Annotated in this window: 44 protein-coding genes; 23 read left to right on the forward strand and 21 right to left on the reverse strand. The window is 73.3% G+C overall.

Going from position 1 to position 53497, the window contains the following annotated elements:
• The 4 genes from TR50_RS16125 to TR50_RS16140 form a co-directional block, all read right to left on the reverse strand.
• Positions 1–522 (reverse strand): urease accessory protein UreF (locus TR50_RS16125; RefSeq protein WP_236654439.1); only part of this gene is annotated, 522 nt, incomplete at its 3' end.
• Between the two features lie 9 nt (positions 523–531).
• A complete protein-coding gene (locus tag TR50_RS16130; RefSeq protein ID WP_042421372.1) occupies positions 532–2250 on the reverse strand; it encodes an urease subunit alpha in 1719 nt (572 codons plus the stop codon).
• A 29-nt stretch (positions 2251–2279) separates the two neighbouring features.
• Positions 2280–2591: an urease subunit beta gene (locus TR50_RS16135; RefSeq protein ID WP_042421209.1), complete on the reverse strand. Its 312-nt coding sequence runs from the start codon at positions 2589–2591 to the stop codon at positions 2280–2282.
• A 14-nt stretch (positions 2592–2605) separates the two neighbouring features.
• Complete coding sequence (locus tag TR50_RS16140) at positions 2606–2908, reverse strand: urease subunit gamma (RefSeq protein ID WP_042421212.1); 303 nt, start codon at positions 2906–2908, stop codon at positions 2606–2608.
• Positions 2909–3149: 241 nt separating this feature from the next.
• Here TR50_RS16140 and TR50_RS16145 point away from each other — a divergent pair, with 241 nt between their 5' ends.
• From TR50_RS16145 to TR50_RS16170, 5 genes are all read left to right on the forward strand, one after another.
• Complete coding sequence (locus tag TR50_RS16145; RefSeq protein WP_052441034.1) at positions 3150–4490, forward strand: DUF1800 domain-containing protein; 1341 nt, start codon at positions 3150–3152, stop codon at positions 4488–4490.
• An 87-nt stretch (positions 4491–4577) separates the two neighbouring features.
• Entirely contained in the window at positions 4578–5837 is a 1260-nt protein-coding gene (locus TR50_RS16150) for a DUF1501 domain-containing protein (protein WP_042421214.1), read from the forward strand.
• A 139-nt stretch (positions 5838–5976) separates the two neighbouring features.
• On the forward strand, positions 5977–6852 hold the full coding sequence (locus TR50_RS16155) for an NmrA family NAD(P)-binding protein (protein ID WP_042421216.1): 876 nt from the start codon (positions 5977–5979) through the stop codon (positions 6850–6852).
• Between the two features lie 220 nt (positions 6853–7072).
• A complete protein-coding gene (locus TR50_RS42575) occupies positions 7073–7675 on the forward strand; it encodes a hypothetical protein (protein WP_052441035.1) in 603 nt (200 codons plus the stop codon).
• 156 nt (positions 7676–7831) lie between these two features.
• Positions 7832–8992, forward strand: coding sequence for a serine hydrolase domain-containing protein (locus tag TR50_RS16170; RefSeq protein WP_042421219.1), 1161 nt, complete (start codon positions 7832–7834; stop codon positions 8990–8992).
• A 32-nt stretch (positions 8993–9024) separates the two neighbouring features.
• On the opposite strand, the gene ykgO is transcribed toward TR50_RS16170, so the two are convergent.
• Entirely contained in the window at positions 9025–9147 is a 123-nt protein-coding gene (gene ykgO / locus TR50_RS16175; protein WP_042421222.1) for a type B 50S ribosomal protein L36, read from the reverse strand.
• A 106-nt stretch (positions 9148–9253) separates the two neighbouring features.
• On the reverse strand, positions 9254–10306 hold the full coding sequence (locus tag TR50_RS16180) for a lactonase family protein (protein ID WP_052441036.1): 1053 nt from the start codon (positions 10304–10306) through the stop codon (positions 9254–9256).
• Positions 10307–10485: 179 nt separating this feature from the next.
• Between TR50_RS16180 and TR50_RS16190 the strand changes: the two genes are divergently transcribed.
• On the forward strand, positions 10486–12936 hold the full coding sequence (locus tag TR50_RS16190; protein ID WP_052441037.1) for a S53 family peptidase: 2451 nt from the start codon (positions 10486–10488) through the stop codon (positions 12934–12936).
• An 82-nt stretch (positions 12937–13018) separates the two neighbouring features.
• Here TR50_RS16190 and TR50_RS16195 read toward each other — a convergent pair whose 3' ends face one another.
• The 3 genes from TR50_RS16195 to TR50_RS16205 form a co-directional block, all read right to left on the reverse strand.
• On the reverse strand, positions 13019–14272 hold the full coding sequence (locus TR50_RS16195; RefSeq protein ID WP_042421228.1) for a lanthionine synthetase LanC family protein: 1254 nt from the start codon (positions 14270–14272) through the stop codon (positions 13019–13021).
• Positions 14273–15802: 1530 nt separating this feature from the next.
• Positions 15803–16300, reverse strand: coding sequence for an ATP-binding protein (locus tag TR50_RS48170; protein ID WP_201776830.1), 498 nt, complete (start codon positions 16298–16300; stop codon positions 15803–15805).
• Positions 16301–16401: 101 nt separating this feature from the next.
• On the reverse strand, positions 16402–17637 hold the full coding sequence (locus tag TR50_RS16205; protein ID WP_042421234.1) for a cytochrome P450, cyclodipeptide synthase-associated: 1236 nt from the start codon (positions 17635–17637) through the stop codon (positions 16402–16404).
• Positions 17638–17859: 222 nt separating this feature from the next.
• On the opposite strand from TR50_RS16205, the gene TR50_RS16210 reads away from it, so the two are divergent.
• From TR50_RS16210 to TR50_RS16230, 5 genes are all read left to right on the forward strand, one after another.
• Complete coding sequence (locus TR50_RS16210; RefSeq protein ID WP_042421237.1) at positions 17860–19344, forward strand: DHA2 family efflux MFS transporter permease subunit; 1485 nt, start codon at positions 17860–17862, stop codon at positions 19342–19344.
• A gap of 42 nt (positions 19345–19386) precedes the next feature.
• On the forward strand, positions 19387–19827 hold the full coding sequence (locus TR50_RS16215; RefSeq protein WP_201776831.1) for an SRPBCC family protein: 441 nt from the start codon (positions 19387–19389) through the stop codon (positions 19825–19827).
• A 54-nt stretch (positions 19828–19881) separates the two neighbouring features.
• Positions 19882–21237, forward strand: a complete 1356-nt coding sequence (locus TR50_RS16220) for a carotenoid oxygenase family protein (RefSeq protein WP_042421242.1) — start codon at positions 19882–19884, stop codon at positions 21235–21237.
• A gap of 69 nt (positions 21238–21306) precedes the next feature.
• On the forward strand, positions 21307–21594 hold the full coding sequence (locus TR50_RS16225; protein ID WP_152648426.1) for a hypothetical protein: 288 nt from the start codon (positions 21307–21309) through the stop codon (positions 21592–21594).
• Between the two features lie 87 nt (positions 21595–21681).
• Positions 21682–22437: an MgtC/SapB family protein gene (locus TR50_RS16230; RefSeq protein WP_042421248.1), complete on the forward strand. Its 756-nt coding sequence runs from the start codon at positions 21682–21684 to the stop codon at positions 22435–22437.
• Positions 22438–22453: 16 nt separating this feature from the next.
• On the opposite strand, the gene TR50_RS47910 is transcribed toward TR50_RS16230, so the two are convergent.
• Positions 22454–23875 carry an NAD(P)/FAD-dependent oxidoreductase gene (locus TR50_RS47910; protein ID WP_052441038.1) on the reverse strand — a complete coding sequence of 474 codons (1422 nt, stop codon included), beginning with the start codon at positions 23873–23875 and terminating at the stop codon, positions 22454–22456.
• Between the two features lie 210 nt (positions 23876–24085).
• On the opposite strand from TR50_RS47910, the gene TR50_RS16240 reads away from it, so the two are divergent.
• Both TR50_RS16240 and TR50_RS16250 read left to right on the forward strand, forming a co-directional pair.
• Positions 24086–25042: an alpha/beta fold hydrolase gene (locus TR50_RS16240; protein WP_152648427.1), complete on the forward strand. Its 957-nt coding sequence runs from the start codon at positions 24086–24088 to the stop codon at positions 25040–25042.
• A 300-nt stretch (positions 25043–25342) separates the two neighbouring features.
• A complete protein-coding gene (locus TR50_RS16250; RefSeq protein ID WP_042421255.1) occupies positions 25343–26083 on the forward strand; it encodes an SDR family oxidoreductase in 741 nt (246 codons plus the stop codon).
• An 18-nt stretch (positions 26084–26101) separates the two neighbouring features.
• Here TR50_RS16250 and TR50_RS16255 read toward each other — a convergent pair whose 3' ends face one another.
• Positions 26102–27094 (reverse strand): magnesium transporter CorA family protein, encoded by a 993-nt coding sequence (locus tag TR50_RS16255; RefSeq protein ID WP_042421390.1) that lies wholly within the window; start codon positions 27092–27094, stop codon positions 26102–26104.
• Positions 27095–27268: 174 nt separating this feature from the next.
• Here TR50_RS16255 and TR50_RS16260 point away from each other — a divergent pair, with 174 nt between their 5' ends.
• The gene (locus TR50_RS16260) at positions 27269–27481 is read left to right on the forward strand and encodes a hypothetical protein (RefSeq protein ID WP_042421258.1); all 213 of its coding nucleotides are present in this window, start codon (positions 27269–27271) and stop codon (positions 27479–27481) included.
• A 25-nt stretch (positions 27482–27506) separates the two neighbouring features.
• Here TR50_RS16260 and TR50_RS16265 read toward each other — a convergent pair whose 3' ends face one another.
• Positions 27507–28478 carry a LysR family transcriptional regulator gene (locus TR50_RS16265; RefSeq protein ID WP_042421261.1) on the reverse strand — a complete coding sequence of 324 codons (972 nt, stop codon included), beginning with the start codon at positions 28476–28478 and terminating at the stop codon, positions 27507–27509.
• 106 nt (positions 28479–28584) lie between these two features.
• Between TR50_RS16265 and TR50_RS16270 the strand changes: the two genes are divergently transcribed.
• Positions 28585–29592 (forward strand): EamA family transporter, encoded by a 1008-nt coding sequence (locus tag TR50_RS16270; protein ID WP_063775080.1) that lies wholly within the window; start codon positions 28585–28587, stop codon positions 29590–29592.
• Between the two features lie 22 nt (positions 29593–29614).
• Here the strand turns inward: TR50_RS16270 and TR50_RS16275 are convergent, their stop codons facing one another.
• Together TR50_RS16275 and pdxR are read right to left on the reverse strand one after the other, a co-directional pair.
• Entirely contained in the window at positions 29615–30511 is an 897-nt protein-coding gene (locus TR50_RS16275; RefSeq protein WP_042421265.1) for an SDR family oxidoreductase, read from the reverse strand.
• Between the two features lie 334 nt (positions 30512–30845).
• A complete protein-coding gene (gene pdxR, locus TR50_RS16280) occupies positions 30846–32267 on the reverse strand; it encodes a MocR-like pyridoxine biosynthesis transcription factor PdxR (protein WP_042421267.1) in 1422 nt (473 codons plus the stop codon).
• A gap of 47 nt (positions 32268–32314) precedes the next feature.
• Here pdxR and TR50_RS16285 point away from each other — a divergent pair, with 47 nt between their 5' ends.
• The 3 genes from TR50_RS16285 (at position 32315) to TR50_RS16295 (ending at position 34288) form a co-directional block, all read left to right on the forward strand.
• Positions 32315–33520, forward strand: coding sequence for an MFS transporter (locus TR50_RS16285; RefSeq protein ID WP_042421272.1), 1206 nt, complete (start codon positions 32315–32317; stop codon positions 33518–33520).
• On the forward strand, positions 33517–33711 hold the full coding sequence (locus tag TR50_RS16290) for a hypothetical protein (protein ID WP_042421275.1): 195 nt from the start codon (positions 33517–33519) through the stop codon (positions 33709–33711). The genes TR50_RS16285 and TR50_RS16290 overlap by 4 nt, the downstream gene beginning before the upstream one ends.
• A 76-nt stretch (positions 33712–33787) precedes the next feature.
• Positions 33788–34288: a GNAT family N-acetyltransferase gene (locus tag TR50_RS16295; RefSeq protein ID WP_042421278.1), complete on the forward strand. Its 501-nt coding sequence runs from the start codon at positions 33788–33790 to the stop codon at positions 34286–34288.
• 146 nt (positions 34289–34434) lie between these two features.
• On the opposite strand, the gene TR50_RS16300 is transcribed toward TR50_RS16295, so the two are convergent.
• Both TR50_RS16300 and TR50_RS16305 read right to left on the reverse strand, forming a co-directional pair.
• A complete protein-coding gene (locus TR50_RS16300; RefSeq protein WP_042421281.1) occupies positions 34435–36843 on the reverse strand; it encodes an ATP-binding cassette domain-containing protein in 2409 nt (802 codons plus the stop codon).
• Positions 36844–37041: 198 nt separating this feature from the next.
• The gene (locus tag TR50_RS16305; RefSeq protein WP_042421284.1) at positions 37042–37419 is read right to left on the reverse strand and encodes a thioesterase family protein; all 378 of its coding nucleotides are present in this window, start codon (positions 37417–37419) and stop codon (positions 37042–37044) included.
• Positions 37420–37524: 105 nt separating this feature from the next.
• On the opposite strand from TR50_RS16305, the gene TR50_RS16310 reads away from it, so the two are divergent.
• Entirely contained in the window at positions 37525–37734 is a 210-nt protein-coding gene (locus TR50_RS16310; protein ID WP_042381769.1) for a DUF1918 domain-containing protein, read from the forward strand.
• Positions 37735–37870: 136 nt separating this feature from the next.
• Here TR50_RS16310 and TR50_RS16315 read toward each other — a convergent pair whose 3' ends face one another.
• Complete coding sequence (locus TR50_RS16315) at positions 37871–38092, reverse strand: DUF1918 domain-containing protein (protein WP_042421286.1); 222 nt, start codon at positions 38090–38092, stop codon at positions 37871–37873.
• A 53-nt stretch (positions 38093–38145) separates the two neighbouring features.
• Between TR50_RS16315 and TR50_RS16320 the strand changes: the two genes are divergently transcribed.
• The gene (locus TR50_RS16320) at positions 38146–39123 is read left to right on the forward strand and encodes a Dyp-type peroxidase (protein ID WP_042421289.1); all 978 of its coding nucleotides are present in this window, start codon (positions 38146–38148) and stop codon (positions 39121–39123) included.
• Between the two features lie 14 nt (positions 39124–39137).
• Positions 39138–39935, forward strand: a complete 798-nt coding sequence (locus TR50_RS16325; protein WP_042421397.1) for a family 1 encapsulin nanocompartment shell protein — start codon at positions 39138–39140, stop codon at positions 39933–39935.
• Positions 39936–40004: 69 nt separating this feature from the next.
• Here the strand turns inward: TR50_RS16325 and TR50_RS16330 are convergent, their stop codons facing one another.
• Positions 40005–40286, reverse strand: coding sequence for a hypothetical protein (locus TR50_RS16330; RefSeq protein WP_042421292.1), 282 nt, complete (start codon positions 40284–40286; stop codon positions 40005–40007).
• Positions 40287–40420: 134 nt separating this feature from the next.
• Between TR50_RS16330 and TR50_RS16335 the strand changes: the two genes are divergently transcribed.
• A complete protein-coding gene (locus TR50_RS16335; protein WP_042421295.1) occupies positions 40421–42796 on the forward strand; it encodes an FdhF/YdeP family oxidoreductase in 2376 nt (791 codons plus the stop codon).
• A 427-nt stretch (positions 42797–43223) separates the two neighbouring features.
• On the opposite strand, the gene TR50_RS48805 is transcribed toward TR50_RS16335, so the two are convergent.
• Both TR50_RS48805 and TR50_RS16345 read right to left on the reverse strand, forming a co-directional pair.
• Entirely contained in the window at positions 43224–45620 is a 2397-nt protein-coding gene (locus TR50_RS48805) for a KamA family radical SAM protein (protein ID WP_236654440.1), read from the reverse strand.
• Between the two features lie 161 nt (positions 45621–45781).
• Positions 45782–46765 carry a MarR family transcriptional regulator gene (locus TR50_RS16345; RefSeq protein ID WP_042421298.1) on the reverse strand — a complete coding sequence of 328 codons (984 nt, stop codon included), beginning with the start codon at positions 46763–46765 and terminating at the stop codon, positions 45782–45784.
• Positions 46766–47076: 311 nt separating this feature from the next.
• Between TR50_RS16345 and TR50_RS48810 the strand changes: the two genes are divergently transcribed.
• Entirely contained in the window at positions 47077–47241 is a 165-nt protein-coding gene (locus TR50_RS48810; protein WP_439654225.1) for a LuxR C-terminal-related transcriptional regulator, read from the forward strand.
• A 73-nt stretch (positions 47242–47314) separates the two neighbouring features.
• Here TR50_RS48810 and TR50_RS16355 read toward each other — a convergent pair whose 3' ends face one another.
• Complete coding sequence (locus tag TR50_RS16355; RefSeq protein ID WP_042421301.1) at positions 47315–53344, reverse strand: ricin-type beta-trefoil lectin domain protein; 6030 nt, start codon at positions 53342–53344, stop codon at positions 47315–47317.
• Positions 53345–53497: the final 153 nt, after the last annotated feature.

Here is a 53497-nt window from a genome sequence, read left to right on the forward strand (position 1 = left end):
CTGGAACGGGTCGAGTCCGAGCAGCCGGACGCAGGCCGTCACCGGCCCGGAGACGGTCTCGTAGGCCACGGCCGTCGCCGCCTCCAGCGGGCCGAGGCCCGCGGCTGCGGCGACCACCCCGAAGGCGACGGGCTGGTGCGCGCCGCGCGGCAGGGTGCGTGCCAGCCGGTCCAGCGCCGGATCGGGCCATGCCGCGCGTGCGGCGCGCAGGAGTTGGCGGCCCAGGCGGCGGGAGGCCGCCCGCAGCGCGGGGGAGGGGGTGCGGGCCTCGGCGGCCTCGTCGAGCGCCGCCGGGTCGGTCCCGGCCGTGGCGGCGGCAGCCGCGAGCGCGGCGGACGTCAGGCCGACGGTGTGGAGGCGTCCGGCGCAGAACTCCCGCAGGCTCGCGGTGTCGCCGACCCGCCCGGCCCGTACCGCCGCCTCGACGCCGCCGGAGTGGGCGTGGCCGCCCGCCGGAAAGCGCCCGTCGGCGAGGACGAGCAGCGCGGCGGGGAGCCTGAGGGGGAGCGCGAGGTCGGTCACCGGTCCCCCTCAGAACAGGAAGTACCGCTGAGCCATCGGCAGTTCCTCCGCCGGGTGCGGCTCGACCGCCTCGCCGTCGATCCGCACGGTGAAGGTGTCCGGCTCGACGCTGACGTGCGGGAGCGCGGTGTTCTCGTGCAGGTGCTCCTTGCGCACGCCGCGCGTGTTCCGGATCGGGGCGAAGGTCTTGGCGACGCCGAGCTCCTCGCCGAGCCGGTCCGCCAGGCCGTCCTCCAGCGCCCACGGCGTCACGAAGTTCAGCGAGTTCGCCGCCGGGGCCCGGCCGCTCGCGCCGAACATGGGGCGCGGCAGCACCGGCTGCGGGGTCGGGATGGAGGCGTTCGCGTCGCCCATCTGCGCCCAGGCGATCTGCCCGCCCTTGACGACCAGGTCCGGCTTGACCCCGAAGAACGCCGGGGTCCACAGCACCAGGTCCGCCAGCTTGCCCGGCTCCACTGAGCCGATCTCCGCGTCCAGGCCCTGCGCGACGGCCGGGTTGATCGTGTACTTGGCCACGTAGCGCCGCGCCCGCAGGTTGTCCGCGCGCCCGTCGCCGGGCAGCGCGCCGCGGCGGCGCTTCATCACGTGGGCGGTCTGCCAGGTGCGCAGCACCACCTCGCCGATCCGGCCCATCGCCTGGGAGTCCGAGCTGATGATGGAGATCGCTCCGAGGTCGTGCAGCACGTCCTCCGCCGCGATCGTCGACGGACGGATCCGGGACTCCGCGAACGCCAGGTCCTCCGGGACGTCGGCGCTGAGGTGGTGGCAGACCATCAGCATGTCCAGGTGCTCTGCCGCGGTGTTGCGGGTGTGCGGACGGGTCGGGTTGGTGGAGCTGGGCAGGATGTTGGGCTCGGACACCACCGTGATGATGTCGGGCGCGTGCCCGCCGCCCGCGCCCTCGGCGTGGTAGGCGTGCAGGCCGCGCCCGGCGATCGCCGCCAGGGTGTCCTGCACGAAGCCGGCCTCGTTGAGGGTGTCCGTGTGCAGGGCGAGCTGGGCCCCGCTCTCGTCGCAGACGCGCAGGCAGGCGTCGATGGCGGCGGGAGTGGCGCCCCAGTCCTCGTGGATCTTGAAGCCGACGGCCCCGCCGCGCAGTTGGGCGCGGAGCGCGTCCGCCGAGACGGTGTTGCCCTTGCCCAGCAGGCCCAGGTTGACGGGGTACTGCTCGGCCGCCGCGAACATCCGGGCCAGGTGCCAGGACCCGGGGGTGATCGTCGTCGCCTTCGACCCCTCCGCCGGGCCGGTGCCGCCGCCGAGCAGCGTGGTCACCCCGCTCGCCAGCGCCTCCTCGAACAACTGCGGGCAGATGAAGTGCACATGGGCGTCGACGGCGCCTGCGGTCAGGATCCGGCCGTTGCCCGCGATCACCTCGGTCTCCGGGCCGATCACCAGGGCCGGGTGCACCCCGTCCATCGTCTCGGGGTTCCCGGCCTTGCCCAGCGCGGTGATCCGGCCGTCGCGGATGCCGACGTCCGCCTTGACGACGCCCCAGTGGTCCAGCACCACCGCGCCCGTGACGACGGTGTCCGGCGCGCCCTCGGCGCGGGTGGCGCGGCCCTGGCCCATCGACTCCCGGATCACCTTGCCGCCGCCGAAGACCGCCTCGTCGCCGCCCCCGCACAGGTCCTGCTCGACCTCGATCAGCAGGTCCGTGTCGGCCAGCCGGATCCGGTCCCCGGCCGTCGGGCCGTAGAGGTCGGCGTAGCGGCGGCGGGTCACGGTCAGGGCCGCCGCGGCCCTCGGGCGCTGCTCGTTCACGCCTCCACCCGCCCTGCCGTCTCGCCGCGCAGCCCCCAGACCTCGCGCCGGCCGCCCAGCGGCACCAGCTCCACCGTCATCGCGATGCCCGGTTCGAACCGCACGGCCGTGCCGGCCGGCACGTTCAGCCGCCGCCCGCGCGCGGCGGCGCGATCGAAGCGGAGCCCGGGGTTGGCCTCCGCGAAGTGGTAGTGGGAGCCGACCTGCACCGGCCGGTCGCCGGTGTTGACGACGGTCAGCGCGGTCACCTCCCGGCCCGCGTTGAGCTCCACCACGCCGTCACCGAGCAGCAGTTCGCCTGGGATCACGTCTCGTCCGCCGCTCACTGGATGGGGTCGTGCAGGGTCACCAGCTTCGTCCCGTCCGGGAACGTCGCCTCCACCTGCACGTCGCGGATCATCTCGGGCACGCCGTCCATCACGTCCTCGCGGCCGAGGACCGACCGCCCCGACACCATCAGGTCGGTGACGGTCCGCCCGTCCCGCGCGCCCTCGAGCACGTGGACGGTGAGGACGGCGAGCGCCTCGGGGTGGTTGAGCCGCAGCCCGCGCGCCCGGCGGGCCAGGGCGACGTCGGCCGCGACATGGATCATCAGCCGTTCCTGCTCGTGCGGGGTCAGTCTCATCGGCGTCGAACTCCTCGGGTGGGAGGAAGGACGCGAGCACACCCTCGTGCCGCGGGTGCGGTCACCGTATCCGACGGACAGGCCGCCTCCTGCGCGCGTCACACGGAAGTAACCTGACCGACCCACACCGGGTTACGGCCCCGACGGCCGTCCGGGCCACAGAGATTCCACAAAGAGCGCTCCTACCGTCGGCCGTGACGGCGCGCGGGCGGTCGGCCCGGGTGGGTCGGGGAGGTGCACGGTGAAGGCGGACGCGACGGGTGCGGCGGCCACGGCTCCGTCGACGCGCGCACAGGTGGCGCACCTGCTGCGGCGGGCCGGGTTCGGCGGGCGGGCCGACGAGATCGACGCCGCCGAGCAGGCCGGCTACGAGGCGACCGTCGCCGCCCTGCTGGCCGGGCCGGTCGGCAGCGCCGACCCGGGCGTCGCGGCGACCCCGCCGCCGGCGTTCGCCGACATTCCCGCCCCGGGCCGCGACCCGGCCGCCCGCAAGCAGGCCAACCGACAACGCGCGCAGCAGTACCTCCAGTTGGCGAGCTGGTGGCTGGACCGCATGGTCCGGGCGAGTGGGCCGCTGGTGGAGAAGCGGACCTGGTTCTGGCACGGCCACTGGGCCACCTCGGTCGTCAAGGTGCGCAGCGCCGCGCTGATGCTCCGGCAGAACCAGACCCTGCGCAGCCTCGGCGGCGGCGACTTCGGCGCGCTCGCGCAGGCCATGGTCCGCGACCCCGCCCTCGCCGTCTGGCTGGACGAGGCCGGCAGCACCAGGCAGGCCCCGAACGAGAACCTGGCCCGCGAGCTCATGGAGCTGTTCACGCTCGGCGTCGGCCACTACACCGAGGACGACGTCCGCGCCGCCGCCCGGGCGCTCACCGGCTGGCGGCTCGACCGGACCAGCGGTCAGCTCGTGTTCGTGCCCGCCGCGCACGACGACACACCCAAGACCGTCCTCGGCCGCACCGCCAACTACGACTCCGTCGCCCTCGTCGACCTGCTCGTCGACCAACCCGCCTCGCACGCCTGGGTGGTGACGCGGATGTGGAACCGCTACGCCGCGCCCGGCCCGGTCCCCGCCGACGTGATGAGCCGCCTCCAGACCGCCTACGGCTCCGGCCGCGACCTCACCGCGCTGCTGCGCGCCCTCCTGCTCGACCCGGTCTTCCGCGGCCCGGCCGTCGTCGGCGCGCTGGCCAAGCAGCCCGTCGAGTACGTCGTCGGCGCGCTGCGCGCGCTCGGCGTCACACCGGACGACGCCGACCGCACGATGCTGCTCGCGGCGCTGCGCCGCCTCGGGCAGGTGCCGTTCGAGCCGCCCAATGTCGGCGGCTGGCCGTCCGGGGACGCCTGGCTGACGGCGGCGGCCGTGCAGGCCCGGCTCGACTTCGCGCGCTGGGCGGTCACCAAGGCCGACCTGGGCGTGGTGAGCTCGGCCCCGGTCGGCTCCCGCGTCGACGCGACGGCGCGGCTGCTGGGGCTCGACGCCTGGAGCGCGCGGTCGCGCGCCGCGCTCCAGGAGGTGGCCGGCCAGCCGCGCACGCTCGTCGCGCTGGCGCTCGCCGCGCCCGAGTACGCCGTCAACTGACCCGCGCGCTCGACTGATTCGCGTGCGGAAGCCGCGCATGCCGCATTCGACGCGGCAGACCGAGAGGACAGAGAGGACGTTGCGGGAATGGACCTGTGGACCCGGCGTAAGTTCCTGATCGCCTCCGGGGTGGTCGGCGCGGGCGCGCTGGCGGCCGGAGGCGCGGTCATCGGTTGGCAGGACCTGGCCCACGGCGCGGCCACCCGCCCGCTGGCGGGCGGTACACCCGTCCTGGTGCTGGTCACCCTCTACGGAGGCAACGACGGTCTCAACACCGTGATCCCGGCCGGAGACTCCGCCTACCAGGACGCCCGGCCCGACCTCGCCTACACCCCCGGCCAGGTCCTCGACGTCGGCGAAGGCCTCGGCCTCAACCCCGCCCTCAAGGGGCTGCACTCGCTTTGGGGCGCGAAGGAGTTGGCGATCGTGCGCGGCGTCGGCTACCCGCAGCCCAGCCACAGCCACTTCCAGTCGATGGACATCTGGCAGACCGCCTCGCCCTCCGCCCCCGCCACCACGGGCTGGCTCGGCCGCTGGCTCGACGCGCACGGCCGGGACCCGCTGGCCGCGGTCTCGCTCGGCGGCACCCTGCCGCCGCTGCTGGCCGGGGCGACGACGTCCGGCTCCGCGCTTCCGCTCGGCGCCTTCCACCTGCCGAAGGGACGGACCCTCGCCTCCTTCACCGCGCTCGGAGCGGCGGCCTCCGACGACCCGGCCACCCTCGCCGCGGCGGCCACCGCCGACCGCGACCTGCTGACCGTCGCGCACACCTTCGGCCCGGTGCTCGACGGACTCCCGACTTCCAACTCCACTGCCACCTCGACGCCCACCTCCACGTCCGCGTCCACGGGCGGGGCCGCCTCGGGCTCCGGCGGGGAGGGCTCGCTCGCACAGCAGCTGGACGTGGTCGCGGCCTGCGTCGCCGCGAAGGCGCCGACCCGCGTCTACGCCGTGAGCCTCGGCGGCTTCGACACGCACGCGGGCGAGAAGGCCACCCAGGAGCAGCTCCTCGGCGAGTTCGACCAGGCCGTCAGCGGCTTCCTCGGCAAGGTGGCCCACAGCGCCAACCCGGTCGTGCTGGCCGCGTACTCCGAGTTCGGCCGCCGCGTCCAGGCCAACGCCAACCAGGGCACCGACCACGGCACGGCCGCCCCGCTCTTCGTCGCGGGAGCGCCGGTCAGGGGCGGCTTCTACGGGGCCCAGCCGAGCCTGACGGACCTCGACGCCGGGGACCTGAAGTTCACCACCGACTTCCGCTCCGTCTACGCGACCCTGCTCGACCGGGTTCTCGCCGCGGACCCGAAGCAGGTCCTCGGCCAGGACTTCCCCCGGCTCGGTTTCGTCTGACGCCCGCGCATGTCCGCCCGCGTCTGTCCGCCCGCGTCTGTCCGTCCGCGCATGTCCGCGTGCGCGGACGGGCCGCGCCCGGCAGAGTGGCGGTCAGCGGTCAGGGGCGACAAGGGCGACAGAGCCAGGAGGAGCCGGCATGGACGAGGTCATCGCGGTCACCGGAGCGACCGGACGGGTCGGCGGCCGGATCGCCGGGCGGCTCGCAGGCGAGGGCGTCACCGTGCGGGCGCTCGGGCGGGACGCGGCGAAGCTGGCGCACTCGCCCGCCCAGGAGACCGCGCAGGCGTCCTACGACGACGCGGACGCCATGCGCCGCGCGCTCACCGGGGCCACGACGTTGTTCCTGTGCTCCGCGCACGAGGGGCCGGGCCGGGTGGAGATCCACCGGACCGCCGTGGACGCCGCCCTCGCGGCGGGCGTGCGGCGGATCGTCTACCTGTCCTACCTGGGCGCCGCGCCCGAGGCCACGTTCACCTACGCGCGCGACCACTGGCACACCGAGCAGCACATCCGCGCCGCCGGGGTGCCGTTCACCTTCCTGCGGGACAGCAGCTACCAGTCCGACCTGGTCGCCATGACCGGCGACGACGGCGTCCTGCGCGGCCCGGCGGGCGACGGGCGCGTCGCCGCCGTCACCCACGACGACGTCGCCGACGCCGCGACCGCCGTCCTGCTGGACCGCGAGCGCGACGGCCGGCACGACGCCGCGACCTACGACCTGACCGGTCCGGAGGCGCTGGGCTTCGCCGAGATCGCCGCCGCCATCGGCCGCGCCGCCGGACGGGCCGTCAGCTACCATCCGGAGACCCGCGCGGAGGCGTACGCCTCCCGTGCCGTCTACGGCGCGCCGGACTGGGAGGTCGCGGGCTGGGTCAGCTCGTACGAGGCCGTGGCCACGGGGGAGATGGACGTCGTCTCCGACGCCGTCCTCGCCCTGACCGGCCGCGCCGCGCAGTCCTTCGCGGAGTTCCTGGCCGCCCATCCGGAGAGCTACCGGCGCCTGCGGGCCTGAGCGTTCCTCGCGCCCGGCGCTGTCCAAGGGCTTTCGGCTGGCACAGGGCTGTCGGTCGTCACAGAGCTGGCGGCTGTCACAGGGCTGTTGCAAGGCCGTGGCCCGCATGAGGAATCGGGAGCCCGGCCGGTGGCTAGAGTTCCGAGCGGCGGGTGGGAATCGCTCACCACGCACCAAACACTGCCAAACGGCACACCGCCAGCTCCCAGGGGGACCCCTCATGCGCTCCACTGCCCGCCGCGCGACTCTCGCGACCGCCGCCGTCACCTCCGTGCTGCTGCTCGGCGCCTGCGGTCCGGCCACCGGCTCCGCCACGGCGAGCTCGGGAACCGTCACCGCCTCCAGTGCCGCCTCCGCGTCAGCGACGGCGAGCACCCCCGCGGCTGTCGCCGGGACGACGGCGGCGAGCCCGACCTCCACCCCCACGTCGCCGACCCGGACCGCGTCGGCCACGGCCGCCGCCGCGCCTGCGTCCGTGCCCGTGCTGGGGACCGTCTGGGCGTCGGGTGTGCAGGGGTACGGCGTCGCCCGGCCCGCCGGGCTGGACAACCACGGCGACCCCACCGGCATCGTGAGCAGCCTGAAGTGGTCGACGTGGGGCGGTGCGAGCGCCGACGGCACCGGCACGGCGGAGTACGTCGCCCCGGGGCAGTCGGTCGCCCAGGGGACCGCCGAGCAGGCCGTGGTCGTCGCCTTCGACCTGGGCACGTGCCACGGCAGGGCGGCCTACCGGGCGATCGAGTGGTACTTCCCCGGCAAGGGCCAGCACTTCGACCCCGCCCACTACTTCGACGCGTGCACGGGCCAGGACCACGGGATGTAGACCACGGCATGCAGGCACGGGACCGGCCGGGGACCGCACGCGGGTGACATGGCTTCAGAGACGTTTCGCGGCCCTCGGGTGCGGTGACGTTGTCAGCGGAATCTCGCCCGCCCGCGCAGACGTCCGGCTCTCCCGGGAGCCGGAGGCAGGAGTCCCATGCCGTTCGCCCGTGGGCGGTCCGCCGCGATCGCCGCGCTGACCGCCCTGTGCATCGCCCTGACGACAGCCGCCGCTCCCGCGCGGGCCGAGCGGCCGGGGCAGGACCAACGCCTTCAGCGGCTGTTGGAGGCGCTGGTGCGCCAGGCGGGCGGTCCTCCGGGAGCCGTCGCGGTCTTCCGGATCGACGGGCGGACGGTCGTGGTGCGGGCCGGGGACGGCGACGTGCGCACCGGGCGGCCGCCCGGGATCGACGACCACATGAGGATCGCGAGCGCCGCGAAGGCGTTCAGCGGCGCGGTGGCCCTCGCGCTGGTCAGCTGCGGTCGGCTGAGCCTCGACGACACCATCGCCGAGCGCCTGCCGCAGCTCCCGGCACGCTGGGGCAAGGTGACCCTGCGTCAGCTGCTCCAGCACACCAGCGGCCTGCCCGACTACAGCCGTGCCCCGGCCTTCGGCGCCATCCTGATGAAGGATCCGCACCACCGGTTCGACTCCCGGCGTCTGCTGGACTTCGTGCGGAACAAGCCGCTGGAGTTCACCCCCGGGACCCGGTACGCCTACTCGAACTCGGACAACATCGCGGTCGCCCTGATGGCCGAGGCGGTGACGCACCAGCGGTACGAGACGCTGCTCGACCAGCTCGTCTACGACCCGCTGCGGCTCGACCGGACGAGCCTGCCGTCCGGCTTCACCCTGCCGCTGCCGTACCTGCACGGCTACGCCCACACGCCGACGGGCCTGGAGGACGTCAGCACCCTGTTCGGCGCGTCGGGCAGCTGGGCCTCCGGCGGCGTGGTGTCGACGCCGAGGGACCTGAACACCTTCATCCGCGCCTACGCGGGCGGCTCGCTGGTCGCGCCGTGGGTCCGGCGGCAGCAGCTGACGTTCGTGGACGGCAGCTCCGAGCCGCCCGGGCCCGGCCGCAACCAGGCCGGGCTGGCGATCTTCCGCTACACCACGCGCTGCGGCGTGGTCTACGGCCACACCGGCAACACCCCCGGCTACACCCAGTTCGCGGCCGGGACCCACGACGGCCGCCGGGCGCTCACGTTCTCGGTGAACGCGCAGATCACGCCCACCAGCGCCCCGGACGTCTTCACCAGGATGCGCGCCGTCCAGGAGGACTTCGTGTGCGCGCTGCTGCACGGTGAAGCGTGAGCCGGGGGCGCTGACGGGCGTGATCGGGCGGCTCAGCCCTGGCGGGCCTTCATGCGCGGGTCGCGCCGGTTGATCACGTAGACACGGCCGCGGCGGCGGACGATCTGCGAGCCGGGCTGCTGCTTGAGCGAACGCAGTGAGTTGCGCACCTTCACGGGGCATCCCCTTTCTTTGCGGCGAGGTCAGGTAAGGACCTCTGCCCTCGTGTGCTCCTTAACGCGGCCGGTCGTCCGGACATTCCCGCGGTCCTCGCCCCCCGTCTCAGCCGAGGCGGACGGCGACCGCGCAGGTGGGCGAGGCCGCGGGCTGCCGGTGCAGGAGGGTCAGCGCCCCGCTCCCCGGGTCGACGGCGTGGACGGCGAGGTTGTCGCCGCGTTCGTTGGAGACGTAGAGGTGGTCGCCCGCGAGTTCCATGTGGCGCGGCCAGGAGCCGCCGGACGGGTACTCCGCCTCGAATCGCGGCAGGCCGCCGGGCACGGTGCGGAACAGTGCGACCGTGTCCGCGCCGCGGTTGGAGAGGTAGAGCCGCGCGCCGTCCTCGCTCACGGTCAGGTGGGCGGGGTAGTTGCCGGACTCCGTCCCGGCCGCGCTCGCGGCCACGGAGCCGAGCACCTCGAACGCGCCGGGCCCGGTCTCGCTCAGCGCGTACAGGCGGGAGTCCAGCTCGCCGACCACATAGGCCGTCCCGTCCGTGCCGCGGACCAGCTGGCGCGGGCCCGCCCCGGCGGGCAGCGCCGTGACCGTCGGGTCCGCGCCGTCGGCGGTGCCGGGGTCGTCGGCGTGGAAACCGAGCAGCTGGTCGGTGCCGAGGTCCACGACGTGCCACAGCCCGGCCGGACCGGGGACGGCCATGTGCGCGTGCGGGGCGTCCTGGCGGTCGGCCCGCGGTCCGACGGCGCTCGGGTCGCCCTGCCACAGTCGCGCCACTCCGTCCGGGAGCCCGGTCTCGTCGAGGTCGAGCAGCAGCGTCGTGCCGGAGCCGTAGTTCGCGACCCCCAGCCGACGCCCGGCCCCGCCGACGGCCAGGTGGCACGGCGAGCCGCCGCGGCTCGACACCCTGGCCAGCTCGCGCAGCGACCCGTCCGCCCCGATCGCCACGGCGCTGACAGTCCCCTCCTCGCCGGCCTCGTTCGCCGTGTAGAGGACGGGGAGCGACGGGTGTTGGATCACGTAGGAGGGGGAAGGCAGGGCCAGCGCGTCCAGCGGCGTCAGCGAGCCGTCGTCGGGATCCCGCCGGTAGGAGGTGAGGCCGCTGCCGTGCCCGTTCATCTCCGGGGTGTAGCAGCCGGTCACGAGCAGGTGGGGTCCGTTCACGCTGTCGCTCTCCTCGGGTCGTGGGATGTGTGGATGGTGTGACCAGAGTGACGGACGCGCCTGGCGTGTCGCTACTATGCGCACGGGCGTGCGAGGAGTGTGCATGGCAACCGGGGGACCGAGCGCGCCTGACGGTCTGTCATGGGCTCCCGGGTGACTCTTGAGGAGACGGGCTCACGGTGAGCTACCCGCCCTACAGCAACGGACCGCGCGGTACGGGGCCGCAGTCGAACAACCCGTACCAGAACGGCCCCTTCCCGCAGCAGCCGCCCAACCCGTACGGCTCCCGGCCGCCCGTCGCGCCGCCGCCCCCGTCGTACGGCGGGCAGCCGCCCTACGGTGCGGGTCGGCCCCCGTACGGCGGACAGCCGCCCTACGGCGGCGGGCAGCCCGCGCAGGGCGGCGGCCTGCCCCCGTACGGCGGCGGCAGGCCGCCCTACGGCGGCGGACCGGGCCTGCCCGGCGGCGGTCCCGCTGGGGGCCCTGGCGGTGGTCCCGGTGGCGGTCCCGGCGGGCCGAAGCGTTCCAAGAAGGGACTGCTGATCGCGCTCGGCGTCGCGTTCGTCGTCGTGGTCGGCGGCTGTACCGCCCTGATCGGCGCCACCGCCCACCACAGCTCCGCCAGCGGCACCACCGGGACGACGGGGGCGACCGGCACCGACGGTGGCAGCACCTCCGCCGACGGCGGCACCAGTTGGAGCCCGCCGGGCTGGGCCGCGAAGAAGAACGACATCGGCCCCGCCGACCCCCGGACCGTCGTCCAGGGCACCGTCTGGATCGCCAAGCAGCACCCGCAGGACCTCGCGAGCTACGCCGCCCAGGTCGGCACCCCCGGCACGCCCGACTACCACAAGTACCTGACACCGGCGGAGTTCGACTCCACCTTCGTCAACGTGCAGGACGCCGGATCCGCCGTCACCCAGTGGCTCCAGCAGGCCGGCATGCGGATCGTCTCCCAGGACGACCAGTCGATCGTGGTGTCGACGACCCTGGCCGAGGTCGAGTCCACGCTGAAGGTGCGGATCGACCGGTTCAAGCACGACGGCCGGGTCGACATCTCGCCCACCAGCCGCCCGCAGTACCCGTCCAACGTCGGCGAGTACGTCTCCAGCGTCACCGGTCTGACCACCACCTCGCCGGTCTCCAGCTACGCGGTCCGCGTCACCCCGACCGTCCCCTGGAAGACGGGCCGGACGGTCTCGGCGGGGGCCGGGAAGTTCACCCCCGGCGCCGGATCGGGCGTCAACACCCAGTGGTGCAGCCGCTACTGGGGCGAGAAGCACTACAGCGACGCGCCGGCCGCGCCCTGGGGCGGCGCGCTGCCGATGCGGCTGTGCGGCTACACCCCCGGCCAGCTGCGGCACGCCTACGGCGTCTCGGCGAGCGGCCTGACCGGCAAGGGCGTCACCATCGCGATCGTCGACGCCTACGCCTCACCCACCATCGTGCGCGACCTCGCCCGCTACAACACGGAGATGGGCCTGCCCCAGTTCACGCCGGGCCAGTTCACCCAGGTGACGCCCGCGGGCGGCTTCGACCCGGCCACCGACCCGCAGGCGGTGGAGAACTGGGCGGGCGAGGAGACGATGGACATCGAGGCCGCGCACGCCATGGCCCCCGGCGCCAGGATCGTCTACTACGGCGCGCGCACCAACAACAACCCGGACTTCGACAACGTCATGGAGTCCATCGTCAGCAAGCGCTCCGCCGACATCGTCAGCTGCTCCTGGGGCGGCCCCGAGGCCGACAACCCCGAGGAGGAGTACCAGGCCGACACCCAGATCTTCGAGCAGGGCGCAGCCGAGGGCATCAGCTTCAACTTCGCCAGCATGGACAACGGCGACTACACCCAGCAGGCGACCGAAGCCTCCGGCAAGTCCGACATGTCGCCGACCCCGGCGGTCGCCTTCCCGGCCTCCGACCCCTTCGCGACCGGCGTCGGCGGCACCAGCCTCGGCATCGACGCGGCCGGCCGCTACGCCTGGGAGACGGGCTGGGGCAACTGGTACCACCAGCTGTCCGGCGGCAGTTGGGGCGACGCCTCGGCCTTCGTCGGCGGCGCGGGCGGCGGCAACAGCAGGGTCTTCCCGGAGCCTCCGTACCAGAAGGGCGTCGTGCCCGACTCGCTGACCACGGCCGCCACCGGCGCCGCCGACCGCGAGGTGCCGGACGTCAGCCTGGACGGCGACTGGTGGACCGGCCTCCTCGTGGGTGAGACCGAGGGCACGGTCGGCGTCGTGCCGGACGGCTCCGGCGGCGCGCGCTTCACCATGAGCGGCGGCCCGTACGTCGTCTACCAGTCCGGTGGCACCAGCCTGGCCACGCCGCTGTTCTCCGGCGTGGAGGCCCTCGCCGAACAGGCCGCGGGCGGTGTGCCGGTCGGCTTCGCCAACCCGGTCCTCTACAAGCTCGCCGGGACCCCCGCGCTGCACGACATCGCCGGGCAGCCCGCCGCGCTGGGCCACGAGCCGGGTGCGGAGACCTGGGACCAGAACCACGACCCGATGATGATCGGCATGGACTCCGACAGCTCGCTGAAGACCGCGCAGGGCTACGACGACGTCACGGGCGTCGGCAGCATCGCCCCGGGCTTTCTGACCTGGTTCAAGGACCATCCGAACGGCCGGTAGCGGCGACCGGCACCGACCGGGGCCACGATCCTCACCGGTCAGCCGGGCCCGGCGGCCTCACGGTCGCCGGGCCGTCCGGTGGTCAGCGCCTCGGCGCCTCGGCGGGATGGTGGTCGGGCCACGCGACCGCGTAGGCCGGGTCTCCTCCGGTGCCGGCGCGGGCGAAGCGGAGCAGCTCTCGAATGATGCCCGCGTTGCCCATCGCCCACCCGGTCCGCGGTTCGAGCGCGCTGGGAGTGTTCCGGTGCTCGAGGTTCGACCAGCGGACGCCGTCCGCGTCGACGGTCGCCCGGGAGGCGAGGTCCGAGACGAGGACGTTCGCGAAGTCCAGTCCGTCGCCTTGCTCGACAAGCCGGTCGCAGGCCAGAGCCAGCACCCCCGCCGTCCCGCAGCAGCGGCCGTTGTTGTCCCAGAAGCCGGGCCGCAGCCGGCGTGGCAGGCCGGAACGGGTGACGGTGTACCAGCACTGGTCCGCCAGCCTCGACCAGGCGGAGTCGCCGAGGACGTCGCGCAGCAGTCGGAAGACCTGGGCGTCGCCGGCCGGGCCGTGGCACCAGCCGTAGCTGTAGCGCTCGATGCGGTCGGGCCGCAGCGCGGGATCGGAGTGGGGGACGAGGAAGCCCGTCGGACCGGCGTCGTTGCGTGCCGTGACGCCCAGGGCGCCGGCCACGGCGAGCTCGATCAGGTCCGCCCTTCCGGCGGCCCGGCCCACCGCGGCCAGGGCGTGCACGACGCCCAGCGTGCCGTGCGACACGTGGTGCAGCCGTGCCGACCGGCCGGCGCGCGTCTCCCACTGCACGCCGCCCGGGGTCGGTTCCGTCGTGCGCAGGTACGGCGTCACCGCCTGGAGCGCGAGTTCGACGTCGCCGGCGGCCAACGCGCCGAGCGCGATACCGGCGTTGCCGGAGAGCAGCTCGAACTGCTCGCTCCAACGCGTCCCGTCGAAGCGTGAGCGCACCCGGTCCCAGGCGCGTTCCGCGGCAGCGCCTGATGCCACGTCACCCAGCTCGCCGTGGACGGCGCCCAACGCGACGGCCATCCCGGCCAGACCGAGATACAGGGAACTGGAATCCCACCCCTCGACGGCGGCCGCGACGCTCCGGGCCCCGCGCACCGCCGCGTCGCCGTACCGGTCGTCGCGGAAATGCCGCCGGGCCTCCAGCAGCGCCAGGACGACACCTGAAGTCCCGCTGTAGAGCGTGGGATCGAGTTCGTCATCGGTCGGGGTGCCCGTCCAGGCCAGGGCACGGTCCGCCACACTGCGCGCGGATCCGAGGAGCCAGTCGAGAGCCCCCGCCGCCAGCGTCTCCGCATCACCTGGTCGCGTCGTCGACATGAGGGCGAGTCTGCCATGGCGACCGCCGTCACCGGGGGCCGTGCAGCTCCTGCTCCCACAGGGCCTCGCAGAGGAGGTCCAGGCCGTGGCGGAGGTGGCGGCGGTAGGTGCCGTAGGGCAGGCCCAGGCGGCGGGCGGCGGCCTCCTGGGTGGGGGCGCCGGAGAAGTAGCTCGCCGTCAGGGCCTCGCGGGCGCGCACGCCGCGCGGGTCGCTCGCGAGGTCGTCCACGGCGCGGCGCAGCAGGGCGCGCAACTCCTCGGCGGGGTCCGCGAGATCGGCGGCCAGGCGGGAGCGCGTCAGGGCGCAGGCCGCGAACGCGTGGGCGTCGCGCCAGTGGGCCAGGGCCTCGCGGACGGCCTGGTCGAACGCGGCGCGGGAGAGCCCGGACGGTCCGGACGGCGCGGGGACGGCGGTGGCCGTGATGAAGTGGCGCAGCCAGGTCTCGACGGGGGTGCGCCGCCAGTCGACGGCGAACACGCCGTAGCTGTGCTCGCCGACCTGCGGGCGCGCGGCGGTGTCGGTGAGGCTGCCCTTGACGCGCTCGGCCCACGCGTCGGCGTCGCGCCAGACGGCGAAGCCGTAGGCGCGCCCCCGGGCGCGGGCGGACTCCGCCTGCGCGCGGGAACTGCTCAGGTCGATCACGCGCGAGGGCACCTGGTAGCGCTCGGGGTAGACCGAGAAGCGGCTCACGCCGATGTGCTCGCCGGGTCGCACCGGCCCGGCGGTCTCGGTGTACTCCCACGCGGCCGCGACGACGGGGTCGGTGGCGAGGTCCGCGGGGTCCGCCGGGGCGGGCAGGGCGAGCCGGGCGGTGAACGCGACGATCCGGCCCGTCGTCACCAGGCGGTAGACGCTGAACGCCTCGGGCTGCCGCTGCGCCCAGTAGCGGACCAGCTCGGCGGAGGCGGGGCCCTCGGTCTCCTCGGCCATCCGCAGCACGACGGGCAGGTCGTCGGGGTGCAGCGGCCGGTCGTGCACCTCGTCCTCGCGCCGCCAGGTACGGGTGCGCGCGACGATCCGGCCGTCGCGGAAGAGGTGGAACAGCTCGTCGGTGACGGTGAAGACCTGCTCCTCGGGAGCCTCGCGCAGCAGCCGCAGGTACTCCTCGGCCAGACGCTGACGCATCGTCTCGAACGCGTTGGGAGCCCGCCAGCGCAGGTCGGCGGCCAGCGTCTCGCGCGCCGCGTCGTGCGGGTGGAGCCCCCGGTGGGTGGACTCCATGAAGGGCAGGTCCCGCAGCCAGGTGAACAGCTGGTGCGCGTCGTGCTCGGGCAGCACCGCCGCGAGCAGCTCCTCGGAGGTCGAGTAGGCCTGGGCCGCCACCTCCAGGGCGCGCCGGTGGGCCGCCGTCGGCACCTCGCCGATCAGGCCCGCCAGCAGCGGGCGCAGGATGTCGGCCGACGGCGCCCAGGACTCCTCCCGGCCGAAGGAGGCCGTCCCGGCGGCCGCCGCGAGGGAGAGCGCCAGCGGGTTGCCTCCGGCGAAGCGCATGATGCGCTCCCGCAGGCCGGGCAGGACCTGGGTGGTGGTCAGCAGGCTGCGGGCCTGCTCCTCGGAGAACGGCTCCAGCTCGTGGACGTAGAGGATCTCGGTCCACGCCGGGTCGGCCGTCCACTGGGGGTGCGGCGCGAGCCGGCCCGCCAGGACCACCAGGGTGTCGTCAGCGGCGCGCGGCAGGAAGCGCTGCCACAGCCGCTCTCCAGCCACTGGCAGTGTTCGAAGGAGTCCACGAACAGCACCGTGCCGGGCGCCCCGAGGAACGGGGCCGCCTCGCGTTCGAAGTCGGCCGGGTCCCGGCTGACGAAGCGGCCGTCCAGGTCCAGGATCGTGCGGCCGACCGCGCGGGCCTGGTCCGCGAGGCGGCGCAGCAGCGTCGACTTGCCGATGCCGCCCGGCCCGAAGACGTAGAACGCGAAGGGGGCGTCGGCCTCACCGGCCAACGCGTCGGCGAAGCGCTCGAGCTCCTCGTCCCGGCCGACGAACGCCTGGACGCGCGCGCTGCTCAGTCTCTCTCCCACGGACGCCATGACGGCCTCCCCCTTCCCCATGTCGCTGCGCACGATCCTAACCAAGGGCGGTGTGCGGGCCGCGGGAGCGGCGACCGCACGGCAGCGGACGGCCCGTGGCGTCAGCGGAGCGCGGCGACCGGTTCGGGCACCGGCGTGAAGTCCAGCGGCAGGGCGACGGGGCCGCGCGTGTACAGACCGGCCTCCCGGTAGGCGAAACCGGGCCGCAGGCGCACCCCGTCGAGCTGCGGCAGCAGCAGCGCGGCGACCGTCTCGATCTCGGCGCGGGCGAACGCGGCGCCGACGCACTGGTGCAGCCCGGTGCCGAAGGCCAGGTGCTGGGCGGCGGCGGTGAACGAGCGCGCGGTGCCGAGGTCCTGGCGGTGGATGTCGAAGGTGTCCGGGGCGGTGAACGCCTCGGGGTCGCGGTTGGCCGCGCCGACCATGCAGAACACCGTGGCGCCCGCCGGGACGACGCCGCCGTCGAACTCGGAGTCCCGCTCCGCACGGCGGGGGATGAGCTGGACGGGCGGGGTGTAGCGCAGCGTCTCGGCGATGGCCGCGGACAGCAGGGCCGGGTCGCGCCGGACCTGCGCCAACTGCTCGGGGTGGTCGATCAGATGCTTGAAGAGGAGCCCGAGCGTCTTGTCGGCGGGCTCGACGGCGGCCACCAGCACGTTGACGACCAGTGCGGTGACCTCACGGGTGGTCATGGTGACGCCGTCGAACGCGGTGGTGCTCAGCAGCGATATCAGGTCCTCGCCCGGGTGGCGGCGCCGCTGCTCGATGGCGGGGACGAGGTAGCCCTCCAACGCCTCGGCGCAGTCCAGGCAGTGGCGGCGGCGTTCGGGGGTGAGGCCGATGCTGGTGATGAACTCGCCGACCCCGGCGAGCCAGGCGGTGACCTGCCGCCAGTCCTCCTTGTCCAGGCCGAGGACGTCCAGCGTCACGCGGACGGCGAAGGGCTTGCCGAAGTCGTTGACCAGGTCCATCCGCCCCTGGGCCAGCAGCGGCGCGAGGAGCTCGGCGGCGTTGGCGCGGATGACGCGGGTCTGGTCCTGCAGCACCTGGCCGGTGAAGCCCCGCACGACGATCTTCCGCTTGGCGGTGTGCTCCGCGCCCGTCATCTGGGCCAGGACCGGGCCGCGCATCACCGGTTCGGCACGCACCTGCAGCGTCTCGGTGGTGAACGCCTCGTGGTCGGTCAGCACCCGCCTGACGTCCCGGTAGCGGGAGAGGAACCAGCTGTCGGCCGCCGGCTCGTGGTGCACCGGCGCGTGCTCCCGCAGTCGGGAGTAGTACCGGTGGGGCGCGGCGGCGAAGTCCTCGGACAGGACGCTGAAGCGGGGATCGTGCACGGGTGCTGCGGGCCTTTCGGAAGGGGGACGGGCGCGCGGAGGCGCCGGGACGTCCGGCTGCTGCGGACTATAGACAGCCCCGGGCCCCGGCCGACACCGTCGATCGGCGGGACTTGCGTGAACAGCCGTGAACAGCCGTGAACAGCCCTGGACAGCCGTGGACAGTGCCGGGGTCCCGTCCGGCCTGGGAAGTGGACAGTGGACGCGGCCACGCTACGAGCCATGAACCCCACCGACACCGACCGCAGTCCCGGAGCCGCGCTCGCGGCGCTGGCCGGGGCACAGTTCCCCGTCATGCTGGCCACCTCGATCGTGAACGTGGCCCTGCCCCAGATCCGCTCCGGTGTGGGCCTGTCCGACAGCGGCACCACCTGGGTCGTCAACGCCTACGGCCTGGCTTTCGGGGCGCTGCTGCTGGCCGGCGGTCGGGCGGCGGACCTGCTCGGCCGACGCCGCGTCCTGCTCGCGGGCCTCGCCGTCTTCGCGGCGTCCTCGCTGGCCGCAGGGCTCGCGTCCGCCTCCGCCGTGCTGATCGCCGCGCGGGCGGTGCAGGGCCTGGGAGCGGCGGCCATCGCCCCCGCCGCGCTGGCGCTGGTGATGGACCTCTTCCCGCCGGGGCCAGGCCGCGGAAAAGCCCTGGGGGTGTGGGGAGCGGTGTCCGGCGCGGGAGGCGCGGCCGGAGTCCTCCTCGGCGGGGTGCTCACCCAGGCGTGGGGCTGGCCGTGGATCTTCTACGCGGTCGCCGTCGGCGCGCTCCTCGTGCTGGCCGCCGTCCTGGCCGTCGTGCCGAAGCAGCAGCCCCGGGCGTCCGGACGGTTCGACCTCCTCGGCACCGCCACCGTCACCGTCGCCCTCACCGCGCTGGTGTGGAGCCTGACCACCGCGCGCGGCACCGGCTGGACCGACCCCTCCGTTCTTGGCGGCTTCGCCGTCGCCGCCGCGCTGCTGACGGCGTTCGTGCTGGTGGAACGCCGCCACCCGAACCCGCTGCTGCCACCCCGACTCTTCCGGACCGGCCGGGTCGCCTCCGGCAACCTGCTGATGGCGCTGCTGGGATCGGTGTGGATCGCCCTGTTCTTCTTCCTGCCGCTGTACCAGCAGCAGGTCCTCGGCTCCAGCCCGCTCGCCACGGGGCTGGGCCAACTCCCGCTCGCCTTCGCCAACATGCTCGGCTCCACGCTCGCGTCGCGGGTCTCCCGCCGTCTCGGCGCCACCGCGACCGTCACCGCGGCCCTGCTCACGGAGGCAGCCGGAATGCTGTGGCTGTCCCGGATCAGTGCCCACGGCAGCTACGCGGCCGACGTCGTCGGGCCCAGCATCCTCATCGGCCTCGGCCTGAGCGTCGCCTTCGTGCAGCTCACCGCGCTGTCCGTGGAGGGCGTCCCGGGCCAGGACGCGGGGCTGGCCGGCGGCCTGGTCAACACGACCCGTCAGGTCGGGGGAGCGGTGGGCCTCGCCGTCCTGGCCACCCTCGCCGGCTCCGCAACCGCCCACGCCGCCGCCCACCAGCCGCACCCCGAGGCGCTGACGGAGGGCTACCGCCTCGCCTTCGGCATCGGCTCCGGCGTCCTGGCCGCGACCGCCGTCCTGGCGCTGCTGCTGTCGTGCCGACGCACGGCGACCCCGACTCCGACTCCGCCCCCGACTCCGGACCCGGCCCCCGCGGCCGACCGACCCGCGGCCCTGCAGCCGGTCGCGCACCACTGACCCTCTCGCTCTCCAACCGCCCTACCGAAAGGAATCACCGCCGTGTTCACCATCGACGAGACCGCTCCCGTGATCGTCCGCCTCTCCACCGTCGTCGACGCCCCGCTGGAGCGCGTCTGGGCCCTGCACACCGACATCGACGCCTGGGCCGAGTGGAACGCGGACGTCGACCACGCCGAGATCGACGGCCCGCTGCTGCCCGGCTCCTCCTTCCGCTGGCAGACCCACGGCCTGGACATCAGCTCAACCCTCCGCGAGGTCGTCCCCGGCCGGCGCATCGTCTGGGGCGGTCCGGCCGGCGGCATCGAGGGCGTCCACGTGTGGACGTTCGAACAGACCGGCGAGCAGGTCACCGTGCACACCGAGGAGTCCTGGAGCGGAGCCCCCGTCGACGCCGCCGCCGAGCAGCTCGGCGAGGCGCTGCACCAGTCCCTGACCGCCTGGCTCGCACGCCTCAAGTCCCGCTCGGAGCAGCACGGCTGATCGTCCATCAACTCCCACGCCACAACCACGACAACCAACAAGCGAGGTACCGCCATGACCGCCGACAAGCCCTACCTGACCGGCCACTACACCCCCGTCGCCGACGAGGTCACCGCCACCGAGCTCACCGTCGAGGGCAACCTGCCCACCGAGCTGACCGGCCGCCTGCTCCGCAACGGCCACAACCCCAAGCCCGGCGTCACTCCCACCCACTGGTTCAAGGGCAGCGGCATGGTCCACGGCATCCAGCTGCGCGAGGGCCGCGCGGAGTGGTACCGCAACCGCTGGGTGCACACCCCCGCTCTCGACGGCGCCCCCTACATGACGGACCACGGCCCGGACCTGACCGCCAGTGCCGCCGGCACCCACGTCATCGAGCACGGCGGCCGCCTGCTCGCCCTGTGCGAGGCCAACTACCCCTTCGAGCTCACCGCGGAGCTGGAGACGGTCGGCGCCTTCGACTTCGGCGGCAAGCTGCGCACCGCGATGACCGCGCATCCCAAGGAGGACCCGGTGACGGGGGAGCTGCACTTCTTCGGGTCCTCGCCCTTCCCGCCCTACCTGGTGTACCACGTCGCCGACGCCAAGGGCCGAATCGTCCACAGCGCCGAGATCCCGGGAGCCAGCGCCGCCCTCAAGCACGACTTCGCGATCACCCGCCGCCACGTCGTCTTCATCGAGGGCAACGTCACCTTCGACCCCGCCGACCACTCCGGCATCCCGTACGGCTGGAGCGACGAGCAGCCCGCCCGCATCGGTGTCATGCCCCGCGGTCAGGACGGCGCCCAGAGCGTGCGCTGGTTCACCATCGAACCGGGCAACGTGCTGCACGTCGCCAACGCCTACGAGGACGGCCAGGGCCGCATCGTCCTGGAAGGGCCGACCGTCGACCGCGAGGGCTTCCACCTCTCCTGGAACTGGTGGATCGGCGCCCCGGGCCGAGGCTCCGAGCCCGTCTCCCGCTCCTACACCCGCCGCTGGGTCGTCGACCCGGCCGCCGGCACCGTCGACGAGCAGATCGTCGACGACCTGCCGGTGGAGTTCCCGACCCTCAACGAGCAGTACCTGGGTGCCGAGAACCGCTACCAGTACGCCGTCTCCTTCCCCGATGAGAAGGGCTTCGGCGGCTACGGCGTCGTCAAGTACGACCGCACCACCGGCGCCCGCCGCGTCCACCAGGTCGGCGACGCCCGCATGCCCGGCGAAGCCGTCTTCGTCCCCGCCGCCGGGGCCACCCGCGAGGACGACGGCTACCTGCTCACGGTCGTCTCCGACCTCAAGCAGGACGCCTCACAGCTGCTGGTGCTCGACGCCTGCGGCCTCGACCGGGTCGCCACCGTCCACCTGCCGCACCGGGTGGCCGCCGGACTCCACGGCTCCTGGATCCCCGACAGCGACCCGCGCGGCTGAGCCCCGCCGACGCGACGGCTGACGCCCTCCGGCCGCAAGCGGCTCGGAGGGCGTCGGCGTCGTAGGGACGTGACGACCGAGCCGCCGCAACGAGACGCGGTGGCCCTTCCGGGCGACGACCCACGCCGTCTCGACCTCCCGGTCGAGCTCGGGCCCGAGGCGGCGGAGCAGGAGGAGATCCGCCGCCTGGTCGTCGCACAGGAACGCGCGGGGATCCCGGACCGCGACGTGATCCTGAGAGGGCACCAGTCCCACCACCACGAGGACCTCGGCGAGCTGCTGGCCGCCGCGCCCGCGAACGGCAGCGGGCGCGCCTGGACGCCTACGCGCCCTGACACCGCCGCGACGCAGCGGTGAGGCAGCCGCGACGCAGCGGGTGACGCAGCCGGGCGACACCGGGCCGACCTCCGCGCCCGACGGCGTCGGCCGGGGCACGATGGCGCCATGGCACAGTTCACCGCCCTGGAGGTCACCCAGCCGCTCGGCGAGGGATGGAGCCAGCTGCTGGGCCTCGCCTTCGCCTTCGTGCTGTCCGGTGTCATCGGGCTGGAGCGGGAGCTGCGGCAGAAGGCCGCGGGGCTGCGCACCTACATCGTCGTCGGGGTCGGCTCCGCCCTGTTCGTGATGGTGAGCAAGTACGGCTTCCTCGACATGACCCGCTACGGGAGCGCGATCCACATCAACCCGGCCACGATGGCCGCCCAGATCGTCTCCGGGGTCGGCTTCATCGGTGCGGGCGTCATCTTCGTCCAGCGGACCTCCGTGCGCGGTCTGACGACCGCGGCCAGCATCTGGCTCGTCGCCGCCGTCGGCGCGGCGGCGGGGGCCGAACTGCCGATCCTCGCCTCCGTCGCCACGGCCGGATACCTGCTCGTCACCTTCGCGTTGCGCCCGCTCGTGCACCTGCTCCCCTCGTTGCGGACCACCCGGTACACCTACCGCGTCACCTACATCCAGCGCCTGGGCATGCTGCGCGAGCTGGTCGAGGCGTGCCTGGACCGGGACTTCCTGCTGGCGGAGCTCGCGACGCTCTCGGCGGGCAGGCCGGCGGGCCCGGTCTTCCTCGCGCAGGAGGACGAGTCCACCGTGGAGGTCTCCCTCTCCGTCGAGGGCCGCGGCGACCCGCACCGCCTCCAACTGCAGATCGCCGCCCTCCCCGGCGTGCTGGCCTGCAGCAGGACCGACCACTCGGACGAGTGAGCGGGGACGGGCAGGCTCACTCCCGCGCCCGCGCCTGCGTCGCCACCGCGCTGGGGGTCCTCGCGGCGGGCGCCGGCGGCACGCGGTGGGCCGTGCCCGGCCGCAGGACCCTGGCCAGGACCGACGGGTGGAACAGCGTCGCCGGGGAGGCGACCATGTTCACCACCCGGGCGAAGCGCGCCCACACCGCGGGATCGTGCACGGCCGCCGCGAACAGGCGGCGGTTGTAGGCGTGGGCGATGCGCGCGCCGATCGGCCGGTGCTCCGGGTCCCACATCAGGTCGGAGTTGCCGGAGATCGTCCACGGCGCGAGCAGCACTCGGGCCACCCCGCGCTGGTAGCGCCGGGCGAGGCCGTCCAGCCCGCCGGCGGCGTCCTGGCGCTGCCCGAGCATCCGGCGCAGCAGGTCCGCCTCCAGGGCGGCGACGGTCAGGCCCTGCCCGTAGACCGGGTCGAAGACGCACACGGCGTCGCCCAGGGCGATCAGCCGCTCCGGCCAGTTCCGGCTGCGGTGGTACTGGAACCAGCGGCTGTTGACGTTGGTGTACCGGTGGACGGGCTCGGCGCCGGTGCGGTCCGCGAGCTGCTCGGCCAGGTGCGGGTTGCCGAGCGAGTGCGCGAAGTCCAGGTACCCCTCCGCGTCCGTGGGCGGCGCCTGGTCGTCGTAGCCGAACAGCGAGCAGGTCCAGCGTCCGTGCTCGACGGCGAGCAGGACCCCGCCGCGCGGGATGTCGGGCGCGAAGGTCATCTGGTAGGCGACGTCGTAGTCCAGGCCGTCGGGGCGCGGGAAGTGCACGGTGGTGTAAGTGATCCGCGCGTCCAGCACCCGGGGCGCCGGTGCGTGCACGCCCAGGGCGCGCAGCCGGTCCTCGAGCCGTCCCGAACGGCCCGACGCGTCCACCACCAGGTCGGCTTCCAGCTCGACCGGCGTCTCGTGGCCGGCCGCGCCGCCGACCGGCCGGTAGCGGACGCCGGTCACCCGTCCGTCCGGCCCGGCGATGAGCTCCTCGCACCGGACGGGTGCGAGGGAACGCACCTGGGGCAGCGTCAGCACGCGGCGGCGGATGCCGCGTTCCAGCACGTCGCGGGTGAACGACTGGATCAGCACACCGGTGCGGGCGCGCGGTGCGTACCCGGTCGGCAGCAGGAAGCTGATGCGCTCCCCGTAGTCGTAGACCGGTGCGCCCTGCTCGCCGAGCTCCGCGCGCAGGCCGGGGAAGAGCCGCTCCAGCACCTCGGCGCCTCTGGCCAGCAGCGCGTGGGCGTGCCAGCCCTGGGGCGCGTGCGGGTGCACCCCGGTCTCGGGCGTCACCGGATCCTGTTCGAGCACCGTCACCTCGTCGAACCGGTCCGCCAGGACGCGCGCCGCGACCAGGCCCGCGAAGCCGCCTCCCACGACCACGGCCCTGCCCCGACGTCCGGCCGTCTCGCCGCTCATCCGTCCCCCTCCTGTGGTTGTGCCCCTGACACCTGCCCTACCCGGCCATCCCTACCGGCAGCGGGCGCACGGATGCGCGCGAGGGGGGCACAGTGGCACGAAGTCGCGCGCCCGACGGGCAGGTTGGCCGAATCCGCGCGCGGCCGTCGCGCCGTGCCGCGTACGCTGACTGCCCGTCGGAACGATCGGGAACCGGGCGGGGGAGCGGGCATGGGCATCCGGGGCAGGACACAGGGACTTCGGCGCGCCGTGGTGGCCGTGCTGGTGTCGGCGGCGGCGCTCGGCGCCGCGGTGGGGGCGGGCGGCCCCGCCACCGCGGCATCGGCGCCCGCGGCGCCCACGGCGCCATCCGCGCCGGCGGGCATCCTCGCGGCGCCCACGCAGGTCGCGCACACGCGTCTCGGCGACGTCGGCTACCGCGAGGAGGGGCAGGGCAGTCCGCTGCTGCTGATCACCGGGCGCGGCGCGTCGATGGACGACTGGGCCCCCGGCTTCGTCGACGCCCTGGCCGCCCGGCATCGCGTCGTCGTCTTCGACAACGCGGGCGTCGGCCTCACCAGCCCGCTGCCCGGGCCGCTCACCGTGCCCGGGATGGCCGACCAGACCGCGGCGTTCATCGCGGCGCTGCACCTGCACCGTCCTGCCGTGCTCGGCTGGTCCATGGGCGGCATGATCGCCCAGGCTCTGGCCGTCCGTCACCCGGACCGCACAGGCCCGCTCGTGCTCGCCGCCTCCCAGTCCGGCACGGGCAGCGCGCTGCCCATCCCCGCGGCCGCCGCGGCCGCGCTGGACAGCCCGGACCCGCTGGAGGCGCTGTCCGTCCTCTTCCCCGCCGACCAGCGGCAGGCGATGCTCGCCTACGGCTACGCGGTCTCGCAGTACCCCGGCTTCTACCACGCGTCCACGGCGGTCAAGTCCGCGCAGGACTCCGCCATCGCGCGGTGGATGGCCGGTCAGGACCCCTCCGGCCGCCGCGTCGACCGCATCCGGGTGCCCGTCCTGGTCGCCGACGGCGCCGAGGACGCGCTCGACCCGTCCGCCAACGCCGCCGACCTGGCCGCCCACCTCCGCCGTGCCCGTGTCCTCCTCGAACCGGACGCCGGCCACGCCTTCCTCTTCCAGGACGCGCCGCAGTTCACCGCGACGGTGGACCGGTTCGTCGGCTAGGCGCGGAAGGCGTGTGCGCTGGAGCCCACTCCGGGACACAGCGTGCTGCGCGGACGGCCATGCCGATCGCCGAGGTGCGGGAGTTCACCCGTCTGCTCGGTGGCAACCAGCGCTAGCCCGACGCCGTCGAGCGCCTGGCGGCCGTCGGGGAGGAGTGGGGTCTCGCTGACGCACCTGACGCTCGCCGTCGCCGCGGCGTCGCACCGGGCGCACCGGGCCGTCCGTGCGGTGATCCTCGGCCCGTACCCTGGCACCGTTCCCACCTGGCTACGGAGCGGCCGGTCGGGAAGGCTGGAGGGCATGGACAACGCAACCACCACCGCACTCGTGACCGGCGCCAACAAGGGGATCGGCAAGGAGATCGCGCGGCAGCTCGCGGCGTCCGGCGTACGCGTGCTGCTCGGGGCACGCGACGCCGAACGCGGCCGACAGGCCGTCGCGGAGCTGAACGCGGACGGCGACGGCGCCGCGGACGTGCGGCTGCTCGTGCTCGACGTCACCGACCCGAGCGGCGTCGCGAAGGCCGCTGCCGAGGTCGAGCGGCTGGACATCCTGGTCAACAACGCCGGGATGATGGCCGAGGGCAGCACCGCGCCCGACGCGGACCTCGACGCCTTCCGGCGGACCTTCGAGACCAACCTCTTCGGCGTGCTGACGGTGACCAACGCCTTCCTCCCGGCGCTGCGCCGCTCGCCCGCGCCGCGGATCGTGAACATCTCCAGCGGCACCGGATCGCTCGCCTGGAGCGCCGACCCGGCCCGCGAGTTCGCACTCGCGGCCGGTTCGGGTGCGGCCTACCGCAGCTCCAAGACCGCGCTCAACGCGCTCACCCTCTTCTACGCCCAGACGCTGGCCCCCGAGGGCATCAAGGTCAACGCCCTCGCCCCCGGCCTGCGGCGCACCGACCTCAACGAACGCGCCGCCGCCAGCGACGGCGATCCGGCCGAGGCCGCGGCCGGCGCGGTCCGCCTGGCGCTGCTCCCCGACGACGGCCCGACGGGCGCGTTCCTGTCCTGGGACGGCACGCCCGTGCCGTGGTGATCGTCGGACGGCGGGTGATCAGATCCAGTCGCGGCGCTTGAAGCTGAAGTAGAGGGCGACCGAGAGCGCGACGGTGACGCCGGTGGAGCACCAGAAGCCCCAGGCGGTGTTGAACCCGGGGTAGGGGACGTTCTGCCCGTAGAAGCCGGTGACGGCGGTGGGGACGGCGACGATCGAAGCCCAGCTGGTCACCTTCTTCATGATCATGTTCATCCGGTTGCCCTGGATGGTCAGGTTGGTCTCCATGATCGAGCCGACCATGTCGCGCAGCGACTCCGTCCACTCCGTGACCCGCAGCACGTGGTCGTAGACGTCCTGGTAGTACGGCACCATCGACTCGTTGACGAAGTGCAGGTCGCGGCGCATCAGCGTGTTGACCATCTCCCGCATGGGCAGCACGATCCGGCGCAGCCGCACCAGGTTCTTGCGCAGCGCGAACGCCGCCCGCTGGATGTCGCGGTCCTCCCCGGCGGTCCCGTCGAAGAGGCCCTCCTCGATCTCCTCGATCCGGTCGTCCATCTCCTGCACGGCCCGGAAGTGCCCGTCGACCACCTGGTCGAGCAGGCCGTGCAGCAGGAAGCCGACGCCGTGCTCGGCGAGGGCGGGCGCGTTGTCCCAACGCACCACCACGTCGTCCATGTCGAACCGGTCGTCCAGGCGGACGGTGATCAGCGCGTTCGCGGTGACGAACACCGACAGCTCGCTGATGCTCAGCTCCTCGCCGCCCCGGCCCGCGCACACCGCGTACATGCTGAGGAAACAGTGGTCCGCGTACCGGTCCAGCTTGGGCCGCTGGTGCTCGTGCCGCGCGTCCTCGACGGCGAGCTCGTGCAGGCCGAACTCCTCGGTGATCACGTCGAAGTCGGCCGGCGTCGGCGCGCACAGGTCGAGCCACACGACCGTGCCGGTCTCGGCGAGGTGATCGGATATCTCCGGGAGGGGGAAGCCCTCCAGGACGAGCTTGCCGTCCTGGTAGAGACGGGTCCGGGCGGAGCGAGCGGTTTCGGCCATCGGCACACCCTATCGGCATGTCCTGCCAGCTCCGCCGTGTCCTTCGTCACCCGGGTGGCCGGATCCGGTCGACTCGTCGGCGCCGGGCGGCAGTTGCGTGCGAGAGCGCCCGCCGGACGGGCGGCTGGGCGGGCCGCCCCGGAGCGACCGTCACCAGCCGCCTCCCACCCCGCGATGGGCGCGGACGCCTACGCCTCGACCGGCGACCTCGCCGTCCTCGCCGACCCCCAACGCAGCGGCGTCTGCGTGGACATCGGTCTCGCTCGTGCCGCCGGCGGCGCGGTGGACCTCAGCGCCTGGCCGACGCCGAGCGGCGCTCCGTGCACCGGCCGGGCCGCGTTGTCCGCGGCGGAGTTCGTGACCGGGGACCCGCGCGCGGGTGGCTGACGGTCCGACAGTCGGTCGCGCGGGTTCACTGCTCGGGGGCGGGCCGGTCGCCCGGCCCCTGCGACCCCGGCCCCGTCGACCTCGGCCGCCGCGGCCCCGGGTGGTCGTCCCGCGCGCGGCGGCGGAGCAGGTCGGCGAGGAGGGCCAGCGGGGGCCAGTCCGAGCGGCCGCGGCGGGTCACCGCGTAGGCGCGCAGGGACACCTCGGGGTTGGTCAGGGGCAGCAGGCGGACCCCGGGCGCGGTGGGGCGGTCCGCCGGCAGCAGGCCGACGCCGAGACCGGCGACGATCATGGACTCGACCAGGTCGAGGCTGTCCGAGCGGTGGGTGAGCCGGGCGCTGAACCCGGCCATCGAGGACAGCGTCCGGATCACCGTCTCGTCGGCCGTGTTGCGGGAGTTGCCGATCCAGTCCGCCGAGCGGAAGCGGGCGAAGACCTCCGCCGAGGTGGCCGGTCCGGCGTCGGACTCGCTCGCCGGCACGCCGAGACCCCAGGCGGCCGTCCACAGCGGAACCGCTTTCACGGCCGGGTCGGGCGCGGCGGGGGCCAGGTTGTAGTCGTAGACGAGCGCGAGATCCACCTCGTCCTCCGCCAGCAGCGCCAGCGCCTCGGCGGGTTCGTGTTCGCGCACCAGGACGTGCAGGCGCGGGTGCTCCTCGGCGAGCGTGGCCACGATCGGCAGCAGGTGGGCGCGCAGCCCCGTCGCGAAACCGGCCACCCGCAGCGTGCCGCTGGGCTCCGCGTCCGCGGAGAGGTCCCGCTGCGCCGCCTCGACGGCGGCCAGGATGACGGTCGCGTGCTCGACCAGCCGCCGCCCGGCGGGTGTGAGCCGCACCCGCCGCCCATGCGGCTCGACCAGCGGCGCGCCGGTCTCCCGCGCCAGCGTGGCGATCTGCTGGGAGACGGTGGACGTGGTCGTGCGCAGGGTGTCGGCCACGGCCCGCATCGAACCGAGCCGGGCCAACTCCACCAGGACTTGCAGGCGACGTGTCTCCATAGGGCCATTGTCGGGCCGCCCGCCCGCGATCGTCCGGAAATCATGGACGGTACGTCCATGATCCGCACGTGGACGTGGACGTTTGCGGCGCGATGTACTCGTACACATGAGCACCACCGGCCACTCCACCGCCCTCCCCGCGCCCACGTCCACGCCCATGTCCGTTTCCGCCCGCCACCGGGCCGCCCGCACGGGAACCCTCATGGGCGTGGCCTCCATGAGCACCGTCCAGCTCGGCGCGGCGCTCACGGTCCCGATGTTCGCCAGTCTCGGCGTCCTCGGCACCGCCGGACTGCGGCTGGCCTGGGCCGGCCTGGTGCTGCTGGTGCTGGTCCGGCCGCGCCGCCGCGACTTCGCGGGCCGCGATCTTGCCGCCTGCGTGCTCCTCGGCGTGGTGACCTCGGGCCTGACGGTGTTCTTCGCCCTGGCCATCGCCCGGCTGCCGTTCGGCACGGTGAGCGCGCTGGAGTTCCTCGGCCCGCTCGCGGTGTCCCTGTTCGGCCCCGGACACGGCCGCCGCGTGTGGACCCTGGCCGCCGGGTTGGGCGTCGTCCTGCTCACCGAGCCCTGGCACGGCGGCCTCGACCCCGTCGGCCTGGCCTTCGCACTGGCGGCCGCGTCCTGCTGGGCGGCGTACATCCTGCTCACCCAGCACGTCGGCGACCGCGTCACCGGCCTGAGCGGACTCGCCGTCTCGATGCCGGTCGCCGCGGTCGTCGCCATGCTGGTGGCCGCGCCCACGCTCGGCGGACGGCTGTCCTGGGGGCCCGCACTGATCATGCTCGGGCTCGCGGTGCTGAGCCCCCTCGTGCCCTACGCCCTGGAGTTCCAGGCCCTGCGGCGGCTGACGGCCTCCTCGTTCGGGACCTTGATGAGCCTGGAGCCGGCGATAGCGCTGCTGGTCGGCATCCTGGTGCTGCACCAGGTCCCGGGCGCGGGCCCGGCACTCGGCGTCGCCTTTGTGGTCGTCGCCGGAGTGGGCGCGACCCGCAGCGGCGCCCGGCCGGAACCGGTCCCGTCGGCCCTGCCGACCCCGTCGGTCCAGCCGGAGCGCCCCGCGGAACCCGCCGACGACGAGCGCCTCGTCCCGGTCTGCACGGGCCGGGCCGCCTGAACGGCCGGTCCCCGAACAGGACCTACACCGCGTAGGCGCCCGCGGCGATGTCCTCCAGCAGGGTGGGGCCGGTCGGGGCCCAGCCGAGCAGGTCCCGGGTGCGGGCGTTGGACGCGACGATGTCCATGCCGAAGAAGTGCCCGATCCAGCCGAAGTGCGCCTCGGCGTCCTCCCGCGCGACGGAGACCGTCGGCAGGCCGAGGTACTCGCCGAGCGCGGCCGCGATGTCGCGGGAGGGGATGCCGCTCTCGCCCACCGCGTGCATCCGGGACCCCGCCGGGGCCTTCTCCAGGGCGAGCCGGACCATGCGCGCGGCGTCCGTGCGGTGCACGGCCGCCCAGTGGCTCGCGCCGTCGCCGATGTAGCCCGCCGCGCCGTGCTCCTTGGCGATCTGCGCGAGCCTGGCGACGAAGCCGTGGTCGCCGCCCAGGCCGTGGACGGTGGGGGAGAAGCGCAGCGCCACCGCCCGGACGCCGCGGTCGGCGGCGGAGAGGGCGAGGTTCTCGCTGCCGCCGCGCATCGAGTCCTCGCCGTGGAACGGTGAGGCGTCCTGCTCGGTCAGCGGTCGGCCGGTGACGGAGGAGGCCAGGCCCGAGGCGAGCAGGAACGGACGCTCGCTGCCCTCCAGCGCGTCGAGCATCCGCGCGACCGCGGCGTTCTCGGTGCGGCCGGCGCCCGCGTAGTCGGTGAAGTCGTGCTTGAACGCGAGGTGGATCACGCCGTCGGCCGCGCCGGCCGCCTTGGCCAGACCCTCGGGGTCGTCGAGGGTGCCGCGGTGGGCGACGGCGCCCTTGGCCTCGAGCGCGGCCGCGCTCTCGTCGGAGCGGGCGAGCCCGACGACCTCGTGGCCGTGGGCGAGCAGTTCGTCGGTGACGGCCGAGCCGATCCAGCCGGAAGCGCCGGTGATGAAGACGCGCATGGCAGGGGTCCTTCCTGGACTATGTCAGTGGCTGACATCAACTACCGTAACACTCGATGTCAGCGACTGTCATCAATCTCCTGTCGCCGCCACCCGGAACGGCGGGCATGGGAGGCTCGGCGCTCGCACGGGCGGGCGCGGTAGCAGGCCGCCGGCAGCCAGGTCGGAACGCGGTCGCCGCGCCGACGGGCCGACAGGCCAGGCGAACTGGCTGGTGCCGCGCCCGCCGACCTTTGCCCTGCCGCGACGCCTGGCACGCACTCCCCCCGCCTTCGGCTGGGAGGTGCCCCCACGACGCCGCGGCTGGCCGGGCAGAGGTTGGCGGCCGCCGGCCCTAGCGGGCCAGGGAGGAAGGGGCGGCCAGCAGGTCGCCCACCGCCGCGATGCCCGCCCTGACCGCGCGGATCCCGACGTTGCCGAAGCCCAGGACGAGCTGCGGCGGACGCGCGTCGCGCGAGGCGCGGCACGCGCTCATGCCGTGCAGCCCCACCGACCGTGCCCGCGCCGCGCGGACCACCCGCTGCTCATCGGCCTCCTCCGGCAGGTGGGCGACGGCGTGGAAACCAGCGGCGAGACCCGTCACCCGCACGCCCGGCGCGTGTTCGGCCAGGGCCTCCAGCAGCGCGTCACGGCGTGCGGCGTAGGTCGCCCGCATCCGACGCAGGTGGCGGTCGAACCGGCCGGACTCCATCAGGCGTGCCAGGGCCAGCTGTTCGAGCGTGGGAGTACCGCGGTCGCTCAGGTGCTTCTGCGCGGTGACGGCGTCGGTCAGCCCCGGCGGGCACAGCATCCAGCCGATCCGAAGCGCCGGAGCGAGGGACTTGCTGACGGTGCCGAGGGAGACGACCCGGTCCGGCGCCAGCCCCTGGAGCGCCCCGACCGGCTCGCGGTCGTAGCGGTGCTCGGCGTCGTAGTCGTCCTCGATGACGAACCCGTCGCGTTCACGGGCCCAGGCCAGCAGCGCCAACCGCCGCTCCGGGGCCAGGGCGACACCGGTCGGCCACTGGTGCGCCGGGGTGACCACCACCGCCCGCGCGTCGGTGCGCGCGAGCGCCGCCACGTCCAGGCCGTGCGCGTCCACGGGGACGGGCACCGCGCGCAGGCCGGCCGCCGCCGCGGCCGCGCCGACCGTCGCGGGGGAGCCCGGGTCCTCGAAGGCCACGGCCCGCACCCCGCCGTCCGCCAGGACCCGCAGGGTCAGCCCCAGCCCCTGGGCGTACCCGTTGCACACCACGATCCGCTCCGGATCGGCCGCCGCGGCCCGCACCCGGCGCAGATACCCGGCCAGCACCTCCCGCAGTTCCGCGCTGCCGCGCGGGTCGCCGTAGCCGAACGCGGCCGGCGGCATCGCCCGCGCCGCCTCGCGGGTCGCCCAGAGCCAGTCCTGGAGCGGAAACGAACGCAGGTCGGGGACGCCCCAGCAGAAGTCGGCCAGCAGCCGCTCCCCGCCCGGGTCCGGCCGGGCGGTCCCGGCGGGCGCCGCCGCGCCCGCGGCCACCCGGGTCGCGGAGCCAGGACGCGTCACCAGGTAGCCCTCGGCCTGGAGTTGGGCGTAGCACTCCTGTACCAGACCGCGCGAGACTTCCGCCGTCCGCGCGAGCTCCCGCGAGGACGGCAGCCGCTCGCCCACCTGGAGCCGACCGGTCCGGATCGCGTCGCGCAGTGCGTGCTCCAGCTGCGCGCGCAGCGGCCGACGGTCCGAGCGGTCGACGCTCAGCAGCAGCTCGGGCGAGGAACTGGACCACTGCGGAGGCATGGAACTGGAGCTTACCGGCGGTCCGGTCGGCCGCTTAGCGTCCTGCCGTGACCGAAACCGTCGCTTCCTCCCCCGCCTCCGTCACGCCCCGGCCGCCGTTGGTGACACGGCCGTTGCTGCTGCGGTTCGTCTCCCTGCTCGGCGGCTCCACCAGCTTCTACCTGCTGCTCGCCGCCGTCCCCGGCTTCGCCGCCGCGCACGGAGGCGGGGGCGGGAGCGCCGGTCTGGCCACGGCGGCCCTGATGCTCTCCACCGTCGCCGGTGAGCTCGCCACCCCCGCGCTGGTCGGCCGACTCGGCTACCGCGTGGTGCTGGCCACCGGGTTGGCGCTGCTGGGCGCGCCCGCGCTGGCGCTCACCGCGTCCGGCGCGCTGTGGGCGGTCGCCACCGTCTGCGCGCTGCGCGGCATCGGCTTCGCGTTCACCGTCGTGGCCGGAGGCGCGCTCACGGCGTCGCTGGTCCCGGCCGAACGGCGGGGCGAGGGGCTGGCGTTGGTCGGGATCGTCAGCGGCGTGCCGGCCCTTGTCGCGCTGCCGCTCGGCGTCTGGCTGGCCGCGCACGCCGGCTACGGCGTGGTCTTCACCGCCGGCGCCGTGTCCGCACTGGCCGCGATCGTCGCCGTGCCGGGCCTGCCCGACCGGGTCCGGGCGGCAGGACGCGGCGTCAGCGTGGCCGAGGGCCTCCGCACCGGCGAACTCCTGCGCCCGGCCCTGGTGTTCGCGGCGACCACCCTCGCGGTCGGGATCGTCGTCACCTTCCTCCCGCTCACTGTCCCACGCTCGCAGAGCGGGACGGTCACCGCCGCGCTGCTCGTCCAGCCCGCCGCCGCCACCGTCGCCCGCTGGGTGGCGGGCCGCCGCGGCGACCGCCGGGGCCCCGCCGGTCTGGTGATCCCCGGCCTGCTGCTGGCCGCGCTCGGCACGCTGCTCCTGGCCCTGGCGGGCGGCCCGGTGGCCGTCGTCGCCGCGATGGCGCTGTTCGGCACCGGCTTCGGCCTCGCCCAGAACTCCACGCTGACGCTGATGTACTGCCGCGTCCCGGAGGCCGCCTACGGCACCGTCAGCGCGCTGTGGAACTTCGCCTACGACGCCGGCATGGGCGTCGGCGCGCTCGCCTTCGGCTGGGTCGCGACCGCCACCGGCTACCGGTGGGCCTTCGCCCTGACCGCCCTCGCGATGCTCACCGCCCTCGCCCCGGCCCTCACCGACCGCCGCTCCACCCCGACCCCTCAGACGAAGGAGACCCCGAAGTGAACCCGCACCACGCGATCCCGCACGACCTGAACCCCCACGACCCGAACCCGCGCGGCTTGTACCCGGGGTCCGACGACGCGCACCGCGACGACTCCCACCGCGACGGCGCGCAGCCCGAGGACGCCCCCGCCGCACCGGACGCCCCCGCCAACGCCAGCGCCAACGGCGGCCCGCGCCTGTGCCGCTGGTGACGCCCGCGCCGGCGCTTCCCGCCGACGCGGTGGAAACCCAGGTGGCCTCGGCTCCCCGCCTGAGTACAGTTGCGCCGTGCCTGAGCTGCAGCAGTTGGACGCCGACCACGCCCCGGCGGTCCTGGCCTTCGAGCTGGCCAACCGTGCCTACTTCGCCGCCTCGATCTCGGACCGGGGCGACGAGTTCTACGACCGGTTCGCCGACCGGCACAGCGCCATGCTGGCCGAGCAGGAAGCCGGCGACTGCGCCTTCTACGTCCTGGTCGCCGACGACGGCTCGGTGCTGGGCCGGTTCAACCTGTACGACCTGAAGGACGGCACGGCCAACCTCGGCTACCGGGTCGCGCAGCACGTCGCCGGGCGCGGCGTAGCGACCGCGACCGTCCTGGAGCTGTGCCGGCTGGCGGCCGCGCGGCACGGCCTGCGCTCCCTGCGGGCAGCCACCTCCCACGCCAACGCCGCGTCCCAGAAGGTGCTGGCCAAAGCCGGGTTCGTCCCGACCGGCCCGGCCGACCCCGCCGACCTCGGCGGCAAGCCGGGCACCTGGTACCAGCGCGAGCTGGAACCCCGACCGTAGCCCGCGGTCTCGCCGACGCAGCGTCGGGAGGGACGGCTGCTCCCGGACGCGCCGGCGCGGCCCGCTGATCTCGCGCGCCGCCGGCGCAGGGTCTCCCCGGCTCCCGTCCTGCCTTCCCAGCTGAGGCAGGACGGGAGCCGGCGGGCTCAGGCGCCCACGTACGAGGCCAGGTGCTCGCCCGTAAGGGTGGAGCGGGCGGCGACCAGGTCGGCCGGGGTGCCCTCGAAGACGACGCGGCCGCCGTCGTGGCCGGCTCCCGGACCGAGGTCGACGATCCAGTCGGCGTGGGCCATGACCGCCTGGTGGTGCTCGATGACGACGACCGACTTGCCCGAGTCGACGATCCGGTCCAGCAGGCCCAACAACTGCTCCACGTCCGCGAGGTGGAGGCCGGTGGTGGGCTCGTCCAGGATGTAGACGCCGCCCTTCTCCGCCATCTGCGTCGCCAGCTTGAGCCGTTGGCGCTCCCCGCCCGACAGGGTGGTCAGCGGCTGGCCGAGCGTCAGGTAGCCCAGGCCGACGTCGGCGAGGCGTGCCAGGATGGCGTGCGCGGCGGGCGTCTTGGCCTCGCCCGAGGCGAAGAACTGCTCCGCCTCGGTGACCGACATCGCCAGCACCTCGCTGATGTCCCTGCCGCCGAGGTGGTAGTCCAGCACCGAGGAGTCGAACCGCTTGCCGTCGCACTCCTCGCAGACGCTGGAGACCGTCGCCATCATGCCCAGATCCGTGTAGATGACGCCCGCGCCGTTGCAGTTCGGGCAGGCGCCCTCGGAGTTGGAGCTGAACAGCGCCGGCTTCACCCCGTTCGCCTTCGCGAACGCCTTGCGGATCGGCTCCAGCAGCCCCGAGTACGTCGCCGGGTTGCTGCGCCGCGAGCCGCGGATCGGGGTCTGGTCGACCGAGACCACGCCCGCCGCCGTCGCCTCCGACTGCTTCGGCAGCGAGCCGTGCAGCAGCGAGCTCTTGCCCGAGCCCGCGACGCCCGTCACCACGACCAGCACCCCGAGCGGGATGTCGACGTCCACATCGCGCAGGTTGTTCGTCGACGCGCCGCGGATCGGCAGCGTCCCGCTCGGCTCGCGCACCTTCTCCTTGACCGCGGCCCGGTCGTCGAGGTGACGGCCCGTCACCGTCCCGCTCCTGCGTAGCCCGTCGACCGTGCCCTCGAAGCAGACCGTGCCGCCGGCCGAGCCGGCGCCGGGGCCGAGGTCGACGACGTGGTCGGCGATCGCGATCGCCTCCGGCTTGTGCTCGACCACCAGCACGGTGTTGCCCTTGTCGCGCAGGCGCAGCAGCAGCTCGTTCATCCGCTGGATGTCGTGCGGGTGCAGGCCGATCGTGGGCTCGTCGAAGACGTAGGTGACGTCGGTCAGCGAGGACCCGAGGTGGCGGATCATCTTCACCCGCTGCGCCTCGCCGCCCGAGAGCGTCCCGGACGGGCGGTCCAGGGAGAGGTAGCCGAGGCCGATCTCGACGAAGGAGTCCAGCAGCGCCCGCAGCGACTCCAGCAGCGGCGCGACCGAGGGCTCGTCCAGGCCGCGTACCCACGCCGCGAGGTCGCTGATCTGCATCGCGCACACGTCGCCGATGCTCCTGCCGTCGATCTTCGACGACCGCGCCGCCTCGCTCAGCCGCGAGCCGCCGCACTCCGGGCACACGGCGAAGGTGACCGCCCGGTCCACGAACGCGCGGATGTGCGGCTGGAGCGAGTCCTGGTCCTTGGAGAGCATCGACTTCTGGATGCGCGGCACCAGACCCTCGTAGGTCATGTTGATGCCCGCGATCTTCATCCGCACCGGCTCGTGGTACAGGAAGTCGTTGCGTTCCTTCTTGGTGTACTTGCGGATGGGCTTGTCCTCGTCGACGAAGCCCGAGGCGGCGTAGAGGCGGTAGTTCCAGCCGCCCGGGGTGTACCCGGGCACGGTGAGCGCGCCCTCGGCGAGCGACTTGGAGTCGTCGAACAGCTGGGTCAGGTCGATGTCCGAGACCGAGCCCCGGCCCTCGCAGCGCGGGCACATGCCGCCGGTGATGCTGAAGCTGCGCCGCTCCTTGACCTGCTTGCCGCCGCGCTCCAGGGTGACCGCGCCCGCTCCGCTGATCGAGGGCACGTTGAAGGAGTACGCCTTCGGCGAGCCGATGTGCGGCTGCCCGAGGCGGCTGAACAGGATGCGCAGCATCGCGTTGGCGTCGGTGGCCGTCCCGACCGTGGAGCGCGGATCGCCGCCCATGCGCTGCTGGTCGACGAGGATGGCCGTGGTCAGGCCCTCCAGCACGTCGACGTCGGGCCGCGCGAGCGTCGGCATGAAGCCCTGCACGAAGGCGCTGTAGGTCTCGTTGATCAGCCGCTGCGACTCGGCGGCGATGGTGTCGAAGACGAGCGAACTCTTGCCCGAGCCGGACACCCCCGTGAACACCGTCAGGCGGCGCTTGGGGATCTCGACGGCGACGTCCTTGAGGTTGTTCTCGCGCGCGCCGTGGACCCGGATCACGTCATGGGTGTCGGCGCCGCCGCCCCCCGGGGAAGACGGCTGGTCGCCCCGCTTCGCCTTGCTCATCGTGTCTCCCTCAGGATCGCCGTGGCCGACGTGACCACCGACGGGCACGACCGATCGTAGCCGGGCCCTACGACAGCGCTCCGGTCCGCCGGCGCCTGCCGGCCACCCGAGGTGACGACGGCCCAGGCGCGGGTCGCCGTGCCCTCCGGGCATCGGCCGGAGGTCAGCGGCCAGACCTCCGCGGCACCGCGCCGGGCGTCATGCGCCGCCGCTGTCGTCGCCGCGTGCCGGACGTGCGGCGAGGAAGCGGTCGCGGTCCACGACGGCGCGGTCGATCTCGCCCGAGCCGACCAGTCGGCCGTCGTCGTCGACCGCCCGCACGCGAAACGTCAGCCGGCGCCCGTCGGCGGGCCCGGCCTCGGCGGTGACCGCCACGGAACCGCCGACCGCCGCGGCCCGCAGGTGCTCCACCCGCACCGCCGTGCCGACGCTGGTCTGCCCCGGCCCCACGAACGGCCGCGCCGCCTCGACGGTCGCCGCCTCCATCCACGCGACCAGCCGGGGCGTGGCCAGCACCGGCACGTCGCCGCTGCCCAGCGCGATCGCGGTGTCCTCTTCGTTCACGTGATGCCGCATGGCAGCACGCTATCCCGCGCGCCCACCGCGGGTGGGCATCGGTTGCTGGTCCCCCGGCGGGGTGGTGAGCTTGAAGGACGCGAGGAGGAAGGCGGTGAGCGGCAGATGAAGGCCAAGGCAGGGGACCGGCTGCGATTTCTCGGGCATCAGGTGGGCACCCCGGACCACTACGGGCGGGTCCTGAAGGTGATCGGCCCGGACGGCGGACCTCCGTACCTGGTGGAGTTCGACGACGGGCACCAGGCCGAGGTGTACCCCGGCTCCGACTGCGAGCTGGAGCACCCGAAGGAGCACGGAGCGGGAGCGGTCGGCTGACGCCGGAGGCTTCACCCGTTCGGTGGCGGGGGCTGCGGGCACGCACCTGCGCGGCCGCCGTTCACGGACGGCGGCCGCGCGGCGCGCTCCCGCGCGGACGGGAGCGAGGCGGACGGGACCGAGGGAGACAGAGAACTCAGAGATACGACGCGTCAGGGCGGATGGTCTCCACCCGCTGCTTGACGCAGCGGATGTGCGAGCCCGGTCCCGGCCCGACGACGGCCGAGCGGCCGTCCGGGTACTCGACCCGGTAGGGCGGCCCGCCGCGCTCGCCCAGCACCTCGGTGACCCGCGCGACCTTGCCGTATGCCGCGGCGCGGCCCTGCATCGACAGCCAGTCGCCTCTGGCGGCTTGCATGCGGACCGCCTCCCTTCCGGGCCGAATCCGAGCCCCACCATTCTAGGAGCCCCATGGCGACACCGCAGAGCATCGTCAGACCCCCGACGCGAGCCGCCGTCTTCTTGGTCGGCACGATCGCCGACGGCGGCGAGGAAGCGGTGCGGGGGCTGCTCCAGGACCTGGCGGGCCTGGTGCGGTCGGTGGGCTTCCGGTCCCCGGGCGACCTGCTCGGCTGCGTGGCCGGGATCGGTTCGGACGCCTGGGACCGCCTCTTCGACGGCCCGAGGCCGCGCGAGCTGCACCCGTTCCCGGCGCTGGACGGCCCGGTGCACCACGCGCCCGCGACGCCGGGCGACCTGCTCTTCCACATCCGCGCCCAGCGCATGGACCTGTGCTTCGAGCTCGCCCGCCTGATCACCGACCGCCTGCACGACGCCGTCACCGTCGTCGACGAGGTGCACGGCTTCAAGTACTTCGACGAGCGCGACCTGCTCGGCTTCGTCGACGGCAGCGAGAACCCCGAGGACCAGGCCGCCGAGGCCGCGGTCCACCTCACCGACGAGGACCCGCGGTTCCGCGGCGGCAGCTATGTGATCGTGCAGAAGTACCTCCACGACATGGCCGCGTGGGCGGAGCTCACCACAGAGGAGCAGGAGCGGGCCATCGGCCGCAGCAAGGACGCCAACGTGGAGATGCCCGACGACGTCAAGCCGCCGAACTCGCACGTCGCGCTGAACACGATCGTGGGCGAGGACGGACGCCAGCGGCAGATCGTCCGCGAGAACATGCCGTTCGGCACGGTGGGCCGCGGCGAGTTCGGCACCTACTTCATCGGCTACGCGCGCACGCCCGAGGTGACGGAGCGGATGCTCCGCAACATGTTCCTGGGCGACCCGCCGGGCACCACCGACCGCATCCTCGACTTCTCCACCCCCGTCACCGGATGCCTGTTCTTCGTCCCGAGCGCGGACTTCCTCGACGGCGTCCCCGGCGGCGCCGACACGGGCGGGTCCCTGGGCATCGGCAGTCTCAAAGGAGCGTCATCATGACGGCCACCAGCGGGATGAACAACCTCCACCGCGAGCTCGCCCCGATCACGCCCGCGGCCTGGGCGCAGATCGAGGCGGAGGCGCGACGGTCCTTCCGGCGGCATGTCGCGGGCCGGCGCGTGGTGGACGTGACCGGCCCGGCCGGCCCCGAGCTGGCCGCCGTCGGGACGGGCCATCTCGCCGACATCGAGCCCCCGGCCGCGCGCGTCGCAGCGCGCCTGCGGGAGGCGCGGCGGCTGGTCGAGCTGCGGGTGCCGTTCACGGTCACCCGCGCGGCCGTCGACGACGTCGAGCGCGGCGCGCAGGACTCCGACTGGCAGCCGGTCAAGGACGCGGCGCGGGTGATGGCCTTCGCCGAGGACCAGGCGATCTTCGACGGCTACCCGGCGGCCGGGATCGACGGCCTGCGCACCCGCAGTTCCAACCCGGTGATCAGCCTCCCGGCCGATCCGGACGCCTACCCCGACGTCGTCAGCAGCGCGCTGACCGCGCTGCGGCTGGCCGGCGTCGACGGCCCGTACGCGGTGCTGCTGGGCGCGGACCAATACACGGCCGTGAACGAGACCTCCGATCACGGGTACCCGGTCGCCAAGCACGTCGAGCGCATGGTCGACGGCGGGCTGGTCTGGGCGCCCGCGCTCAGCGGCGGCTACGTCCTGTCCACCCGCGGCGGCGACTTCGAGCTGCGGCTGGGCCAGGACCTGTCGATCGGCTACACCTCGCACGACAAGGACAGCGTCGAGCTGTACTTCCAGCAGACGCTGACCTTCCTCACCTACACGGACGAGGCCGTCGTGGTGCTGCGGCCCTGATCGGGGCCGCTCCTGAGCGGGCGGGTGGGAAGGCGGGACGCCCAGGGCCGACGTTGGTCGGCGGGACGCTCAGCCGCCGTAGTCGCTGGGCGGGAACGCCTCACGGTCCTTGCGGTGCGCACCCGCGTCCGAGGTCAGCTCGCCGCTCGCCGCCTCGCGGTCCACCTCGGCCGACTCTCCCGCGTAGGCCTCGGCGTCGTCCGGTTCGGCCCCGGGGTCCAGGCCGACCTCCTCGCGGTCCAGCTCGGTGCGCTCTTCGAGTTCTTCCTCGTCGGGGCGTCGGGGCAGGCCACCGCCGTGGCCGGTGTCCGGGTCGCCCTCGACGGCCTTGTTCGACTTGTGGTGCGCCATGGTTCCTCCTCAGGACGCCTACCCCCCACTCAAGCCCCATCGCCAAGCCCCCGCAAACGGGCTCACGGAGATCGCCTGGCCCGCGTTGATCAACCGGAATAGCCTGTTCCCACGAGCCGGGAAGGGTGAGTGTCATGAACGCCTCCGAGGACCCGCAGCAGGAGCCGTCCCCCCGGGCGGACGTGGAGCCCAGTGTGGGAGCCGTCCCCGCGGAGCGTCCGGAGTTCCGCGCCTACCACCACCCCGCCGCGGGCTGGGGCGCGGCCAAGAGCGTCACCCGCTTCCTGATGCGCGAGGGCGAGTACGTCGACGGGCCGCGCGCGATCATGAAGATGAACCATGAGAACGGCGGCTTCGACTGCCCCGGCTGCGCCTGGCCGGACGACATCAAGGGCCTGAAGCTCGACCTCTGCGAGAACGGCATCAAGCACGTCACCTGGGAGATGACACGCAAGCGCGTGGACCGCGCGTTCTTCGCGGCGCACCCGGTGGCCGAGCTCTCCGAGTGGAGCGACTTCGCCCTCGAGGACCAGGGGCGGCTGACCGAGCCGATGGTCTACGACGCGGCCACCGACCACTACGTGCCGATCAGCTGGAAGGACGCCTTCGAACTCGTCGGCAGCGCGCTGCGCGGGCTGGACGACCCGAACCAGGCGGCCTTCTACACCTCCGGCCGGCTCGGCAACGAGCCGACGTTCCTCTACCAGCTGATGGCCCGTGAGCTGGGCACCAACAACCTCCCCGACTGCTCCAACATGTGCCACGAGGCCAGCGGCCGGGCCCTTGAGGCCTCCCTCGGCACCGGCAAAGGCACTGTGGACCTGAAGGACTGGGAGACCACCGACGCCCTGTTCATCATGGGCGTCAACGCCGCCTCCAACGCCCCGCGGATGCTCACGGCGCTCGCCCAGGCGTACAAGCGCGGCGCGCAGGTCGTCCACGTCAACCCGCTGGTCGAGGCCGCCGCCCGGCGCACGATCATCCCGCACGACTTCGTGGACATGGCGCTGTTCAAGTCGACCAGGACCAGCACGCTGAACATCCAGCCGCGCATCGGCGGCGACATGGCGCTGCTGCGCGGGATGGCCAAGGCGATCCTGGAGCAGGCGAAGACCGACCCCAAGGCGCTGGACCAGCTCTTCATCGACCGGCACACGCACGGGTTCGAGGAGTACCGCAAGGTCTGCGAGGCGACCTCGTGGGAGGAGCTGGAGCGCCAGTCCGGCGTCCCACGCAAGGACATCCTCAAGGCCGCCCGGGTCTACCGCGACGCCGACCGCAGCATCGTCAGCTGGTGCCTGGGCGTCACCCAGCACGAGCACGGCGTCGACACCGTCCGCGAGATCGTCAACCTGCTGCTCCTGCGCGGCAACCTGGGCCGCGAGGGCGCCGGGCCGTCCCCGGTGCGCGGCCACAGCAACGTGCAGGGCAACCGCACCTGCGGCATCGACCACCGTCCGACGACGGAGTTCCTGGAGCGCCTCGGCGAGGTCTGCGGGATCGACCCGCCGCGCGAGCACGGCAAGGACACCGTGGCGACCATCGAGGCCATGCACCGCGGCGAGCTGAAGGTGTTCGTCGGCATGGGCGGCAACTTCGCGCTCGCCGCGCCCGACACGCCGTACACGTACGCCGGGCTGCGCGGCTGCGAGCTGACCGTGCACGTCAGCACCAAGCTGAACCGCAGTCACCTCGTGCACGGACGCCAGGCGTTGATCCTGCCGTGCCTGGGCCGCACGGAGAGGGACCGGCAGCGCTCGGGCGAGCAGGCCACCTCGGTCGAGGACTCGATGAGCATGGTCCACCTCTCGCGCGGCATGAAGCACCCCGCCTCGCCGCACCTGCTGTCCGAACCCGCCATCATCGCGGGCATCGCCCGCGCCGCCCTCCCCGGCAGCAGCACCCCCTGGGAGTGGTACATCGAGGACTACGACCGCATCCGCGACACCATGGCCGAGGTCCTGGACGGCTTCGAGGACTTCAACCGGCGGGTGCGGCTCCCGCTGGGCTTCCGGATCAAGCAGCCGGCCCGCGAGCTGGTCTTCCTCACCCCGTCCGGCAAGGCCGAGTTCTCCGCCGCCGCGCTGCCGGACGTCGTCCCCGCCCCCGGCACGCTCGCGCTCGGCACGATGCGCTCGCACGACCAGTGGAACACCACGATCTACTCCGACGACGACCGCTACCGCGGCATCAAGAACCTGCGCACGCTGGTCTTCATGAACCGCGACGACATGCGCGAACGCGGCATCACCGAGTTCGACCCGGTCGACGTCACCGCCACCGCCCGCGACGGCTCCAGGCGCTCCCTGACCGGCTACCTCGCCGTCCCCTACGACATCCCGCGCGGCTGCGCGGCGGGCTACATGCCGGAGATGAACGTGCTGTGCGCCATCGGCGACTACAGCACCCAGAGCGACCAGCCCATCATGAAGCACCTGAAGGTCACGGTGACCCGCTCCGAAGCGATCTCCACCCCGCCGCACGGGGCCGAGCCCGCCCATCTGGCGTAGCGGCCGAGCCGGGCTGCCGGGGTTCTCGTGCGCGGTCCCCTGGCGGGTGAGCGCCGCAGGAGGCGGAGAAGGGGGATCGGGCCGGGGGCGCTTGCGGATGGGCGGTGCGCTCACCCGGCAGACTGACGCGGCGTGCCCGGAGGCGACCCGGTTCGTTGACCCTTGCGTGACTTCTGCGGAACCGTTTTCGCGGAGCGCCTCGCCCGGCGCAGCACGGTCGAGCGACACGCCGCTGTTCCACGCCATCGCGGCGTCCTGGAGCGCGCTCGGCCGCACCGTACCCGGAATTCCGGACCCCGAGTGGGACCGTCTCGTCGCCGCGCGTCCCCGGCCGCGCCGACGACTGGTCTTCCCCAACCCGCGCCAGAGCGGGCCGCCGTGACGGCCCGCCGCGCCGTCAGGAGGAGCCCCCGTCAGCCCTGCGCCGTCAGCCCAGGCCCGGCAGGGGGCCGTCGCCGGGCAGCGGTCTGAGGTCCGTCAGCCAGCGGGCGTCGGGGTCGTAGGCGGCGAAGAACGGACGGCCCACCAGCTCGGGGTCCCGCGCCTGGACGTAGTGGAGCACGAACGCGCGCCGGCCGCCGACCTCGGCCACCCCGTCGACCTGCACCTTGCCCGGCGTCGCCGACATGATCGGGCCGCGCACCGTCCGGGCCAGCCCGGAGACCTGCGCGTACGCCTCACGGAACAGCTCGTGGGCGCGGGCCAGCGGCACCGCGAAGTAGTCCTGCGGACCGGTGTCGCGCTCGACGAACATGTAGTACGGCACCGCGCCCTGGGCGACCAGCCGCCGCCACAGCACCGCCCAGTCCTGCGCCCGGTCGTTCACGCCCCGGATCAGCGGCGCCTGGCAGCGGACCACCGCGCCAGTGCCCTGCGCCCGGCGCAGCGCCCGCACCGCCGCCTCGGGCTCCAGCTCGCGCGGGTGCGAGTAGTGGCCCATCAGCGCCAGGTTGCGCCCGCTGCCGACCACCCGCTCGAACAGGCGCAGCAGCTCGTCCGCGTCGGGGTCCGTGAGGAAGCGGTGCGGCCAGTACGACAGCGCCTTGGTGCCGATCCGCACGGACTCCAGATGCGGGATCTCCAGCAGCGGCTCGACGTAGCGGGCCAGCACGGCACTGCTCATGATCAGCGGGTCGCCGCCGGTGATCAGGACGCTGGTGATCTCCGGATGCGCGCGCACGTAGGAGGTGAGCGCCGCCGCGTCTCCGCTGGCCATCCGCAGGTCGGGCTCGCCCACGAACTGCGGCCACCGGAAGCAGTACGAGCAGTACGCGTGGCAGGTCTGCCCCTGCCGCGGGAAGAACAGCAGCGTCTCGGCGTACTTGTGCTGCATGCCCTCGACCGGTTCGCCGTCCAGCAGCGGGGTGTTGAGGTCCCGCTGGCCGCTCGGGTGCGGGTTCAGCCGCAGCCGGATCCGGTTCACGTCCGCGCGCAGCCGGTCGGCCGAGGCGCCGTCGCGCAGCATCGAGGCCAGGCGCTCCACGTCCGCGCGCGGCAGCATGTCCGGCTGGGGGAAGACCAGTCGGTACATCGGATCCTCGGGCGCCGCCTGCCAGTCGATCAGCTCGTCGACGACGTAGGAGTTGGTCCGGAACGGCAGCACCTCGGCGACGGCCCTGGCCCGGAGCCGGTCGGCCTCGTCCAGGCCGGCGCGCGCGAGGAGCCCGTCGAGGTGGGGGAGGGCCAGAGCCCGGAACACCGGCCGATGATCACCGTTCTGCACTGCCACGTTCTGCACTGCCACGCACTGAACCTCTGTCGCTCTCCGCCGTGCCGTCCTTACCGGCGCGCGCTCGGCCGACGTCGTCTCAATCATCGCACGAGGCACGCCTTTGACCCGCACGAACATCTCCGCGTCCGCGCCGTACTTCTCCGTGAACTCGGCGCGCAGCCGCCGGAGCAGGGCGAGCTCCCCGGGCTCCTCCGGGTCGATCAGCTCCAGTTCGTGGACCTGCTCCGCGCTGCCGTCCACCCGGACCGTCACCGGCCGGTCCCGGTGCCGGGCGAGCTCCACGACGAGCCGCTGGTCGCTCAGGTACAGCACGCCGTCGTCGTCGACGTACTCCAGCCACATCGGCGTCCCCGGCTCACCGGACTCCGGCTCGACGAACTGCACGTGACGGGTCAGCACCTCGTTCACGGAGCGGGAGCGGCTCCACAGCTCGGCGAAGCGCTCGGAGACGAAGGAGCCGAGCGGTGTGGTGATCCGGACCTCCAGCTGCTGCCCCTCGCCGGAGAGCCGGTCCACCGGGTAGAAGCTCACCATCATCCGCTCCCCGCACCGGTACAGCTGGATGGACGGCGCGGCGGCGTAGACCCGCACCTGCAACCGGTCCCGGTGCTCCTCCGGGAGCACCGCCTCCAGGCGGCGCAGTTCGCGGAGGTTGCGCATGACCTCGCGGCGCACGTCCGCGCTGAGCTCGTGCGAGCGCTGCCGGGCCGCCATCGAGTCGGGGTCGAGCAGCATGACGCGGACCGTCGCGCCCCGCCGGATCGCGGTCCGCGCCGCGTCCGCGAAGCGCGTGGCGCTCGCACCGGACAGCAGGTAGGAGAAGGTGTCCAGGACGCAGACGATGTCGCCGGTCTGCGCCACCTTGTCGCAGAACGACGGGTAGTCGAGCCGCAGGTGCTCGCGGACGCGCTCCTCCTCCAGCCGGCTCAGGACCGGCTGGATCACCAGCAGGGTGACCATCGTGGTGAGCATCTCCGGCGCCAGGTTCAGCAGCAGGTTCTCGCGGAAGTCCGGCAGTCCCCGCGCGAACCAGATGCACAGCCCCGCCACCACCCCGATCCCGGCGCAGAGCAGCAGCACACCGCGGCGCACCCCGCTGTCCCCGAACAATCGGCACCCCCGTACCCGGATCCGGAACGCGTTCCTTCCGGTGGAATGGGCGCGTCTGTACGGACCCTGGTACCCCCGCGGTACGGGGGCATGCACGCGTCGCCTTTTGTTGAGGGGGAGTTGAGGATACGGGCGGAACCCGGTCAGGCCGTGCGGGCGCCGGGCTCGGGTTGACTGCCGCTGGTCGAGCCGTGCACCAGGTCCTTCCCGAGGCGGGTCGGGGCGTGGTGGACCGTCTGGCCGTTGCGGACGGTGGCGAGGAGCCCGGACTCACGAAGGACGGAGGCGTGTCGTGAGGCGGCGGCAGCGGACACCCCGAGGGCGGCCGCGAGTTGTCCGGTGGTCAGGGCCGGTGTCCGCACCAGGGCGACCAGCGCCGCCGCCCGTGTCGTCCCGAGGAGCGCCACCAGCGCCGGGGGCGGGGTCTCGAGTGCGACGTCGCGCGTGAGGGGTCCGGCGGCGACGGGGTAGCTGACCGTCACCGAGTCCTCCAGCGGATTGAAGGTGATATGGGTGGCCAGGGTCGTGGGCTGGAAGATCAGTGGGCGTCCCTCCAGCGACTCGACGCATTCGACCTGCGTGTTCAGCCGCAGCTCCCGGCCGTCCCAGCGGATCGAGGGATGCAGGGAGGCCAGCAGGCCGTCGACGCCGCCCATCGCGGCGCGGACCGCCGCCTCGGCGGAAGCGGTGGCGACGGCCGAGGCGATCCTGCGGCGGTAGGGGTCCAGTGCCGTGACCCGGAAGCCGGCCAGGATGTGGTTCAGCGTGCTGACCGCGCCCGTGTGGCAGTCGGAGAGCGCGCGCGTGAACGGGGTCAGGGCCCGGGACCGGGCCAGGTCCCGCAGGTGGGCGGTGGCCGGTGCGGACTCCGGGTCGATCCCCGACGGCGTCGGCTGGACGATCTCGTCGAAGAAGGCCGGCATGTAGAGGTGGGTGTAGAGGTCGAACAGCCGGCTGTGGCTGGGGTTCCAGTCGCGGGCGACCTCCAGCCGCCAGGACGCCAGCTGCCGGTCGGGGGTCCGGTCGGCCAGGTGCCCAGCGCCCAGCGCGAGTTCGTAGCCGAAGTCAGGTGCGTCGGCGACCTGTAACCGCTCGAGGTCGTCCGTCGTCAGACCGATCCGTATCAACCTGGCGTCCCTGGGTCTCGTGTCGGTGGATTGGTCCCGTTGGTCCCGGAGCTTTTGCATGCCCACGCAAAAGCCTAGCCGCCGGAACGGCGACCGTCGATCGTGTATCCACAGCTGCGTCACAGACGACCGCGGGCCACGGGGGACCCGCGCTGTGGCCGCGCGCGATGTATGGGAAACCGGGGGGAACCATGCGTCAATTGATCAGTCACACGTGTCCGAACTGCGCTTCGCCGAGCCCGGAGGGCGGTCGGGGCGCAGGCGTCCTCCAACGTCCGTCCGCTGTGGGGCCCAGTGATCTGGAGCGGGAGTTGCTCCGCCTTCTTGCCCAGGGACTGACCGATGCCACCGTCGCCAAGCGGCTCAACGTGTCGCTGCGCACCGAACGCCGCATGGTCGCCGACCTGATGCGCCGTCTCGGGGCGAGCGGCCGGTTCGAGGCCGGGGTCAAGGCCGCTCGCCGGAGGTGGATCTGACCCGATACGGACGGCGGTGGCCCGCCCCGGATTCCTCCGGGGCGGGCCGCCGTCTGTCCGGCGCAGGGGTGGATCAGGTTCCCTGGACGCCGATCTGACGCAGTTGCAGATAGTGGTCACCGTACTGGTCCGCACCCAGGACCGTCGCGTTGACCTTGATGTATCGCGCTCCCGTCGTGTTGAAGCGGAACGGCTGGGGTGCGTCACCCGGCCTGGGGTAGTTCGACTCGTTGGCCACGGTGGTCCAGTTCGTCCCGTCCACGCTCACCTGGATGGTGAAGGTGACCGGGAAGCCCGCACCGATGGTGTTCGTGGTGTCGTCGCGCGGATAGAGGTCGACTTCGCCGATCTGGTGCGTGGTGCCGAGGTCCACCTGGGCCCACTCGTTCGCGCCGGCGGCGGCGTCCTTCTGGCTGGAGTACCCGCTCACCGTCGGGATGCCCCGGTAGACGCCGTCGGTCAGGTGTGTTGCCTCCCAGCCGGTGAGTTGGCTGGACGCGGTCGCGGCCGCGCCGACCGCCAGGTTGGTGCCCAGCGGGGGAGTCCAGGCCTGGTTGGCGTTGCCCAGGCAGTCGTAGATCTGCAGTTGGGTGCCGTTGTTCAACGAGCCGCCCGGGTCGTCCAGGCAGCGCCCGGAGTTGGGGTTGAGCAGATGGACGTGGCCGCTGCCGTCGGACTGGGCGACCCACTGCTGGTTGACCCCGCCTTGGCAGTCCCACAACTCCACCAGCGTGCCGTTGGCGGTGGCGCTGGACCCTCCCGTGATGTCCAGGCACTTGGTGCCGTTGGAGGAGGTCAGCGAGAGGGACCCGGTGGGGCTGAGCGTCCAGTTCTGTGCGGATCCGCCGTTGCAGTCCCACTCGTTGACGTGGGTGCCGTTGGTCTGGTTGGCGGTGTAGTCGTCGATGCACTTGCCGGTCAGCGTCGGGCTGTAGAACGACCCGCTCGTCCTGGTGGAGGTGAACGCGCTGTTCTGGAAGAGCCAGGAGACCTGGTCGGGCGTCAGGGTCTGCTGGTAGACCCGGGCGTCCGCGATGCTGCCGTTGAACCGGTACGCGAGCGTCCCGGCGCGGTCGGACGCGCCGATCACCAGCGCGCTGCCGGTCTTGCCGGCGCTGTTCCACGCGGAGTGGTTCGTCCCCGTGCCGGCCAGCTGGCCGTTCACGTAGAGGCGGATGGTGCCGGTGGTCGCGTCGAACGTGCCGACCAGGTGGGTCCAGGTGTCGAGCGACACGTCCGAGGCAGGGGCCGCGGCCCAGGTCCAACCGGGGCCCGGGTTGTCGCTGGTGGGCATGACCATCGCCCAGGAGTGCTGCGGCGGGTCGTAGTCCAGGTAGAACGACTCCATGTTGGTCCCGGCCTGCGCCAGGACGAAGCGGTAGTCGCTGGTGTCCCGGAGGTTGACCCACGCGGCGGCGGAGAACGACTTCGAGGTGTCGACCGTCGTCGCCGCGGTGATCTGGCCGGTGCCGTCGAAGGCCGCCGACCCGCCCGGGTTCCAGGTCACGCCGGAGGCGCTGAGCGTGCCGGGGTCACCGCCGGGCGTGCCGGTGTCGGCGGCGGTGGTTCCGCTGCCGTCGGACAGCTTCCACTGACTGACCGCGCCCCCGGTCACCACGACCGTGCTCGACGTGGTGGCGGTGACGCCGCCGGCGTCGGTGGCGGTGACCTTGACCTGGTACGTGCCGGCCGTGGCGTACGTGTGGCTCGCGGAAGCGGTGGCCTGCGGCCCGAGCACGGTGCCGTCGCCGAAGTCGAACGTGTAGCCGGTGACGGCCGTGGTGCCGGGGTAGGAGGCGGTGGCGTCCGCCGTGACCGGCACACCGGTCAGCCCGGTGGCCGGGATGTTCAGCCCGAGGCTCGGGCCGTTTCCGGCGGTCGGGACGAGGTTCAGCGTGTCGACGCCGATGACGTACCGGTTGCCGACGCTCGCCGCGTTGGTCCCGGTCATGGTGAACGTGAAGCTGTGCATGCCGGCGCTGAGCGTCACCGTCCCGAAGTGGACCGGGGCGATGGACACGCCCGACGCCTGGTAGGCGTCGTAGGTGAGGGGCAGGTTCGTCGGCTGCGATGAGCCGGAGTCGACCGTGACCGCCACCTGCCCGCGGTCGTTGGTCTTGGTCAGCGCCGCGGTGACGGAGTACGTCCCCGCGTTGGCCACGAAGTAGTTCATCGTGACCGACTGCCCCTGGGCGGTGCCGGGGAAGTAGAGCTGCTCGCCGTTGGACAGCGAGATGCCGCAGCAGTTGCCCTGGACCTGCGTCGCCGGACCGTTGACGCTTCCCCAGGTGGACTCGGCCTCGACGCTCTGAGTCTGGCCGGGACCGGTGGGCAGGACGAAGCGCTGCGCGGCGTCGGGGTTGCTCGCGGTGTCCCAGCACGGCCACAGCTGGAACGGGTTGAGGTTGCTGTTGCTCTCGCCGGTGTCGTCCAGGCACATGCCCGCGGCCGGGTTGTAGATCCAGTAGTGGCCGGCGGCCGAGGGGGAGGGGATGATGCGCCAGGTCTGGAACGCGGCCCTGCCCGTCAGGTCGCAGCCCTGGAGCGTGACCTTGGTGGCCTGGACCAGCGAGCCGCTGGTGTCCATGCAGGTGTTCTGCTGGCCGTTGCCGCCCATGAACCGGATGGTTCCGTCGGAGCCGAACGCCCACTGCTGGGGGCCGGTTCCGTTGCAGTCGTAGAGCTCGATGGTGGTGCCGTTGGCCGTGCTGCCGTACTCGTCGTCCACGCACTTCTGACCCGAGGGGCCGCCCGTGACGTCGCTGACGATCTGGCCGTTGATGCCGGTGGTGATGGGCGTGCCCTGGAGGTTGCTCACGCCGGCGGTGGCGCCCCAGTTGATCGCGGTGGCGGTGGTCTGGCCCTGCGAGGCCAGGTTGTTCCCGATCGGTCCGAGCAGGACGGAGACCTGTCCGTCGGGGCTCATGGTCCACAGGTCGGGGTTGCCGTCGCCGTTGAGGTCGCCGGCGGTGTTCACCCAGGTGTAGGGGGCGAACTGGCCGGTGGCGCCCAGCTGCTGCTTGTTGCTGAGGTCACCGAGGCCGGCGCCGAGGGTGCCGGTGTCCGTGTGGTTGGTGAACTGCCACAGGGTGCCGGCCGGGTCCTCCGCCCACAGGTCGGGCATCCCTCCCGAACCACCCGCGTGGCCTGCGGCGTTGCCCGGGGCCATGACCCGCATCCGGGACCAGTCCCAACCCGGCTGGGAGACCGAGATCAGAACGGGGTTGGTCAGCTGGCCGGTGCCGGCCGGTGAGAACAGCCAGACCCGGGCAGTGCCCTGGTAGTTCTCGACGGTCACCAGGTTGGTCTTGCACGCGGTGGTGGGAGCGCTGATGGTGCAGCCGCCGCGAACGGGCCCGAGCGCGATGATCTGCTGGACGGAGTTCCAGGTCGGATCGTAGCCCTGGCAGCCGCCGTTGAGGGCGCCAGGGGTACAGGTCGGCCGGGTGACCACAGCCTGCTGGGTCTGGGCGAAGGCGTTCAAGGTCGTCGGCGGGGTGTAGCCGGGCTGGGTGCTGGCCGACGCGGTCTGGGAGTTGAAGTAGTAGGAGAGATGCCCGTTGCCGGAGCTGTCCTTGTCGTACGCGAACAGGTCGTCGGTGGGCTGGACGCGTTCGGCGCCGCGGTGCGTGATCAGCGCGGTCGACCAGGAGGTGCCGTTGGGGGCGGATGCGGCCGGCGCCGCCTGGACGGCGTTGACCGAACCCGCCGGATCCAGGTTCGTCGGGTAGATGATCAGGTTGCCGTTCTTGTCGGCGCCCATCAGGTTCGGGGTGCCGTCACCGCTGACGTTGCCGAACGACACCGGCTGGAACGCCTGCGCCAGGAAGAAGTCGTAACGCGCGTACGGCGAGACGTTCCCGGCCTTGTCCACCGCGGAGACGTACAGGTAGTTGGTCCCCCAGTGCTCGCCGTCGCCCGCACCGGACGCCAGGGTGATCGGCACGGTGGCGTTGGTGGTGCCCAGGCCGCTCGTGCCGGAGGCGCTGGCGTTGACGGTGCCGCAGGCGGCGTTCGCGATGCCGGTGCAGTTCCCCGCGCCCTCGTTCGTGCTGGTGGTGTTGAGCGCCCAGTCGAAGTGGTCGATCCCGGTGGTCGGCGCGGTGGCGTTGACCGTGATGGTGCCGCCCGTGCCCACAGTCGGGTACGAGGCCAACTGCTGGCCCGTGGCCGGGAAGGTCGACTGGGAGACGGTGGGCTGGTGGGGCGGGGTGAGCGCGGCGGTGAACCAGCACTGTGGGCTGGACGGCGCCGGGTAGTTGTTGCCGTTGTTGTTCCAGGCGTTGTACAGGTCCTGGCCGTTCGTGTTCACGAACGTGCCGTTGGTCATCCACTCGTCGTCGAGAGCCTGGCCCCACAGCGCGTAGGTGTGGCCGTCCTGCAAGGACATCGGCGTGCCGTTCCAGCCGTTGGAAGCGGTGGGGCTGATGGTGGTCAGCGCCTGGCCGGTCGCGGTGGTCGGCGCGGTGCTGTAGCCGTAGCCGCCGTTCTCGGTCTGGCTCGGGTAGGTGGCGCCGGGTGGGTAGTCGTCCACGTTCAGCTGCCAGGACACCACACGGCTGTCCAGATCGTTGATCGGCATGTTCAGGCCGACGGATGCCGCCTGAACGGGCAGGTACCCGGCGGTGGCCTGGGTGTTACCGCACGGGTTGGTGTGCTGTCCGTGGTTGTTGACCGGGGCGCTGTTCAGCGTCGGCGTCCCGAGCCACGGCTCGGAGACGAAGTTGACGGTGACGTTGGGGTTGTTGCTGCCCGCGTTCTGCACGAAGTACGAGCCGTAGTTGTTCGTCGTCGAGCCCTCGTTCGCGGCACGCAGGCCGATGGTGTAGGTCCCGCCACCGGCGTTGTAGACGTCCCGCACCTGCTGGGTGATGTTGACGCTGAACCAGTTGTTCTTGCAGTTGGTCGACCCGCCGAAGGTGGTGATCGGGTTGGTGAAGTCGCTGCCGGAGGTCGGCCACAGGTTGGTGTCGCTGCCGCCGTTCTGGTTCGACCAGTTGGAGCCGGTGTTGAACTGGTTCGCCCGCCACGCCTGGGTCGTGGGGCAGGTGGCGCTCTGGGAGATCAGGTTCAGGAAGGCCCCGGTGACGAAGGTGACGTTCTGGCTCTGGTCACCTGGGTGCGCGCTGTAGTCGCTCGGCTTGGGCAGGTTGAACGCCGAGAACGACATCAACGAGCGCACCAGGGTGCCCGCGGAGTTGCCGACCCGGACGGCCGAGGTGTCATAGCCGCCGTACGGCCACGGGTTGCCGTCGTAGACGGAGTTGCCGTTGGACCAGAGCTCCAGCCAGTTCTGCGGGTTCTCGACCCACTGCGGGTCGATGCGGACCGGCCAGACCGTGGACGGCGAGCTCAGCAGGGACTGGCTCGGCGTCACCGTCACGGACCCGTGCGACACGGTGGTGGGCATCTTCGCCACGTGCGGGCTCGCGGCCGACCCCGAGGCCGACCCTGCCGCCGACCCTGCGGCCTGCGCATTCTTGCCCGTCGTGGCCCCGGGCGCCGGTTGCGGCGCCGAGTCCCACATGGTGGGAGCGGGACCGCCGAAGACCTGGTTCCCCTTGGCGTCCTTGGCTGTCACCCCGCCGTCCGCGGTGGTGCCGATCGTCAGCCCGGTGCCGGTGACGCCGAGGCGGATGCTCCTCAGCGCCGGGTTGGCGGCGGCCTTGGCGTCGTGGACCACGAACACGTCCTGCACGCCGGACGGCAGCGCCACCAACTGCAGGTCCACGCCCGGATACACGTCGCGATAGGTCGCGGTGGCACCGGACAGGGTCGGGGCGGGCAGCGCGCCACCGGGCCAGGTGAAGGTCAGGGCGTGCCCCGCGCCGTCGTCCACCACGGCCAGCGGGCCGGTCCCGCCGCCGGAGAGCTTCACCGACGCCAGGGTGACCTTGGAGCTGACGCTTCCGTCCGCGTTCTTCACCAGGGTGGTGTCGATGGGCTTCCAGGAGCCGCCCACCTTCGCCCGCTGGGGGTTGAGGAACTCCTGGGCGGTGAAGTGCCCGGCGGGGTTGGCCGTCAGGGTGGTGTAGGGGTTCGTCGCGACGTCCACCTGCACCGGCTTGTGGGTCTTCTTGGCCTGCGTCATGGCTGCGGCCATGCTCTTGAGCAGCGGGTTCGTACTGGCCTGCGGCGCGGTGCCGCCCGGCGTCCCCCGCGTGCCGGAATGCGACGCCGAGGGCTTGGCGGGCGCCTTGGACGTCCCGGCCGCGCGCGAGGGCGATGCTGTGGCGGTTGTGGGGGTGCCCGCCCG

Origin of the sequence: Streptacidiphilus anmyonensis (assembly GCF_000787855.1) — a bacterium.
GTDB lineage: Bacteria > Actinomycetota > Actinomycetes > Streptomycetales > Streptomycetaceae > Streptacidiphilus > Streptacidiphilus anmyonensis.

What these genes read in the sequence shown, in the direction of transcription:
- TR50_RS16140 (WP_042421212.1), bottom strand. Translation starts at nt 2,908, where the DNA reads ATGAGACTGACCCCGCACGAGCAGGAACGGCTGATGATCCATGTCGCG.
- TR50_RS16150 (WP_042421214.1), top strand. Translation starts at nt 4,578, where the DNA reads ATGGACCTGTGGACCCGGCGTAAGTTCCTGATCGCCTCCGGGGTGGTC.
- TR50_RS16155 (WP_042421216.1), top strand. Translation starts at nt 5,977, where the DNA reads ATGGACGAGGTCATCGCGGTCACCGGAGCGACCGGACGGGTCGGCGGC.
- TR50_RS42575 (WP_052441035.1), top strand. Translation starts at nt 7,073, where the DNA reads ATGCGCTCCACTGCCCGCCGCGCGACTCTCGCGACCGCCGCCGTCACC.
- TR50_RS16170 (WP_042421219.1), top strand. Translation starts at nt 7,832, where the DNA reads ATGCCGTTCGCCCGTGGGCGGTCCGCCGCGATCGCCGCGCTGACCGCC.
- TR50_RS16195 (WP_042421228.1), bottom strand. Translation starts at nt 14,272, where the DNA reads ATGTCGACGACGCGACCAGGTGATGCGGAGACGCTGGCGGCGGGGGCT.
- TR50_RS48170 (WP_201776830.1), bottom strand. Translation starts at nt 16,300, where the DNA reads ATGGCGTCCGTGGGAGAGAGACTGAGCAGCGCGCGCGTCCAGGCGTTC.
- TR50_RS16210 (WP_042421237.1), top strand. Translation starts at nt 17,860, where the DNA reads ATGAACCCCACCGACACCGACCGCAGTCCCGGAGCCGCGCTCGCGGCG.
- TR50_RS16220 (WP_042421242.1), top strand. Translation starts at nt 19,882, where the DNA reads ATGACCGCCGACAAGCCCTACCTGACCGGCCACTACACCCCCGTCGCC.
- TR50_RS16230 (WP_042421248.1), top strand. Translation starts at nt 21,682, where the DNA reads ATGGCACAGTTCACCGCCCTGGAGGTCACCCAGCCGCTCGGCGAGGGA.
- TR50_RS47910 (WP_052441038.1), bottom strand. Translation starts at nt 23,875, where the DNA reads ATGAGCGGCGAGACGGCCGGACGTCGGGGCAGGGCCGTGGTCGTGGGA.
- TR50_RS16240 (WP_152648427.1), top strand. Translation starts at nt 24,086, where the DNA reads ATGGGCATCCGGGGCAGGACACAGGGACTTCGGCGCGCCGTGGTGGCC.
- TR50_RS16250 (WP_042421255.1), top strand. Translation starts at nt 25,343, where the DNA reads ATGGACAACGCAACCACCACCGCACTCGTGACCGGCGCCAACAAGGGG.
- TR50_RS16255 (WP_042421390.1), bottom strand. Translation starts at nt 27,094, where the DNA reads ATGGCCGAAACCGCTCGCTCCGCCCGGACCCGTCTCTACCAGGACGGC.
- TR50_RS16260 (WP_042421258.1), top strand. Translation starts at nt 27,269, where the DNA reads ATGGGCGCGGACGCCTACGCCTCGACCGGCGACCTCGCCGTCCTCGCC.
- TR50_RS16265 (WP_042421261.1), bottom strand. Translation starts at nt 28,478, where the DNA reads ATGGAGACACGTCGCCTGCAAGTCCTGGTGGAGTTGGCCCGGCTCGGT.
- TR50_RS16270 (WP_063775080.1), top strand. Translation starts at nt 28,585, where the DNA reads ATGAGCACCACCGGCCACTCCACCGCCCTCCCCGCGCCCACGTCCACG.
- TR50_RS16275 (WP_042421265.1), bottom strand. Translation starts at nt 30,511, where the DNA reads ATGCGCGTCTTCATCACCGGCGCTTCCGGCTGGATCGGCTCGGCCGTC.
- pdxR (WP_042421267.1), bottom strand. Translation starts at nt 32,267, where the DNA reads ATGCCTCCGCAGTGGTCCAGTTCCTCGCCCGAGCTGCTGCTGAGCGTC.
- TR50_RS16300 (WP_042421281.1), bottom strand. Translation starts at nt 36,843, where the DNA reads ATGAGCAAGGCGAAGCGGGGCGACCAGCCGTCTTCCCCGGGGGGCGGC.
- TR50_RS16305 (WP_042421284.1), bottom strand. Translation starts at nt 37,419, where the DNA reads ATGCGGCATCACGTGAACGAAGAGGACACCGCGATCGCGCTGGGCAGC.
- TR50_RS16310 (WP_042381769.1), top strand. Translation starts at nt 37,525, where the DNA reads ATGAAGGCCAAGGCAGGGGACCGGCTGCGATTTCTCGGGCATCAGGTG.
- TR50_RS16315 (WP_042421286.1), bottom strand. Translation starts at nt 38,092, where the DNA reads ATGCAAGCCGCCAGAGGCGACTGGCTGTCGATGCAGGGCCGCGCCGCG.
- TR50_RS16320 (WP_042421289.1), top strand. Translation starts at nt 38,146, where the DNA reads ATGGCGACACCGCAGAGCATCGTCAGACCCCCGACGCGAGCCGCCGTC.
- TR50_RS16325 (WP_042421397.1), top strand. Translation starts at nt 39,138, where the DNA reads ATGAACAACCTCCACCGCGAGCTCGCCCCGATCACGCCCGCGGCCTGG.
- TR50_RS16330 (WP_042421292.1), bottom strand. Translation starts at nt 40,286, where the DNA reads ATGGCGCACCACAAGTCGAACAAGGCCGTCGAGGGCGACCCGGACACC.
- TR50_RS16335 (WP_042421295.1), top strand. Translation starts at nt 40,421, where the DNA reads ATGAACGCCTCCGAGGACCCGCAGCAGGAGCCGTCCCCCCGGGCGGAC.
- TR50_RS16355 (WP_042421301.1), bottom strand. Translation starts at nt 53,344, where the DNA reads ATGGCCGCAGCCATGACGCAGGCCAAGAAGACCCACAAGCCGGTGCAG.